Source organism: Baaleninema sp., from assembly GCF_049974805.1.
GTDB lineage: Bacteria > Cyanobacteriota > Cyanobacteriia > Cyanobacteriales > Geitlerinemataceae > Baaleninema.
In genome coordinates, this window is sequence record NZ_JBNGCO010000021.1 from 1 (window position 1) to 48,500 (window position 48,500).

Annotated in this window: 46 protein-coding genes and 1 pseudogene; 18 read left to right on the forward strand and 29 right to left on the reverse strand. The window is 52.3% G+C overall.

Features of this window, described 5'->3' with window-relative positions:
• Positions 1-67: 67 nt before the first annotated feature.
• From ACP5D4_RS06195 to ACP5D4_RS06215, 5 genes are all read right to left on the reverse strand, one after another.
• Positions 68-502: a DUF29 family protein gene (locus ACP5D4_RS06195; protein ID WP_428010759.1), complete on the reverse strand. Its 435-nt coding sequence runs from the start codon at positions 500-502 to the stop codon at positions 68-70.
• A 3-nt stretch (positions 503-505) separates the two neighbouring features.
• A complete protein-coding gene (locus ACP5D4_RS06200; RefSeq protein ID WP_428010760.1) occupies positions 506-2,233 on the reverse strand; it encodes a helicase HerA domain-containing protein in 1,728 nt (575 codons plus the stop codon).
• A gap of 26 nt (positions 2,234-2,259) precedes the next feature.
• Complete coding sequence (locus ACP5D4_RS06205) at positions 2,260-2,994, reverse strand: DevA family ABC transporter ATP-binding protein (RefSeq protein WP_428010761.1); 735 nt, start codon at positions 2,992-2,994, stop codon at positions 2,260-2,262.
• A 111-nt stretch (positions 2,995-3,105) separates the two neighbouring features.
• On the reverse strand, positions 3,106-4,284 hold the full coding sequence (devC, locus tag ACP5D4_RS06210) for an ABC transporter permease DevC (RefSeq protein ID WP_428010762.1): 1,179 nt from the start codon (positions 4,282-4,284) through the stop codon (positions 3,106-3,108).
• Between the two features lie 83 nt (positions 4,285-4,367).
• On the reverse strand, positions 4,368-5,690 hold the full coding sequence (locus ACP5D4_RS06215; RefSeq protein WP_428010763.1) for an efflux RND transporter periplasmic adaptor subunit: 1,323 nt from the start codon (positions 5,688-5,690) through the stop codon (positions 4,368-4,370).
• Positions 5,691-5,870: 180 nt separating this feature from the next.
• On the opposite strand from ACP5D4_RS06215, the gene ACP5D4_RS06220 reads away from it, so the two are divergent.
• Positions 5,871-6,470: a TetR/AcrR family transcriptional regulator gene (locus tag ACP5D4_RS06220; protein ID WP_428010764.1), complete on the forward strand. Its 600-nt coding sequence runs from the start codon at positions 5,871-5,873 to the stop codon at positions 6,468-6,470.
• A gap of 18 nt (positions 6,471-6,488) precedes the next feature.
• Here ACP5D4_RS06220 and ACP5D4_RS06225 read toward each other — a convergent pair whose 3' ends face one another.
• A complete protein-coding gene (locus tag ACP5D4_RS06225) occupies positions 6,489-7,067 on the reverse strand; it encodes a Uma2 family endonuclease (RefSeq protein WP_428010765.1) in 579 nt (192 codons plus the stop codon).
• Between the two features lie 131 nt (positions 7,068-7,198).
• Here ACP5D4_RS06225 and ACP5D4_RS06230 point away from each other — a divergent pair, with 131 nt between their 5' ends.
• Entirely contained in the window at positions 7,199-8,179 is a 981-nt protein-coding gene (locus ACP5D4_RS06230) for a DNA-methyltransferase (protein WP_428010766.1), read from the forward strand.
• 13 nt (positions 8,180-8,192) lie between these two features.
• On the opposite strand, the gene ACP5D4_RS06235 is transcribed toward ACP5D4_RS06230, so the two are convergent.
• From ACP5D4_RS06235 to ACP5D4_RS06245, 3 genes are all read right to left on the reverse strand, one after another.
• Positions 8,193-9,074, reverse strand: coding sequence for a hypothetical protein (locus ACP5D4_RS06235; RefSeq protein ID WP_428010767.1), 882 nt, complete (start codon positions 9,072-9,074; stop codon positions 8,193-8,195).
• Between the two features lie 228 nt (positions 9,075-9,302).
• Positions 9,303-9,956 (reverse strand): Uma2 family endonuclease, encoded by a 654-nt coding sequence (locus ACP5D4_RS06240; protein ID WP_428010768.1) that lies wholly within the window; start codon positions 9,954-9,956, stop codon positions 9,303-9,305.
• A 146-nt stretch (positions 9,957-10,102) separates the two neighbouring features.
• The gene (locus ACP5D4_RS06245) at positions 10,103-11,908 is read right to left on the reverse strand and encodes a proline--tRNA ligase (protein ID WP_428010769.1); all 1,806 of its coding nucleotides are present in this window, start codon (positions 11,906-11,908) and stop codon (positions 10,103-10,105) included.
• A 141-nt stretch (positions 11,909-12,049) separates the two neighbouring features.
• On the opposite strand from ACP5D4_RS06245, the pseudogene ACP5D4_RS06250 reads away from it, so the two are divergent.
• Positions 12,050-13,267, forward strand: a pseudogene (locus tag ACP5D4_RS06250) (RNA-guided endonuclease InsQ/TnpB family protein).
• Positions 13,268-13,327: 60 nt separating this feature from the next.
• On the opposite strand, the gene ACP5D4_RS06255 reads toward ACP5D4_RS06250, so the two are convergent.
• Both ACP5D4_RS06255 and ACP5D4_RS06260 read right to left on the reverse strand, forming a co-directional pair.
• A complete protein-coding gene (locus tag ACP5D4_RS06255; protein WP_428010770.1) occupies positions 13,328-13,495 on the reverse strand; it encodes a hypothetical protein in 168 nt (55 codons plus the stop codon).
• Positions 13,496-13,564: 69 nt separating this feature from the next.
• Positions 13,565-14,398 (reverse strand): exosortase-dependent surface protein XDP2, encoded by an 834-nt coding sequence (locus ACP5D4_RS06260; protein ID WP_428010771.1) that lies wholly within the window; start codon positions 14,396-14,398, stop codon positions 13,565-13,567.
• A gap of 347 nt (positions 14,399-14,745) precedes the next feature.
• On the opposite strand from ACP5D4_RS06260, the gene ACP5D4_RS06265 reads away from it, so the two are divergent.
• The 6 genes from ACP5D4_RS06265 to ACP5D4_RS06290 all read left to right on the forward strand — a co-directional run bounded on the left by ACP5D4_RS06265 (position 14,746) and on the right by ACP5D4_RS06290 (position 20,674).
• Entirely contained in the window at positions 14,746-14,889 is a 144-nt protein-coding gene (locus tag ACP5D4_RS06265) for a hypothetical protein (protein ID WP_428010772.1), read from the forward strand.
• A gap of 25 nt (positions 14,890-14,914) precedes the next feature.
• Complete coding sequence (gene aroF / locus ACP5D4_RS06270) at positions 14,915-15,970, forward strand: 3-deoxy-7-phosphoheptulonate synthase (RefSeq protein WP_428010773.1); 1,056 nt, start codon at positions 14,915-14,917, stop codon at positions 15,968-15,970.
• A 207-nt stretch (positions 15,971-16,177) separates the two neighbouring features.
• Positions 16,178-16,669, forward strand: coding sequence for an NADAR family protein (locus tag ACP5D4_RS06275; protein ID WP_428010774.1), 492 nt, complete (start codon positions 16,178-16,180; stop codon positions 16,667-16,669).
• A gap of 9 nt (positions 16,670-16,678) precedes the next feature.
• Positions 16,679-17,398, forward strand: coding sequence for a response regulator (locus tag ACP5D4_RS06280; protein WP_428010775.1), 720 nt, complete (start codon positions 16,679-16,681; stop codon positions 17,396-17,398).
• Positions 17,399-17,562: 164 nt separating this feature from the next.
• Complete coding sequence (locus ACP5D4_RS06285; protein ID WP_428010807.1) at positions 17,563-18,918, forward strand: DNA phosphorothioation system restriction enzyme; 1,356 nt, start codon at positions 17,563-17,565, stop codon at positions 18,916-18,918.
• 190 nt (positions 18,919-19,108) lie between these two features.
• Positions 19,109-20,674, forward strand: coding sequence for a glycoside hydrolase family 10 protein (locus ACP5D4_RS06290; protein WP_428010776.1), 1,566 nt, complete (start codon positions 19,109-19,111; stop codon positions 20,672-20,674).
• 66 nt (positions 20,675-20,740) lie between these two features.
• Here the strand turns inward: ACP5D4_RS06290 and ACP5D4_RS06295 are convergent, their stop codons facing one another.
• From ACP5D4_RS06295 to ACP5D4_RS06305, 3 genes are all read right to left on the reverse strand, one after another.
• Positions 20,741-22,030, reverse strand: coding sequence for a DNA cytosine methyltransferase (locus ACP5D4_RS06295; protein WP_428010777.1), 1,290 nt, complete (start codon positions 22,028-22,030; stop codon positions 20,741-20,743).
• Positions 22,031-22,126: 96 nt separating this feature from the next.
• Positions 22,127-22,510, reverse strand: coding sequence for a DUF2237 family protein (locus ACP5D4_RS06300; RefSeq protein WP_428010778.1), 384 nt, complete (start codon positions 22,508-22,510; stop codon positions 22,127-22,129).
• 375 nt (positions 22,511-22,885) lie between these two features.
• Positions 22,886-23,263, reverse strand: coding sequence for a hypothetical protein (locus ACP5D4_RS06305; RefSeq protein ID WP_428010779.1), 378 nt, complete (start codon positions 23,261-23,263; stop codon positions 22,886-22,888).
• A 146-nt stretch (positions 23,264-23,409) separates the two neighbouring features.
• Here ACP5D4_RS06305 and hemC point away from each other — a divergent pair, with 146 nt between their 5' ends.
• From hemC to patX, 7 genes are all read left to right on the forward strand, one after another.
• The gene (hemC, locus tag ACP5D4_RS06310; RefSeq protein ID WP_428010780.1) at positions 23,410-24,375 is read left to right on the forward strand and encodes a hydroxymethylbilane synthase; all 966 of its coding nucleotides are present in this window, start codon (positions 23,410-23,412) and stop codon (positions 24,373-24,375) included.
• A 205-nt stretch (positions 24,376-24,580) separates the two neighbouring features.
• Entirely contained in the window at positions 24,581-27,058 is a 2,478-nt protein-coding gene (locus ACP5D4_RS06315; RefSeq protein WP_428010781.1) for a M48 family metallopeptidase, read from the forward strand.
• A gap of 504 nt (positions 27,059-27,562) precedes the next feature.
• Positions 27,563-27,820, forward strand: coding sequence for a hypothetical protein (locus ACP5D4_RS06320; protein ID WP_428010782.1), 258 nt, complete (start codon positions 27,563-27,565; stop codon positions 27,818-27,820).
• Between the two features lie 30 nt (positions 27,821-27,850).
• On the forward strand, positions 27,851-28,291 hold the full coding sequence (locus ACP5D4_RS06325) for an RNA recognition motif domain-containing protein (protein ID WP_428010783.1): 441 nt from the start codon (positions 27,851-27,853) through the stop codon (positions 28,289-28,291).
• 123 nt (positions 28,292-28,414) lie between these two features.
• A complete protein-coding gene (locus tag ACP5D4_RS06330) occupies positions 28,415-29,797 on the forward strand; it encodes an IctB family putative bicarbonate transporter (protein ID WP_428010784.1) in 1,383 nt (460 codons plus the stop codon).
• 270 nt (positions 29,798-30,067) lie between these two features.
• Positions 30,068-31,813, forward strand: a complete 1,746-nt coding sequence (locus ACP5D4_RS06335; protein WP_428010785.1) for an FAD-dependent oxidoreductase — start codon at positions 30,068-30,070, stop codon at positions 31,811-31,813.
• 139 nt (positions 31,814-31,952) lie between these two features.
• Positions 31,953-32,189 (forward strand): heterocyst-inhibiting protein PatX, encoded by a 237-nt coding sequence (gene patX / locus ACP5D4_RS06340; protein ID WP_428010786.1) that lies wholly within the window; start codon positions 31,953-31,955, stop codon positions 32,187-32,189.
• A 242-nt stretch (positions 32,190-32,431) separates the two neighbouring features.
• On the opposite strand, the gene ACP5D4_RS06345 is transcribed toward patX, so the two are convergent.
• From ACP5D4_RS06345 to psaM, 13 genes are all read right to left on the reverse strand, one after another.
• On the reverse strand, positions 32,432-33,820 hold the full coding sequence (locus ACP5D4_RS06345; RefSeq protein ID WP_428010787.1) for an amidohydrolase family protein: 1,389 nt from the start codon (positions 33,818-33,820) through the stop codon (positions 32,432-32,434).
• 302 nt (positions 33,821-34,122) lie between these two features.
• A complete protein-coding gene (locus tag ACP5D4_RS06350; protein ID WP_428010788.1) occupies positions 34,123-34,437 on the reverse strand; it encodes a DUF962 domain-containing protein in 315 nt (104 codons plus the stop codon).
• Positions 34,438-34,585: 148 nt separating this feature from the next.
• Positions 34,586-35,071, reverse strand: coding sequence for a sterol desaturase family protein (locus ACP5D4_RS06355; protein WP_428010789.1), 486 nt, complete (start codon positions 35,069-35,071; stop codon positions 34,586-34,588).
• 197 nt (positions 35,072-35,268) lie between these two features.
• Entirely contained in the window at positions 35,269-36,570 is a 1,302-nt protein-coding gene (locus tag ACP5D4_RS06360; RefSeq protein WP_428010790.1) for a CHAT domain-containing protein, read from the reverse strand.
• Between the two features lie 54 nt (positions 36,571-36,624).
• Entirely contained in the window at positions 36,625-37,893 is a 1,269-nt protein-coding gene (locus tag ACP5D4_RS06365; RefSeq protein ID WP_428010791.1) for an adenylate/guanylate cyclase domain-containing protein, read from the reverse strand.
• Between the two features lie 96 nt (positions 37,894-37,989).
• A complete protein-coding gene (locus ACP5D4_RS06370) occupies positions 37,990-38,301 on the reverse strand; it encodes a hypothetical protein (RefSeq protein WP_428010792.1) in 312 nt (103 codons plus the stop codon).
• 120 nt (positions 38,302-38,421) lie between these two features.
• The gene (locus tag ACP5D4_RS06375) at positions 38,422-39,852 is read right to left on the reverse strand and encodes a sensor histidine kinase (RefSeq protein WP_428010793.1); all 1,431 of its coding nucleotides are present in this window, start codon (positions 39,850-39,852) and stop codon (positions 38,422-38,424) included.
• Positions 39,812-40,504: a response regulator transcription factor gene (locus ACP5D4_RS06380; RefSeq protein ID WP_428010794.1), complete on the reverse strand. Its 693-nt coding sequence runs from the start codon at positions 40,502-40,504 to the stop codon at positions 39,812-39,814. The genes ACP5D4_RS06375 and ACP5D4_RS06380 overlap by 41 nt, the downstream gene beginning before the upstream one ends.
• A gap of 48 nt (positions 40,505-40,552) precedes the next feature.
• Positions 40,553-40,753, reverse strand: a complete 201-nt coding sequence (locus ACP5D4_RS06385; RefSeq protein WP_428010795.1) for a hypothetical protein — start codon at positions 40,751-40,753, stop codon at positions 40,553-40,555.
• Positions 40,754-40,770: 17 nt separating this feature from the next.
• Positions 40,771-42,588, reverse strand: a complete 1,818-nt coding sequence (locus ACP5D4_RS06390; RefSeq protein WP_428010796.1) for an ABC transporter ATP-binding protein — start codon at positions 42,586-42,588, stop codon at positions 40,771-40,773.
• A gap of 68 nt (positions 42,589-42,656) precedes the next feature.
• Positions 42,657-44,033 (reverse strand): NCS2 family permease, encoded by a 1,377-nt coding sequence (locus tag ACP5D4_RS06395; RefSeq protein ID WP_428010797.1) that lies wholly within the window; start codon positions 44,031-44,033, stop codon positions 42,657-42,659.
• 400 nt (positions 44,034-44,433) lie between these two features.
• Positions 44,434-44,826, reverse strand: coding sequence for a hypothetical protein (locus tag ACP5D4_RS06400; protein ID WP_428010798.1), 393 nt, complete (start codon positions 44,824-44,826; stop codon positions 44,434-44,436).
• A 208-nt stretch (positions 44,827-45,034) separates the two neighbouring features.
• Positions 45,035-45,130, reverse strand: a complete 96-nt coding sequence (gene psaM, locus ACP5D4_RS06405; protein WP_017661250.1) for a photosystem I reaction center subunit XII — start codon at positions 45,128-45,130, stop codon at positions 45,035-45,037.
• Positions 45,131-45,520: 390 nt separating this feature from the next.
• Between psaM and ACP5D4_RS06410 the strand changes: the two genes are divergently transcribed.
• The gene (locus ACP5D4_RS06410) at positions 45,521-46,228 is read left to right on the forward strand and encodes a TerC family protein (RefSeq protein WP_428010799.1); all 708 of its coding nucleotides are present in this window, start codon (positions 45,521-45,523) and stop codon (positions 46,226-46,228) included.
• Positions 46,229-46,319: 91 nt separating this feature from the next.
• On the opposite strand, the gene ndk is transcribed toward ACP5D4_RS06410, so the two are convergent.
• On the reverse strand, positions 46,320-46,769 hold the full coding sequence (gene ndk / locus ACP5D4_RS06415; RefSeq protein WP_428010800.1) for a nucleoside-diphosphate kinase: 450 nt from the start codon (positions 46,767-46,769) through the stop codon (positions 46,320-46,322).
• A gap of 385 nt (positions 46,770-47,154) precedes the next feature.
• Here ndk and modB point away from each other — a divergent pair, with 385 nt between their 5' ends.
• Positions 47,155-47,823: a molybdate ABC transporter permease subunit gene (gene modB, locus ACP5D4_RS06420; RefSeq protein WP_428010801.1), complete on the forward strand. Its 669-nt coding sequence runs from the start codon at positions 47,155-47,157 to the stop codon at positions 47,821-47,823.
• A gap of 176 nt (positions 47,824-47,999) precedes the next feature.
• On the opposite strand, the gene ACP5D4_RS06425 is transcribed toward modB, so the two are convergent.
• Positions 48,000-48,500, reverse strand: a 501-nt coding sequence (locus ACP5D4_RS06425) for a hypothetical protein (protein WP_428010802.1), incomplete at its 5' end; no start/stop codon positions are given.

Sequence of the window (48,500 nt, forward strand, 5' to 3'; positions counted from 1 at the left end):
GATAAGATGACACCTTTGGTTAATTGAGTATTGACAATTTATAATTAGTTTTCGTGACTTAATTATATCACAATTTTGATGTTTTCTCAATGAGATCGATCGCCTTTTGAATAATCTCATCAAACTCTACCATTTTCCCAATCTCTTCAGCTTCGTAACGCCCCTCAAACGCCTCTAACGCCGCTTTTTCCAACGCCAACTCGTAAGCGTCTTCCAACGTTTCTCGTAATTCGTCTTTCGTTAAATAGGTTCCTTTTGATTTCCGCCGTTGGTTAGTTCGCTGAATCTGCTTCACGCAATTTTTAATCGAAACCTCCCACGATCGCGTTGTGCGTTGTTCCGCCTCTTGCTTGATGAGATGCAACAACAAAATAACACCATAGCTAAAAATCTTATTCAGTTTGTCCGATTTACTCATTTCTTCGAGTTCTTCAACGAGCATCAACGCCTCATCCACACGACCTCGATGCAGGAGTTCTTTGAGTTCTAAAAGTTCTTCCATCACTTAAAATCCCAAATCTGATTTTGCCGTTTCTGCTGCTTCTAAAACCTCTTCCGTTTCCATGGACTCGACATCCAAATCGCCAATTTCCCGGTAAAACTCTTCATCGTAAGGACGAGTCCGAACCACCACGGGCATAGGGACGGCGTGTCCTAAGACTAAAGCTTGTTGTTTTGAATCCAATTTCGACAACACCGATCGCAAATTTTGTCCCCCAGAAACCCCCGTAAAAATGGCTTCAATATCTTTATCGTCGTTCAACAACGCCGTAATCCGCGTTCCCACTTGCGACATCACTTCGTTGTCGATTCCAGAAGGACGTTGATCGACTACTAATAGAGTAACGAAATATTTTCGCATTTCGCGGGCGATGGTACCAAAAATGGTACTGCGAACGGACGCCGTATCGAGAAAACGGTGAGCTTCTTCGATGGTAATCACCAATTGTTGAGGCTTATCAACAACGTTTTTCGTCCTTAAAAACTTTTCCGATCGCTTCACATAATGGCGGTGAATGCGTCGTGTAATCACGTTGGTTGCCAGCATATAAGACAACATATTCGACTGGGAACCAAACTCGATAACGACGTGCTTTCCGTTTTCGAGCGATTCGATAATTTGTTTGACGTAGTTCTGAGGGCAGGTATTGCGAATATATTTCAGTTCGTCCAGACGCAATAACTTCCGTTGTAACGCCATAATTGAGGATTTATTTCCCCGGCGAACTTCGCAAAATTCTTGAATTTCTTCGTTATCCATCGCCAAGAGTTGAGAAATCCAAGTTCGACCGAATTCGTTCCGTAAAATAATAGCGTTTTCGATGCTGGCTTCCGATAAATTTAACTCCCGTTGAACCAGCGAAATATCTTCAACTTCGATTTGGTCGTAACTCAACAAAAGTTCCTGTGCGCCTTTAATTCCTCGCTCGGTTGTCGATTCTGGATCGAGCGTGTACATTTCCACTTTTCCGGGGAACAGTTGACGCAATCCTTTAACAGTATTGATATTTTTACCCTCGCATTGCGCTTCCCAACCGTACTCCGAATGCATATCGAAAATCAGGTTGACGGCGGCGTTTTTACGAATGACGCCGGAGAGCAACAATCGGGTTAAAAAGGATTTCCCAGTTCCCGATTTACCAAAGACGCCGTTACTGCGTTCGACAAATCGATCGAGATCGAGACAAACCGGAACTTCCATGTCTAACGGTTTCCCGATCGCAAAGTTGTTTCGCTGGGGATCGTCCTCCCAGCCAAACACCGATCGAAAATCGCGATCTTGGGCTTCGTAAACTTGGGAAAAGTGGCTGGGAATAGTTTTAACGGGAAGTAAATCTAAATCGACGCTGGTATTGGCTTGAAACGATGCCAGTTTCCCGCCGTTATTACCGTTATTTTCCAAATTTTGAATCGCATCCCGAGCCGCGTTTTCGTCTTTCAGCGATAACATCAGCATGGGGCTGAGTTCGATGGTTCCGTAGGTTCCACCCCCCATGAGAACCGATTGTAAAAAGTCGTCTTCGGGTTGGGGCGGATTGGCGGAAATGCGCTGGCTGGCGGTTCCGAGAGATACGTCGGTGAGCAAGCAGAAAAAACGGGCGCGGGTTCCTTGTACGACGAGAAATTTACCCACGCGCATATCTTCAACCGAGACATCTGGATGAAGGCGAACTTCTAATCCTTCGCTGAGGGAACCTTGAATGACGGAACCGAGAGGGCGATCGAATGTCATACAGACGTGACTCTAGGGTGAGGAATTCACGTCGATTGTAGAACAGTATTCAATGGATTGGTGCGGTTTTTTTCGACAGCCCGTCCGTTTTGGGCGGCGAGTCGTCCGTCTTCCATGCTGACGATGCGATCGGCGACATCCAAAATTCGGTTGTCGTGGGTGACGAGTAGGATGGTACAACCTTCTTCTTTCGCCAGTTCGTGGAGCAAATTCACCACTTCTCGCCCGGAATGGCTGTCGAGGGCTGCGGTGGGTTCGTCAGCGAGAACGATCGCCGGATGGCTGACTAACGCCCGCGCGATCGCTACCCGTTGTTTTTGTCCGCCAGAGAGGTTTTCTGGGTAATAGTCGGCGCGATCGCTCAATCCCACTCGTTCCAATATACGAGCGGCGCGTTTTTCCATTTCTTTTCGAGAAATCTGCGAATGTAACTCTAACCCCATTTGCACGTTTTGCAAGGCGGTAAGGCTGCGGTGGAGGTTGTGGGCTTGGAAGATGTATCCGTTGTGGCGTCTGGCTTCGACGAGTTGCTTTTCTTTCGCGCCGCAGAGTTCTCGCCCCAACACGCGCAAACTCCCCGATTGAACGGAACGCAACGCCCCGATCAGCGTCAGCAGCGTGGTTTTACCGGAACCCGAGGGACCCGTCATAATGACGATTTCCCCGGTTTCGATTTCTAAGTTGATGTCGAACAGGACTTGTTTGTGTAACGCCCCATGTCCGAAGTAATGGTCGAGATGTTCGATGGTAATTGCGGCCATTTTCGATAATTGATAATTGACAATTGATAACCTGGTTAACCGTCGGCTTTTGGGGGCGGTGCGTGACAGGGTAAAATCTTCATCCCATCCTCTCCTCATCCCCTCATCTCTTCATCCAAAAATATCAGCGGGATCGGCGGCTTGCAGTTTGCGGGTGGCGATCGCCCCGGAAATACCGCACATAATTAAGGTGATGGTGAGGACTTGAATCGCTCGGAATAGCGTCATATATAAAGGTAGGTTCGTGGCGTTGCGGGTGAGGGCGTACAAGCCCAGGGAAACGCCGACGCCGGGAAAGAAACCGATGAAGGCGAGGATGACGGCTTCTTCAAACACGATTCCTAGGAGATAGCGGTTTCGATATCCCATCGCTTTGAAGGTGGCGTATTCGGGAAGTCGATCGCGCACGTCGGTAGATAGCACTTGGTACACGATGACGATTCCGACGATGAACCCCATGATAGTCCCGAGGGTGAAGACAAACCCGACGGCGGTATTTGTCGCCCAGTAGTGTTTCTCGAAGGCGATGAAGCCTTCTTTGGTGAGAACGTTTACGTCTTCGGGAAGGTAGGCGTCGAGGGCTTGGGCGACGGCTTCGGGATCTCGTCCGGGTTCGACGTGGAGAATTCCCAAACTCACTCCTCCCGGGCGACGGCGGGGAAACAGTCGCAAAAAGTTTCGATCGCTCGTCATTAGGGTTCCGTCAGCGGCGAAAGACGCCCCCATTTCGTACAATCCGGCGATGGTGAGGGTGCGGTTTTCTAACTCGGTTTTGACGGGTTCGCCCCGATCGATCGCCGCGATCGCTTCGTCGTAGGCTCCCCTGGCGTTGCGATCGAACGTCACGGTATTGGGAAGTTTCATCTCGTCAGCGTACTCTTGCAATTCCGGTAACTCGAACGCCGGGCGATCGGGATTGAAACCAATCACCAAAATCGAAGTTTTCTGGCGAGTTTGGGGATTTTTCCAATCGGAAAACTGCACGTACATCGGATCGGCGGTAGCGACGCCGGGAACGTCCATCGCTTGATACAACCGACTCCGAGGAAACGTGGACAAGTTGACAAGGTTGCGAGCGTTGGGACTCAACAACACGATATCGGCGTCGAGGTGGCTTTGCAGTCGGGTATTACTGGCGTAGAGAGCAGTTTGAAATCCCAACTGCATGAAAATCAGGATGTCGGAAAAGGCGATTCCGGCTAACGCCACTAACAAACGGGTTTTTTCATGGCTCAGTTGCAACCACCCCAGCGGCGTTCGGCGTTTTAGGGATTTGATGAGCTTTAGCATGGGGATGAGGGGATGAGGGGGAGATGGGGAAAATACATTGTCGGTGCGTGACGATTTTTCAAGTCACGCACCCTACGGATTGTTTACTGTTCACTGTCTTCAGCCAACGCAATTTCGGCGATGACGTGCAGGTTGGTAAAGGGAGCGGCGATCGCACTGGAATTTTCGTCGAGGGCGATGCGAACTTCTACAACTCGGGCGTCTACGTTGGAGGCGGGATCGAGATCGAGTTCGCTTTGACGCAAAACTTGCCAACCCACACGCTCTACGGTTCCTTTTAAGTCTTGGGGAAGAGCGTCGCTGGTGATGGTGACGGATTGTCCGGGTTGTACTTTGCGAACGTCGCTTTCGTACACTTCTGCTACCACCGTCATATCGTCGGTTTGTCCGATTTTGACGATTCCTTCGGGGGCGATGGTTTCGCCGGAATGGGTGTAAATCTCCAAAACTCGCCCAGCTTGGGGCGATCGCACGACTGACAGTTCTAAATCCGCTTCGGCTTGGGTGACGGCGGCTTGGGCGGACATGAGTTTGGCTTCGGCGAGGCGCAAGTCTTGGGGGCGCACTTCGGCTACGGCGTCGAGGGTGGCTTCGGCTTCGGTGATTTCGCTCTCGACGGTGGAGATGGTTCGATCGAGGTTGGCTTGGGCTTCAGCGATTTCGGCTTGGTAGCTGCTGACGATGCGATCGAGGTTGGCTTGGGCTTCGCTGACTTGTTCGCGGATGCTTACGGCGTCGAGACAGGTTCGATCGCGATCTTGTTCGGAAACGGCGCCGTCTCGATACAACTGTTCGTATCGCTGACAGTCTTTGTTCGCCACGCGCAACTCTGCTTGTAGCCGTTCGACGGTGGCTCGTTGCGCTCGCCGTTCGCCGTTGAGGGTGGCTTGTAAGCTGGCGATTTTCGCCCGTTGGGTGGCGATTTGTCCGTGGAGTTCGGCTCGGTTGCGATCGAATCTCGCCGCTTGCGCTCGGATTTCTCCGGTTTTCGCCCCGGCTTCCACTTGCGCCAGTTCCGCTCTGGCGATTTCGACATCGGCGAGGGCGCGATCGAGGGCGGCTTGTTTGCGATCGTGGCTGTCGAGTATCGCGACGATTTGTCCGACTTCTACCCAGTCCCCTTCGCTTACCAGGAGGCGATCGACTCGGCTTCCTTCGGCGGATTGGGAGGCGGAGAGATCGATGGTTTCTCCTTTGGGATCGATCCATCCCATCGCCGTCACAGTTTCGATGCGAGGCGGTTGCACTTCAGTCACCGCAGCGGGTTCGGAGGATGAGGCGCTGCGGCGTACTAGGGCGTAACCGATGCTTCCGCCCAAACCCAAAAGTGCCAGGGAAATGAGGGCGATCGCTGTTTTCGATATCGGAAGGGTGCTGGGAGCCTGTCTGAGTTCAAAGCCACGCATTGCCGTCGAACCTCTCGAATGCAACTGAACGGTTTAGTTCACTTTTGAGTATAGCACTAGACTAAACCGATTAGTTCAATTTTTAGGGAAATTTACAAACCTTTCACATCTAAACTAAACCGTATAGTATAATTAGAAGTGGGATCGTCTACGATTCCGTTTTCTCGCCAAACACGCACCATGATTCAAAAAAACGCCCCAACCCTCGAACTCGCCCCAAAAGCCGAGCAAATCCTCGACGGTGCGATGAAAGAATTTCTCCAACGCGGCTATGCTGCCACGAGCATGGATCGGGTAGCAGCAACCGCAGGCGTCTCGAAAGCCACGGTATACAACCACTTCGGCGATAAAGAAGGGTTGTTCGAGGCGTTAGTGAAGCAACTGGCGGAACGCAAATTCGCCCAAATCCATCGATCGAAGTCTTTAGAAGGAGAACCCAAAGCCGTCTTGCGCCAGTTTGCCAAGACATTATTAATAAGCGTGGAGCAAGATAAAGACTATCAAGCCTTCGTGCGCTTAATCATCGGAGAATCCGGGCGATTTCCCCACCTCGCCCAAACGTTCGTGCGAAACCTGTTCAAACCGGGGTTAACGATAGTGACGCAGTATCTCGCCGAACAATCCTCGTTAAAATGTAAAGACGCCGAAGCAGCGGCGCGAGTGTTCGTCGGGGCGTTACTTCACTTCGTCATCGCCCAGGAGTTAATGCACGGCGCAGAAGTGGTTCCCATAGAACCCGATCGCGTGATTGATTGTGCGGTAGAGTCGTTATTGCAATAGTCGTTATTGCAATAGTCGTTATTTCCAAATACGATCGAGCCTCAGAACAAACCCCGGCAAAACCGCTTCTCCCGAGAGTTGTTCGGGGTTTTGTACCACTTCAACAGAGCAATTTGGACGATAAATTTCCACAGTTTTCGAGGTGGGATCGATGAGCCAACCGAGTCGCGTTCCGTTGTCTCGATATTCCTGCATTTTACGCTGCAACGTTTCGAGATTGTCGCTGGGCGATCGCAACTCTACGACAAAATCGGGACAAAGGGGAAGAAACCGCTGTTTTTGCTGGGGTGTTAAAGCGTTCCAGCGATCGCTTGTAATCCAAGCCACATCCGGAGAGCGATTCGCACCGTTGGGAAGGATAAACCCCGTCGAAGAGTCGAACGCAACCCCAAGATTCCTTTGACGGTTCCAGATTCCCAAATCGATATAAAGTTCAAAGTTTCGATATCCAGTTTCTCCGCCAGTAGGGGGCATAATGACGAGATCTCCGTTAGCGTTGCGCTCGAATTGTACGTCTCGGTTATCCTGACAGAGTTGAAAAAATTGCTCGTCTGTTAGTTGGAGGGCTGACGAGTTGAGGGTGAAAGCGTTCGTCATGGAACCAGTCTCCGAGAGGGCGATCGAACCTTTACTAATATTATGCACTATTGAGACGGATCGATCGACTTGAGCCATGTTTTTTTGTAAAAAACTTTCAACAATTAAAAAAAATATGTTTTTTATTCTGAATGCTTGACCAACTAAGCGATACGCAATACAATAAAATTATGCTTTTTCTAGTATTTTCTGACAAAATAGAAAAGACTAATCTAAAAAATAACACCATGAACGAGCGTAATTTACTAAATACTATATTGTGTGGCGACTCTAGACAATTATTGCGATCGCTTCCTTCTGAGTCGATCGATTGTATTGTAACTAGCCCGCCTTACTACGGTCAGCGGGATTATGGAATTGACGAACAAATCGGAAATGAAGATACCCCTCAAGCATACGTAGCGAATTTAGTCACCCTATTTGATGAATGCCGTCGAGTTTTGAAAGACACAGGAACTCTTTGGCTTAACTTGGGCGACAAATACCTTAATGGAAACTTGCTCGGAATGCCGTGGCGTGTTGCTTTATCCTTACAAGATAGAGGTTGGATTTTAAGAAACGATATTATTTGGTACAAACCTAATGCCATGCCACATTCCGTTAAAAATAGGCTGACAATCGACCATGAATATCTATTCTTTTTCACCAAACAAGCTTCAGGATATTTTTACGACCAAGATGCCATTCGCGAAGAACATATTACATTTTCAGAAAACAGCAAAATGAAAGGAGGCAGAAACCATTTTGGCAAAAGGAACAGTACCCCCGAACAAGGTAAAAATGGTGGAAACCCCAATCTACACGATGGGCGATGGGATCGGGCATTTCACCCAAAAGGTAGAAATAAAAGAACCGTTTGGAACGTTCCACTCTCTAAATTCAGGGACGCACATTTTGCTGTTTTTCCCGAAAAACTCATCGAACCTTGCATTTTGGCAGGTTGTCCGACTGGCGGAACAATTCTCGATCCGTTTTTTGGGGCAGGAACCACAGGTTTAGTCGCCAATCAACTCGGACGTAACTATGTAGGAATTGAGTTAAATCCTGACTATATTGAAATTGCTCAAAAAAGGCTGTCTTGTATTCAAATAAATTTATTATCGCTGCAATAAGTATCAGTCATATTCACTGAATGCGGGCAAAAACAGCAAGAATTTCTTCCAAGTGTCTTGCGAGTAAAGGATGAATGCGATCGACTTGATTGGGATTGACTTGAATATAAATGTATCGATCGCAGGGAAGGTTTTCGAGGTTTCCACCCCAGGATTCGGCGATAATTATTGGAATACAAGTATATCCATTTTTCTGAGCGACGGAGATGGATTTATGAATATCTCGCGTAAACAGAAGAGCGTGTCCGCCCCCCATCGTCTCTCGAGTTTTCACAGGCATCAAAATCCTAGCAGTTTCGCCCACAATTTCTACATCATAGGTTTCTTCATTGAGGGTCACTTGTTGCGGTGTAACAGACAATTTAAGTCGATGTTTTTTGAATAACTGTGTTAACTGAGTCCGAACAATTGCTTCAAACAATCCGCCTTTTAAAGCTCTACGGCTGCCTTCTAGTCTTTGGAGCATCACTTCTGCGATCGCGTACCATTCCCATTGTTGTCTATCCGTCATCAAAGGAGCAATAAACTGGATAAGTTGCTTAATTACAAAAATACGTTTTTCTATTGTCTTACCTTCTGTTAAGGAGGAAAGAATTGGTTGCAAACGTTGTTGAGGTGCGTCGCGCAATAGCCAGGTTATGAAAAACCATTTGGATTTAGTAGGGCTGTACGGACGTGCGATTCCATCGTAAAGATAGTTTTTAAAATCATGCTGAAAGTATGCCGTTAATACCGAGTCGAGCTTTTCTTCTTCTGGCTCAGAAACAAACTCTAGAACGTTTTGATAACCTTGTTGTTTCAGCAATTCAACAAACTCATCAAAAAATGGTTTGTTTTTATTGACAACCAAAATGAGTTCTTTTAGGCGAATATTTTCGATGATTGGTTCGGTCATTGAAAATGATATGCCGATAAAATTAACTTTGAAGTATTGAGATCGCTTTTTGAGATATTAAACGAACTGAGATTAAATTTTTCGGACTTCTAAATTTGAGATTATAAGCGGATTTTATACCCGGTCATCCCAGATTTGGGATTCAAATTCACAAATTACACCACAATCTCAGAAGATCCGATTTTACTGGCCGAGTTTAACTCACACTCACTCTTATTGTGTTTGCAGCTATAGCTGTGTTTTAAGCCAAGCGCGAAAGGCTTTTATGGTCTGATTTCGACCTTCGATTTTACTGCGTTCCAAATACTGCGGAATAATTTCTGCGATCGCCACCATTGGAAAGTGGTAACTTTGGCGTGTTTGCTGGTATTTCCCCTCTTGCAACACGCTAATTTCCAACACCTCACCGTCAAACCGCCAGAGTTCTTTGACTCCGAGTTTTTCGTAATTCTCTAACCGAGTGCGAGAGGTTAAATCGATTTCTACGGCGAGATCGGGAGGGGGATCGACAGTAAGATCGATGCGTTTTTTACCGCGAATTTCCGCTTCGTGTTCGATGTAAAAACAGTCATCGGGTTCGAGTCCCTGCTGCATCGCTTCGTTTTTAAATGTGGTAGACGCCAAACTCCAAAACTCAAGGTCTATTTCTTCTAGCAAAGCTTTAATTAAATCGCCAATAATTACTTTATTGACCTCGTGTTCGGGTAACGGAACCATAATTTCTAGAAGTCCTTGACTGTAATTAATCCGCGCACTGCGTTTTTCTCCGAACTCTTCTAAAATTCGTTCGTACATCTGCCAATTTACATCGGTCATGACCAGTTGTTGACCGGGAGATAGCACAATTTGTTTGAGTGAGACTTGCAGAGTTCCCTCAGACATTTTCAATTTCCCTTTTTGTTTTTGTTGTTTTATCGAACGTTACTTAGAAATTTCTATAAATCAATTTTGTATCGATATTTATAACACTAAAAATATCAATTTTGGGGAGCGCAGAAACCGTAACAGCAACCGCGCCCCCCAAAAACTTATCGCGCTAAGGCGTCCTCAACCCACTGTTTTAAAGTAGGAACCACATCTTCGATCGACATCTCTCGAGACTCGTGGGTGGCGCGATCGACCACTTCCACTTTACCCTGAGAAATCGATCGACCCGTCACCACACGATAGGGAATCCCAATCAAATCGGCGTCTTTAAACTTCACCCCAGCCCGTTCCTTGCGATCGTCGAGTAGGGTTTCGATTCCCGCCGCGTTGAGTTCCCCGTAGAGTTTTTCCGCCGCCTCCATCTGTTCCTTGGTGTTGATATTCGGAACCGTAACAATAGCGTGATAGGGTGCGATCACCACCGGCCAGATAATGCCATCCTTATCATAAGACTGTTCCACCGCCGACTGTGCCAACCGGGAGACACCAATCCCATAACACCCCATCACCAACGGCTTATCTTTCCCGTTTTCATCAGTGAACGTCGCCCCCAACGCCTCAGAATACTTCGTTCCCAACTGGAAAATATGACCGACTTCAATCCCTCGGGCGGTTTGCAGAACCTGTTCCGGATTTTTCAACGAGCGATCGCCCGCCCTCGACTTATCCAAATCCACCACAGGCGGTAATGTAAACTGGTCGCCCCAATTCGCCCCGACAACGTGGAATCCGGTTTCGTTCGCCCCCGTGACGAAGTTTTGCAAGTTCTCCACCGTCTTATCCGCCAAGCGCAAGAATTTCGGCGCAACCTCTGTCTCTTTAGCGATGTAATCGTCCCCTAAATCCGGCGCAATGTATCCCAAAGGTAACGGGTTCGCCGCCCATTTCTGCTGCGCCTCTGCATCGGGAACCGTCAACGCCAGAAGTGCTTTGGCGTCGTAATCCCCCGCCCGTCGCGTCAGTTCGTTTTGCAGCTTCACCTCGTTCACATCGCGATCGCCGCGAACACTCACCAACACCAACACCGTAGTTCCGTTATCGTACACCGCTTGATAGAGAACGTTCTTCACCACCTGCGTCGGCGAACAGTTCAAGCAGTCGCACAAACTGGCGATGGTGGCGGTATCGGGGGTTTCCCGTTTTTCGTACTTCTCAAACGGCGAGGGTTCCGCGTCGGGAGGAAGCGAAACAGCTTTTTCCACGTTCGCCGCGTAACTTCCATCTTCGGTGTAGAGAACCTCGTCTTCTCCCGCGTCGGCGAGAACCATAAATTCCTGAGAACCGGAACCGCCAATCGCCCCAGAATCCGCTTCGACGGCTTGGAAGGCTAACCCACAACGACGCACGATGTTGCGATACGCCCTATCCATATCTGCGTAAGTTTGCTTGAGGCTGTCCTCGTCGGTATGGAACGAGTAGCCGTCTTTCATAATAAATTCCCGACCGCGCATCAACCCGAAACGGGGGCGAATTTCGTCGCGGAATTTCGTTTGAATTTGATAGAGATGGAGCGGAAGTTGGCGGTACGATCGAATACAATCGCGAGCGATCGCCGTAATCACTTCCTCGTGAGTCGGTCCCAACCCCATTTGTCGCTCTTGTCGGTCCGTGAGGGCGAACATAATCCCCTCAGCCTTCGTGTAAGTCTCCCACCGTCCCGACTCTTGCCACAACTCCGACGGTTGCAACTGCGGTAACAGACATTCCTGGGCGCCCGTGGCGTTCATTTCCTCGCGCAGGATTTGGGACACCTTCTGCAACACGCGCCACATCAAGGGGAGGTAGGCGTACACCCCACTGGCAATCCGACGGATATATCCCGCCCTCAGTAGCAGTTTGTGACTGGGAATTTCTGCCTCTGCGGGGTCTTCGCGCAGAGTGACAAAGAGCATTTGGGACAGTCGCATTGTTTTCGATCGCTTGCTGTACTAATTGGGTGTTCATCGAAAATCGCGTCGGGAGACCCCGATTTCAGGCGATAGCCGAATCGGGGAGGAACGACGCGCCTCCACGGGTGGGTTGACAGTTAAAATGTTAATATGTGAGGCATGGTACTCAAAGCGTTCCGATACCGTTTTTACCCGACCCCCGAACAGGAAAACCTCCTGCATCGGACGCTTGGTTGCGTTCGTCTAGTTTACAACAAAGCTTTGGCTGCCCGAACCGAGGCTTGGTACGAACGACAAGAACGGATTGGATACGCTCAAACCTCATCGATGTTGACGCAATGGAAACAGGAAGAGGAGTTGCAGTTTCTCAATGACGTGAGCTGCGTTCCCCTCCAACAGGGATTGCGACACCTTCAAAAAGCGTTCGCCAATTTCTTCGCCAAACGTGCCAAATATCCCAAGTTTAAAAAGAAACGGAATGGTGGCAGTGCGGAGTTGACTCGTTCTGCCTTTCGTTGGAAAGACGGACAGTTGTGGATTGCTAAATCTAGCGAACCCCTCAACATTCGGTGGAGCCGTCAGCTTCCCAAAGGAGCCAAACCTTCCACTGTAACCGTTCGTTTCGACCCCTCGGGACGTTGGCAGGTTTCGCTGTTGGTGGAAGACAACACCGTGAAGCCGCTTCCCCAAACCGAGAAATCTGTCGGTGTCGATGTCGGTATCAACAGTCTGGCGGTGACTTCTGACGGGGAGAAGATTAGCAATCCTCGACATTTCAACAAACACTACAAACGCTTGCGACGCGCTCAAAAGGCTCTTTCTCGTAAGATGAAAGGCTCGAAGAATCGGGAGAAAGCGCGTCGGAAAGTGGCGAAAATTTACACCAAGATTACCGATGCTCGGACAGACTATCTGCATAAACTGAGTACTCGACTCGTTCGTGAGAACCAAACGATTGTAGTCGAGGACTTGTCGGTCAAGAACATGGTGAAGAACCCCAAGCTTGCCCGACATATCTCGGATTGTGCTTGGGGCGAGTTCGTTAACCAACTGGACTACAAATGTCAGTGGTATGGCAGAACTCTCGTCAAGGTAGACAAGTGGTTTCCGAATCCCCCCTAACCCCCCTTATTAAGGGGGGAACTAAAGGGGGGATGTTGTGGACATATCGTCGAATCGTTGCCGTTGAGCGTTAGAGAGTGGACTTGTCCTGAATGTGGGATGCACCACGACCGAGACCTCAACGCTGCGAAGAACCTTTTGGCGGCGGGACACGCCGTGTCAGTCTGTGGAGCGGACGTAAGACCCAAAGGACACGAGTCTAGAGGGCAGTTGCGAAAAACCCGTAAGGGAAGGAAACAGAAACCTAAATCGTGAGGTTTGGGAATCCCCGACCTCAGCGAAGCGGTTCGGGGAGGATGTCAATATCGCAGAATCTCAGCCGTTTGCAGCTTCGTCGCCGACAGTCCAAACGGGAAACCGGACAGTTCGATAAACCGTTTCCAAAACAACGCCAAAATTAAACGACACCAGCAATAACGCCGATGTCGTCTTGTTTGCACCCTTGATTCGATATTTCAGGGCTGGACGAACGGAAGTTCTCATCACAGCTCCTCAAGTCTGTCGTTTGGTATTGTCGGAAAGTTCGTTAACCCTTGTCGATTAGCAATCGTTCTAGCTGCGTCGGCGACGGCGAGACGCCACTAACAATCCGCCCACAGCCAGCAATCCCGCCATCGTACCGGGTTCGGGGACGCTTTCAGTTTCGAGGGGGACTTTGCCGCCACGGGTGACGTCAGTGCCGAGGATTTTCCAGTCGGGACCGTTGAAGCTGCTTTCGCTGATGAAGCGGAAACCGGTGATGTATTTGTCTTCAACGCCCAATTCTGCCATGCTGATGCCTCGGGCGCCGACTCGCTGAGCGCTGCCAATTTCTTGGGTGTCGATATTGTACCCGGCGTAATCCCAGTTTTTCGAGTTCACTTCCAGATAGCGACCGAGAAGATTTCCCTCGCGATCGATGGCTTGAACGCCGAGTTTGCTGTTCATCCCCCGTTCCCAAACCAACAGGTTATCGACGGCTTTATCGAAGAACAAATCCATGGCAAAGTTACCGTTGTCTTCCGTGTCGATAATACTATTGAGGTTGAGGTTGTTCAGGTTGACGTGGAGTTCGTTTTCCGAGAGGTTTTCTTTCTTCATTCCCGTGTCGGGACTGGAGGTGAGGTTGTCGCCGATGTCCGCACTGGCTGCCCCGGTGTTGCCACCGCTATATTCGTCGTTGCTGACGATGCGGGCTTCGTTAATGAAGGAAAAGTCATCGATAACGGTGCCGTCGTCGAGTTGAATCGAGTTCAGTTCGATGAGACCTTTGGGATCGCTACCGGTTTTGTTGGTGGTGAAGCTGAACGCTTGAGCAGGAGTTACATTAACTGTCAACAAAGTGGCGGCGGCTAGGCTGCTGGAAATGGCGCCGAACTGGATAGATTTAGGAATTTTAGGTTTCATTTGGGCTTGTTCTTTGGCTCGCTTGAATAACGGTTTGAGTGATACCTTCTACCTGATCGTACAAACAACAAACAAGTGTTACAACCGAGGATTTACGCACTTTGTATAATCTTTATATCTAAATGCTTGCCATTTACATACAATTTAAATACTGTATTTTTATTTAAGCTTATAAAATTAATAGGTTAAAATTCGCAGTAAGTTTACGTATTTGTTTATCCCGATCGCGAAAAAAAATATCGTTTCTGCGTAATTTTTGGGATAAAAAAAGAGCGATCGCTTCGATCGCCTGAAGCTCCTGTCTGAGGTGGGACACCTCAAACCCAGCCAAACTTCCTAGATTTCCGATGCGTATTTTTGCCGATCGCCCAGGAATGGTGGAGTTTGGGGACGAGACGGCGATCGCCTGCGAAATGTCTCAAGCCCCGATTCAGTCGGATTCACTACAATTAGAAAAAGAACGCAAAACCCAAGCTGGCATCGCTGGCTGATAACGATTGTGGGAGAGCAGTAAATATGATTATCGTGATGAAACCCGGTACGCCGCAGCCGGAGATCGATCGACTCAACCGAGAAATGGAAGAGCGGGGACTCACCCCCGAAAACATTGTCGGACGCTACAAAGTCGTCATCGGTCTCGTTGGCGACACCGCCGCTCTCGATCCCCTGCAACTCCAAGAAATCAGCCCTTGGATCGAGCAGGTCTTGCGAGTCGAAGAACCCTTCAAACGGGCTAGTCGCCAGTTTCGCCACGGAGAACCCAGCGAAGTCAGCGTGACGACCCCCGAGGGGAACGTGATGTTCGGCGAAAACCATCCCGTCGTAACCATCGCCGGCCCCTGTTCCGTAGAAAGCGAAGAGGCCATCGTCGAAACCGCCCTGCGCGTGAAAGAAGCCGGGGCGAAGTTCCTGCGCGGTGGGGCGTACAAACCCCGCACTTCTCCCTACGCCTTCCAAGGTCACGGGGAAAGCGCCCTGGAACTGCTGGCGAAAGCCCGCGAAGCCTCCGGTTTGGGGGTGATTACGGAGGTGATGGACGCCGAAGATATCGAGAAAATCGCCGAAGTGGCGGACGTGCTGCAGGTAGGCGCCCGCAATATGCAAAACTTCGCCCTGTTGAAGAAAGTGGGGGCGCAAGAAAAACCGGTTCTCCTGAAACGGGGAATGTCTGCCACCATTGAAGAATGGTTGATGGCGGCGGAATATGTTTTGGCGGCGGGGAATCCCAACGTGATTCTCTGCGAACGGGGAATTCGCACCTTCGATCGCCGTTACACCCGCAACACCCTCGATTTGTCCGTGTTACCGGTGTTGCGGAGCCTGACTCACCTTCCGATTACCATCGACCCCAGCCACGGTACCGGATGGGCGCCTTTCGTTCCTGCGATGGCTAAAGCTGCTGTCGCTGCGGGAACTGATGCGTTGATGATCGAAGTGCATCCGAACCCGCAAAAAGCTCTCTCGGACGGTCCTCAGTCCTTGACGCCGGAACAGTTCCGTCAGTTGATGGAGGAACTGGCGGTGATTGGAAACGCCGTCGGACGTTGGGAAAAACAAACGGTTTTGGCGTAACGTTCTCGGAATTGCCCCATTTGCGAGATTTGGCCGAGATAGACGAGGATATCCTTTTGGGAGAACTGTTTGGGAGAACTGTTTGATAATCCCCCTGTCGGGACAGTGTTAGCTGCGTTCTGGCGGGGGGATTCCTCAAGACCGGTCGTGTAAACTGAAAGCTGACGGATTTGGGTAGTCGATCGCGGATGGCTCGATCGAGACGACATGACCATTTATTTTTATAAAGTCGATCGTCCATACGGTTGTTTTTCAAATTTTTCGCCCCACAGTATCGAATTGGAGGGCGAATTTTGGCCGACGGTAGAGCATTACTATCAAGCTCATAAGTACCTCGGAACCGAGGACGAGTGGCTGATGGAGACGATTCGCCAGGCGGAGACGCCGGAAAAGGCGGCGCAGTTGGGGCGCGATCGATCTCGTCGATGTCGTGGGGATTGGGATGCGGTGAAAACCACGGTGATGCGGAAGGCGGTGCGCCAGAAGTTTTTGACTCACCCGGAGATTCAACAGGTTTTACTGGAGACGGGGGACGAGGTGTTAGTGGAAGATTCCCCGGTGGATTATTTTTGGGGATGCGGTGTCGATCGAACCGGAGAAAACCATTTAGGTAAAATCTTGATGAGCGTTCGCGAAGAACTGCGCCAACTGCGCGATCGCGGCGAACTTCCTTCAGTTCGATCGAAACAACAACGTTGAAGGGTGTCCATGAAAATTCTCATTGTTGAAGACGATTGGGAAATCGCGCGACTGCTGCAACAAACCCTAGAACCGGAAGGGTTTTCCTGTCATCTAGCGGGGGACGGTTGGGCGGCGATCGATGCGTTTCGCCAACAACAACCGGATTTAATCGTTTTAGATTTAATGTTACCGGGGTTGGACGGTTTGGAAGTTTGCGCCCGCATCCGACAGCAAACGGGGGTCAAAGATCCCTATATTTTGATGTTGACCGCCAAAGGAGAGGAGATCGATCGCGTCATCGGCTTATCGACCGGGGCGGACGATTATCTCGTCAAACCCTTCAGCCCTCGGGAGTTGGTGGCGCGAGTACGGGCCCTGTTGCGTCGCAGTTTGCGCCAGGGGGGACAAGACCCGGAGCGAATTTATCAAACCGCACATTTTACCCTCAATTTGGATACGAGAACCGCCCACCGCCACCTAGACGGAAACGGCGAGGAAGCGTTGGATTTGACGGCGTTGGAGTTTAATTTATTGGCGATGTTGATGAGCTATCCGGGGCGGGTTTGGAGTCGGGCGCAGTCGATCGATCGCCTCTGGGGCGAAGATTTCTTTGGCGACGAACGGGTGGTGGATACCCACGTAGCGCGATTGCGAAAGAAAGTCGAAGCCGATCCCACCCACCCTCAGTTTATTAAAACCGTGGTGGGGGTCGGGTATAAATTCACCGATGCTCCCAAAGAAAGCTGAATCGACCCAACCAACAGTGTATTCCGGGGACATTGAGACATGACAGCGGGTCGATCGATCGGTTAAAATCGACCGCAACGCCTCAAAAAACCGGGTTTTAACCAGCCGTGTCGGACTGTTCTACCCCGTTCTCTCAAGCTTCGTTCCCCACTCGCCTCTCGTCCGTGGGGACTCCTTGGGGCTGTCCCCAGTTTCCCGACGACGTTCAGTTACGCCCCTATCAAGAACGCGCCGTCCGCAGTTGGTTCGCCAGCAACGGACGGGGAACCTTGAAAATGGCTACCGGAAGCGGGAAAACCATCACCGCCTTGGCTGTAGCCACTCGGCTTTACGAAACACTGGAATTGCAGGTGTTGGTGGTGGTTTGTCCCTACCGCCATTTAGTGACGCAATGGGCGCGAGAATGTCAACGCTTTCATCTAACGCCGATTTTAGCCTTTGAAAGCGTCCATCAGTGGCAAGGAGAGTTAACTCGCCAACTCTATCGAGTGCGATCGAACAGCCAACGGTTTCTCACCCTCATCACCACCAACGCCACCCTCATCAGCGAGTCCTTTCAGTCCCAATTACGCTATCTTCCCGCCAAAACCCTCATCGTCGGCGACGAAGCCCACAACCTCGGCGCACCCCGCCTCGAAGCCTCCCTTCCCCGCCACGTCAAGCTACGGTTGGGACTCTCCGCCACCCCAGAACGCTATTTCGACGAAGGGGGAACCGACGCCTTACTCGACTATTTCGGAAGTGTCCTCAAACCCGAACTCACCCTCGGCGACGCCATTCGCGCCGGGGCGCTGGTGCGCTATACATACTTTCCCGTTTTTGTCAACCTTACCGAAACAGAAAGTCGTCTTTACGCCTTACTCACGCACCGCATCGGTTGGGCGTTGCAATCGATCGATCGCGAACCGGAAGATTTGACCGCCTTACTAGTGCGTCGCGCTCGTTTAGTCGGTACGGCGTCCAACAAAATCGCCGCCTTACGAAGCGTGATGCGAACGCGACTCAACACCAGCCATACCTTATTTTATTGCAGCGACGGCACGAACGCCGACACCGACGAGTCGCAACTCGAGGCGGTGGTGCGGCTGTTGGGAAGCGAGTTAGGCTACCGCGTCAACACCTACATCGCCGAAACCTCCATCTCCCAACGAGAGCGACTGCGCCGTCAGTTCGAGTCGGGAGTGTTACAGGGATTAGTGGCGATTCGCTGTCTCGACGAAGGCGTAGACGTTCCCGCGATTCGCACCGCCATAATTCTCGCCAGCAGTCGCAACCCCCGCCAGTTCGTCCAGCGTCGGGGTCGCATTTTACGCCCCCATCCCGGGAAAGAGCGGGCGACCTTGTTCGATACCATTGTCCTTCCGCCACAACTCGATCGCCAAACCTGGGAAGTCGAACGCAATCTCTTAAAAAAAGAACTCCAACGGTTCGTCGAATTCGCCGATCTCGCCGAAAACGCCGCCGACGCCCGCTTGAAGTTATTAAAACTCCAGCAGCGATATGGATTACTGGATGTTTGAGAACCCCGTTCCCCGTTCCCCGTTTCTCATTTCTCATCTCATTTCTCAATTGTCAATTGCAGAACCGTCCTTTCTGTGATAAGAAGACTGCTCAAGGCAGTCTACAATAACTGCGCGAGCTGACAAGTTCGATGGAATCGAATTTTCCCAAGTCTACAGACCCCTCACACACCAATTCACACACCAGCTTATGAACCCAACTCGCTCCTCGATCGCATCGCGATGCGTTCGGCTGTTCGATCGCGCCCTTTCCCCCTTCAAGCGCCTGCGTCCGAAACGGCTGCTCTGGGTAGGGCTGACCGTCGCCACCTTACTGCTGACACAAGTATACGCCTACGCCCGTCCCTCCCAACCCGGCGACCTCGCCACCTCCCCCACCACCTTCAACGGTCACGAATTTCGCGGCGTTTGGGCGGCGTCCGTGGTCAACATCGACTGGCCTTCCCGTCCCGGTTTGTCCACCTCCCAACAGCAAACCGAACTGATTCGCCTGCTCGATCGAATGCAGGAACTGAACCTCAACGTCCTCATCCTACAAGTACGACCCGCCGGAGACGCCCTCTATAACTCCAGCATCGAACCCTGGAGTTACTGGCTCACCGGACGCCAAGGCCAACCCCCCTCGCCCTTTTACGACCCCTTACAGTTCGCCATCGACCAAGCCCACGCCCGTAACATCGAACTGCACGCCTGGTTCAACCCCTACCGCGCCAAACTGGGAAGCGATTACGACTTCGCCCCCAACCACATGGCGCGACAGTTTCCCCAATACGCCTATCGTTACGGAAACCTGGTCTGGATGGATCCCGGCGCACCAGACGTACAAGACCGCACTTACCAAGTCATTACCGACGTGGCGCGTCGCTACGACGTAGACGGAATCCACCTCGACGATTACTTTTATCCCTATCCCGAACCGGGGGTTGAATTTCCCGACGCAGAAACTTACGGCCAGTATCGCAAAAACGGCGGGCGACTCAGCCGTAACGACTGGCGGCGTCAAAACGTCAATACCTTAGTCCGTCGGTTGTACGAAGGGATTAAAGCCATTAAACCGCAAGTCAAATTCGGAATCAGTCCTTTCGGCATTTATCGACCGGGACAGCCTGCAGGCATTACCGGAATGGATCAGTACGATACCATCTACGCCGATCCGAAACTCTGGTTAGAGCAGGGTTGGGTGGACTACATGGCACCTCAACTGTACTGGCGCATCGACCAACAGGCTCAAAGTTACCCGGTGTTGCTAGATTGGTGGTTGTCGCACAATCCCCACGGACGGCACATCTACGCCGGAAACTACCTCAGCAAACTGGACAACCTGGATTGGAACGTTGGGGAATATTTGCGACAGGTGGATATTTCGCGGCGTTCGGCGGTGCGCGGGTCTTTGGGGAATATCTTCTTCAGTATGAAGGTGTTTATGGAAAACCGTTTCGGCGTCAACCAGGTTTTCCGAAGCCGTTTGTATCCACGTCCGGCGTTGGTACCGCCGATGCCCTGGTTGGATGCAGTTGCCCCGGACGCGCCCCGTGGCGTAGAAACCAGTGCCAATACGATTCGCTGGCAATCGGAGTATTCTGACGACGTGAAATCGGTGGCGTTGTACGAACAACTCGGCGATCGATGGGAGTTGAAACAGGTGATTTCTCGAGAGAAAACCCGCGTTACGGTGCCGCCGGGACGTTACGCCCTGCGGACGGTGGATTGGGTCGATAACGAAAGCGACGCCGTTGTCGTATCGATCGAATCCTAACGGCGAAAACCCTCGATTGCATTTTCCCCGTAGCCCCGTAGCCATGCCAACCGCTACGGGGTTTTTTCAGGCTTCCTTCTTTCTTCTTCCCTTCAACAATCGGGGGGCGATGACGTGATGGGAAACGCCGTAATGTCGCGCGGCGTCGGTCATGGGTTGAGTTAACAGGGGAGAATCCGTTAAACGAAGAACGCGATCGCTCTTGTGGGGCGTCGCCTCTAACACTTCCATAATCTCTTTCGCCACCGCCCGCGCCAAGCGAGGGGGAACGGAATTCCCAATTTGTCGGAATCCGTGCCATTTCGTGGCGTGGAAGCGAAACCAGTCGGGATAACTGTGCAATCGCGCCGCCTCGCGGACGGTAATGCAGCGGGGAAAAGTGGGGTGAATGGGACGAGGGGAGGTGAAGGCGCCGCGACTGCTGGGGGTTCCCGCCCGTAAAGTGTTACAAATGCCGTTAGGGTCGAGTCTCAGAAAGCGGCTGACGGGTTCGACTTGGCCGGGTTTGGTGTTGTTAAAGCGATCGACCGAGGTGGCGTTGTGTCGCGTGCGCCAACTTCCCGTCAAACGGCGGCGATCGTACTGGCGGCGATCGCTATAATCCTCCGGTTCGATCGCCAACCCTCGTAAAATCGCCCCATACTCGCTCGGTTCGCCGAACTCCGCCTCTACGGAATCCCCCCTTAACAGTTCCTCATACTGTTCGATTTCGGGTAAGTCTTGCAACGCCTCGGCCACCGTAGGAGACGGCGGTAGAGAGCGCAAGTGTTTCGGCGTCGGCGTCCGATTGGCGGGGCGCGTTTGGGGTTGCGGGTAAACCGGAGGCGGAACGTCGCCACGGTGTCCTAAGAGAAACAGCCGTTCGCGATATTGAGGAACCCCGTAATGAGCCGCATTGAGAACGCAGTACGGCGTCACGACAGTATAGCCGCAGGCGTCGAATTTTTCGATAATGGCATCGATTCCGCCTTTGTGTTTCCCCACCGCCATACCTTTGACGTTTTCCATCACGAAGTATTTCGGCTGTAACTCCGACACCAGGCGCAGGAAGTGAAACACTAAAGTATTGCGGGGGTCGTCGAGAAGCCGTTTTCCCATCAGAGAAAACCCCTGACAGGGCGGACCGCCGAACACCACATCGACATTCTGGGTTTGGGCGATTTGGCGAATCTCGTCGCCCGTCACCTCGGCGACGCTTTTGCAGAGAACGGGGGTTTGAGGAAAGTTATACTCGTGAACGGCGCAGTGAATCGGGTCGAGTTCGACGGCGGCTCGCACGTCAAATCCCGCCTGCTCGAAACCGAGGCTCATTCCACCCGCTCCAGCAAAGAGATCGATCGCTATCGGTCGCACCATGTTCTCTCGTGAAGGACTGCGTCGCCAAGGACGCCAACGCTAGGGTTTCTATTGTACTCAGGGGCGTTGAAACTGTCGATCGACCGTTCCCCAAAATCAGGTGGCGCTTTCCTCCGCGTCTAAGGCGTACTCCTGCAAGACTTCTAAGGGAACGACTTCCAGGGTGTTTTCGTGGGTGGAGGCTAACACCACAGGGGGCGCGACGCCCGCATCGAGGGCTTCTTTCCAGCGCAAGGCGCACAAACACCAGCGATCGCCCGGTTTCAACCCCGGAAAGTGAAACGCCGGAACGGGTGTACTGAGGTCGTTTCCTTGAGCTTTGGTATAGTCGAGGAATTCGGCGGTGACTTGGGCGCAAACGATGTGAGCGCCTAAGTCTTGGGGACCGGTGTTGCAGAATCCATCTCGGTAAAATCCCGTGCGCGGGGAGAAGCAGCAGGGGTCTAACGGTTGGCCGAGGACGTTTTTGGTTTTTCCCATGAGTTGCGATCGCTTATCGTGGTCTTTTTGGAATTATGGCAAAGTTAGCGGGGAAGGGAAACGGCGATCGATGGATTTTGCCAAGTCGATGGGGTGTAGCGATAGAGAAGCTGGGGTCAACTGACGTGCAGAAATTCCCGTTCTCGGTGAAATGGTTGTTTCAACACAGATATATAGAAGACACCGAGGATTTTTCGGTGAAATGCGATGTTTTTATTGTTGTAAATTATTTTTTTGCAACAAGATTTTAGACTAAAAAAATAAAATTAAAATTATTTTTTATTTTGGATTTCGCGCTAAAATAACGTAATTTTGTCAAAACCGGGGGGTTCTGCGTAAAATTCAAATTATTTTTGATTGAATTATTTTATTGAATTAAAGCCAGCGTTGCAATTCTTCGAGAAGCTGTTGTTCTTCTGTTCTCAATTCTGCCAATCTCGTCAAAATTTCCGATCGCTTCTTGGCTTTCTCTTCCTGCAATAAATCCATCGTTAACGCGGTCGATCGACGCCACGCCAACCGAAACAGCAAAATGGGAAGTTGTGCCAATTTGAGCCAAAATTGCTCGATCGCCCGTCCCAAGGCTTGCACCAATCCCGCAAACAACACCAGAACCACGAAAAGCAAACCAAGTGTCCAAAACGGATGGCTGAGACACCACGACGCGAACCCATGTTCGGACGCCCAACTTTGCCACCGCTCAGCTAGAGTAGTTTGCAGGCTGTTGAGAAGTCGATCGGACAAGTTATCCACAGCTAACGAGAGGAAAAAAGAACACGACCCTGAGAAGACACCCCATTATACAATCGTACTCTCATCCCCTCATCCCCTCATCTCAACCCGAGTGCGGTATTCTAGATCGGGTCTGTGTATAATGAAAAGTTTTCAGTAACCGTTCCATGACCTCCTCTGTTTCTGCTGAAGCCCGAACGATTCGCATCGGTTCTCGCAAAAGCCAACTGGCACTCGTTCAAACCCACTGGGTTCGCGATCGCCTGCAAGAGAGCTACCCCGATCGCAAGTTTGAAATCCACACCATGAGTACCCAGGGGGACAAAATCCTCGATGTCGCCTTAGCGAAAATCGGCGATAAGGGATTGTTTACCAAAGAACTAGAAGTGGGAATGCTGGCTGGCGAGACAGATTTCGCCGTTCACTCCCTCAAAGACTTACCGACGAATCTCCCCGAAGGCTTGATGCTGGGGTGTGTCACGGAACGGGAAAACCCCGCCGACGCCCTCGTGGTTCACGAAAAGCATAAAGACAAGCAACTCGACACCCTTCCTGAAGGTGCAGTCGTCGGAACCTCGTCTCTGCGTCGCTTGGCACAACTGCGCCACCATTACCCCCACTTGGAGTTTAAAGACATTCGGGGCAACCTCAACACCCGTCTGGCAAAACTGGACGAAGGGAATTACGATGCCATTATTCTGGCCGTGGCCGGGTTGCAACGGCTGGGAATGGGCGATCGCGTTCATCAAATCATCCCCGCTGAAGTGTCGCTTCACGCCGTCGGACAAGGGGCGTTGGGGATTGAATGTCGTGAAGGGGATGCGGAGATTTTAGAACTCCTCAAAGCCATTGAAGACGTTGCTACCACCCAACGCTGTCTCGCCGAACGCGCCTTTTTGCGGAGTCTCGAAGGCGGTTGTCAGGTTCCCATCGGCGTCAATACCACGATTGAGGGCGATCGCTTAACCTTAACGGGGATGGTGGCGAGTCTCGACGGAAAGCAACTCGTCAAAGATTCTGTTTCCGGAAGCCCCGCCGACGCGGAAACCCTAGGCGTCAACTTGGCGAACCGCTTGCGGGAACAAGGTGCCACGGAAATCCTCGAAGTCATTTTCCGCGAAATCGCCCGCTAGAGGGGATGAGGGGATGAGGGGATGAGGGGATGATGGGGAACTTTGTCTTCAGCTCGTTATCTCCTGACCTGATTTTGTTATCTCCTGACCTTATCACCTCATTATCTCCTCACCTCATAATCTCATCATCCCCTCATCACCTCCTAATCCCATCTCTGCACGAACGAAAGCTATCGTGGGAGAGGTGGGAATTTTTTGTGTTGATATGTCCTCATCTGCCGATCGCTCCCAATCCAGTACGACGACTCGATCGCTCTTGAAAGCGGGTTTGGCTAGTCTCAAACGCAAACAGTACGATAGGGCGATCGAACCGTTACAGCGAGTTTGTCAGGTTTCGACGCATCCTAAAGAAATCTCTCAGGCGCAGATGGGACTCGTCAACGCTTACGCCAATTGCCATCGCCCTAAAGACGCCATCGAACTCTGTCGTCAACTCTGCCAAACCCCAAACCCCAAAGTCCAGCAGTGGGCGCAACAAACCCTCGAGGTTCTGACAAAACGCTTCCCCGACGCCGCCGAACCGGAACCCCTGGGATTCGAGCCGTTTGAAACGGACGAAACTGCCAAACCCCAAGATTCTACCCCTCGCGAATTGGGATTCGAGCCGTTTGACGCCGACGAAACCCCGCCCAATCAAAAATCCGCCCCTCGCCAATTGGGATTCGAACCCCTGGAAACCGCGTCGTCATCGCCCAATTCCCCCATCGCCACACCTCGAGAAATCGCCTACAGTCCAGAAGAAACGCCTCAACCGCCACCAACGCCCGAACCTTCCGCCAAAACGCCCGCCACGGCGAACGCTCCCGGGAGGGAATCCACAGCAACCCCCGAGACGCCGAAAGAACCCCCCGCCACTTGGCAAGAACGAACCGCCCCGAGAGCCAGAAGTTGGAAACCGCTGAAATCGCCCAATTTGGCACAGTTGCGCTGGCTGGAACTGGGGACGGTTCTGGCGACGTTCGTACTGTTGTGCTTGCTGTTGCACGGCGTCATGACGGCGACGAACGAAATTCTCGTGCGCTATACGTTTTCGATTTGGCGTCCGATACAGGCGTTTTACCTCAACCACACCGGGAAAATTGCCGGATTTTTGTTGCTGCTGTTTGCGGTGTCGCCTTGGTGGCTAGAGGGGGTATTGCGGTTCGGCTACGGGGGTAAACCCTTTTCGTTGGGAAAACTCAAGAAATTCAGCCCCGAAGCAGCGCAGTCGGTGCGTCAGTTTTGTAAAAAACGTCAGTTACCGATTCCTGAGTTTCGCCTGTTGCCAGACACCGCGCCGGTTATTTTCGCTTACGGTCATTTGCCGAAAACTGCTCGTATCGTCGTCAGTCAGGGCTTGCTCGATCGCCTCTCAGAAGACGAAATCGCGGCGTTAGTCATGGGGCAAGTGGTGCGTCTCGACCACGGAAATTTAAGCGGGGATTTGGCGGTTCTGTCGGCGCTGGTGGCGCTTTTACAGCTTCCCTATCTCCTCTATTGGCAAGGGGCGCGGTTGGGGGATAGGTTGCGAGACCGCCAGCAGCGCGATCGCGATCGCTTACCGCTTTGGATTCTCTGGGGAACGGGATTTTGGACTGTCGCAACGGTTTCCGCCCTGGCTTACGGCTTGTATGGGCTGTTGCGATATCCCATGCTGGCTCTGTCTCGTCGCAGTCAAACCGTCAGCGACATTGAGGTAGCGAACGCCACGGGAAATCCTAACGGCTTGACTCGCGCCTTGCTGTCGCTGTCGGTGGGAACGGCGGAACATCTCGCCGCTCGTCCCGATGTAGTCTATCTCTATGAAGGATGGGAGTTGTTGGCGCCGTTGGGAACCCAGCAAGCGCGGTTTCTCGGGAGTTTGTACCCTCAAATCGCACCGGAAGCGGCGTTGGCGTGGGCGTTGAAAAATCCCTACAGCGATGGGTTCGCCCTCAACAGCAGCCATCCGCTCTTGGGAAAACGGCTCTATCGACTGACCCGCGTAGCGCAGTTTTGGGACTTGGAACCTCAGTTAGAGTGGGGCGACGTCATCCCCATGAAACCGACGCGACGACTTCAAACCCTGTTTCTGGTGCAGAGTGCGCCGTTTTTCGGCACGGCTATCGGGGTAGGGTTGGCGTTGGTTCCCGTGGTGGTGGGTTGGGTGGCTCAACTGTTCGATATCGGCGTGTTGACCTGGATATACGAAGATCGTTGGTGGTTGTTGGCGGGATTGGCTATGACCGGGTTTGCGATGGGGACGTTGTTGCGGATTAACGGCTATTTTCCTGATTTGAAACTCTCTCGTCTCGAAGCAGCACCCAATTGGCGACAGTGGTTCGGCGACGGGCGATCGATCCCCGGAGACAGTCGGTTGGTGAAGGTTTCCGGACGCCTCGTCGGACGTTCGGGGACGGGGAATTGGCTGGGTCAGGATTTGACGTTACACACCGACGACGGAGCGATTCCCCTGCACTATTGTTCGCGGTTTGGCAGTTTGGGGAATTTTTTACCGCAACCGGTGCGCCCCGTAAATTTTCTCGATCGATCCGTCACGGTCACGGGATGGTTTCGTCGCGGCGCCATACCCTGGATCGATATCGATACTCTACAGACACCCCAAGGGAAAACGCCACCGGACGGACATCCGATTCGCTCTACCGTTATCGCTATTCTGATGGCAGTTTGGGGCGCGTATCTCCTGGTTCGCGGCGGCTTGTAAGCGGGCGATTTGCCTTACGATCTCTTCTTTGTTACATTTATTAACGTTTGAAATCTCGATTTGACATAAATTCAGTTTCGCTATTGCCAAAAGATACGCCGCTTGCGTATGATACTTAACCGCTTTGTTTGGAGTCCTCAGTCAAACCCTAACCTTCGATTTTTAAGAAGAAGATCGGTTTGCGATCTAGGCGTCCGGCTCGATTTGCCGTCGAGACTGTGATACCGTAGAGGAGGGTTTGCTTAGGTTGGAGCAAACTGCGCTATCGAACAAACAAGCGACATCGATCGTTTAGGAGATTTCAATTCGCGATCGCTTTATCAATAGGAACGGACGCCATTTGCCAAGTCGCGCGTTTTCTAAGTCTAAAATTCGTTCTCGGTTTTGACTGGCTAACTCGCTCCGACACAATCGGGGGTTCGACCGTCAAAGTCACGAAAACAGGCTTTCGATCGCAGTTTGTTTACTCGTTTAGTGTACCGACGCAGCCTTTAGGCCTCACGCATGACTGAAGTTTTACGCTACAAAAGCCTTGCCGGACAGGTTTCTTCACAACCCACAGATTTCGTTCGCGTGCTTCGGAGCGGAGCTTTTTCGTTCGAGTCAGCGTCAGAGGCGACGCGATTCGTCGGAAAGCGCGGTACGCTGCGTTTCGGACACTCGAAGCTTAAAGCAGCGGGAAATCCACGATTCGATCGATTTCCCAACCTGCGATCGCGTTTTTTAAGCGTAGAGGCGAGCCTCTGTGCTTGTCTTCCTTAAATATCTCTCTAACTCTGGAGGTTTACATTCATGTCTATCCGTCTTTACGTTGGCAATTTGCCCAAAGATGTCGAGCGTCAAGAATTACAAGACTTTTTCCAAGACGCTGGTGAAATGCTGTCCGTGAAGGTTATCACCGACCGGAAAACGGGCAAATGTCGCGGCTTCGGTTTTGTCACCGTCAAAAACGACGAACAAGCCGATAGCATCATCGAAGCCTATAACGGCAAAGAATTCAAAGACAGCGAAATCAAAATCGAGAAAGCCTTGCCCCGCAAGAAAGGTAAAGAAGGTTCCGAGGCGGCTGCCTCCTCTTCCAGTGGTGGCGGTGGCAAATCCAGCCGTCGCAGCAACCGCTCTCGCGGTGGGAGTTCCAGCTCGGATTCCGGTTCCGCACAACCCGATCCCCGCTGGGCTGACGAACTGGCCAAACTCAAACAAATGCTGGCAACGCAAACCTCTAACTCCTAGTTCGGTCTTTTGGATTGAGGTTGCCTCGATTTCGATAACGATACCAGGTCGCTCTCGACCTGGTTTTTTTGGATTTTCGCGGGCTTTCCCCAGCCACTTTCACAAGTCTCGACTGTCAAAAACATGGCTTCAATTTGGAATCAAGTAACCTTCGCGAATTGGTCGCCCCAAGCGTGGCAGGGATCGAGTTATCTCTATCGTCTCCTGTTCGGTTCGCTGCAACACTGGCGATCGAGCAGTTGGTTGATGCAGCAAGCCGAACTGCTTGGGGCGGCGTTGTTAAGTATTCTCTTCGCCCTGGCACCGTTCGTCTCCACCACCCTCATCGGCGTGTTACTCGTCGCCTGCGCCGCGTTTCTGCTGTTGCTGCTGCTCTCGGACGACGCCCGCATCGGCATCACTCCCATTCATCTGCTGGTGGGGTTGTACTGGTGCGTCGCCACCATCGCCACCACAGTCTCCCCAGTCCGTCAAGCCGCCTTTAACGGATGGGTCAAACTCACCCTGTACCTGCTGCTGTTCGCCCTCTGCGCCCGGGTTCTGCGCCTGCGGAAGTTGAGAAATTGGGTCATTGGCGTTTATCTCCACGTCGCCCTCGCCGTCAGCGTCTACGGCTTACATCAGTACCGCGTAGGTGTCGAACCCCTAGCCACCTGGACGGATACCTCGTCCACCACCGCCGAAGCTACCCGCATTTACAGTTATTTGGGCAATCCGAACCTGTTGGCAGGATATCTCATTCCCGCTGTCGCCTTTAGCATCGCGGCGGTGTTCGTCTGGCAACGCTGGACGGCGAAAGCCTTAGCGGTGACCATGGTGGCGGTCAACTCCGCTGCGTTGGTGTTGACCCTCAGTCGCGGCGGTTGGATTGGTTTTGTAGCAGCGTTGTTCGTATTTGCCCTGTTTGTGGTGAATTGGTGGATCGATCGACTGCCCCAACGGTGGCGAAAATGGGCGATTCCCAGCGTATTGGCTGCGTCGGTATTGGTGGTTCTGTTGGCGGTGGTTTCCGTTCCCACCCTGCGCGATCGCGCCGCCAGTATTTTCGCCGGACGGGAAGACAGCAGCAACAATTTTCGCATTAACGTTTGGGCGGCGGTCGTCGATATGATTCGCGATCGACCCCTCATCGGAATCGGACCCGGCAACGACGCCTTCAACAAAATCTATCCCCTATTTATGCGCCCGAAATATACCGCATTGAGTGCCTATTCAGTGCTATTAGAAATCGCCGTCGAAACCGGATTTATCGGATTGTTCTGTTTCCTGTGGCTGTTACTCGTCACCGTCGATCGCGGCATCGTCGAAATCCAACGCTTGCGTCAAACTCGAGATCGCTCTGCCTTTTGGCTCATGGCTTCTCTGTCCGCGATGGCGGGATTCATGGCCCACGGCCTCTTCGATACCGTTTGGTATCGCCCTCAAATTAACATCCTCTGGTGGTTATCCGTAGCGATCGTTGCCAGTTTCTATTCCGAATCCAAACAGTTAGAACAGGAAACCTAACCCCAACTCTTCCCCCCAGTATTCAAAAAAACTGGGGGGTCTCTGTTTTCTCTCTCTGTCCTCTGTGTGTCTGTGGTTAACTCTTAAAAATTTAATTTTTATTTTTAAAAAAATTAGCAAAACTGACTTTTTTGTTATATTAAAAAACCGATATTTAGTTCGTATATAAGCTCAAAAAAACAAATAAATTTGGTTAACTTAACCTTTGCGATTATACTTTTAAACACACTTCCAAACACTCCCAACTTCAAACTTTTCGCATCTCTGGCTATGTCACCCTCAGACTATTACAGCGTAGACGTTCTCGTAGTCGGCGGAGGAACGGGTGGAACGGCCGCCGCCATCCAAGCCGCCCGACGGGGTGCCAACACCCTCCTCGTCAGCGAATATAACTGGTTGGGAGGAATGCTGACCGCCGCAGGCGTCTGCGCCCCCGATGGCAACGAACTCCACGCCTTTCAGACAGGATTGTGGGGGGCGTTTTTGCGGGAACTGCGCAAACGACAACCCGGAGGACTCGATAACGCCTGGGTGAGTTTCTTTACCTTCGACCCCCGCATTGGCGAACGCATTTTTCAAGATTGGGCGAAAAAACTGCCGAATTTAAAATGGATTTCCGGGCGCGTTCCCCAAGAAGTGCGACGGGAAGGCGATCGAATCTTTGGCGTGCGCTTTGAAGACTTTAGCGTGGAAGCCAAAATCGTCCTCGACGGCACCGAACTCGGCGACCTCCTCGAACTCGGCGAAGTTCCCTATCGCTGGGGATGGGAAACGAAATCGGAATTCGGCGAACCCAGCGCCCCGGACACCCTGGACGACGCGATGCAGCAGCATCCCGTACAAGCCCTGACTTGGGTGGCGATTTTACAGGATTTCGGAAAAGGCAACACCGCCCCAGAAATTCACGCGCCTCCCCTGGATACGCCCGATCGCTTCGTGGGGGCTTGGACGGATTACGGCGTCAAAAAATTCCTCCGTTACGGACGGTTGCCCGGAAAACGCTTCATGCTCAACTGGCCCCATCGCGGCAACGACTACGGCGAGGGGTTAAATCGCTTAGTGGAGTCTGCCGAAGCGAGAGCGGACTGTCTGCAAGAGGCCAAATGGCGATCGCAGAGTTTCGCCCGGTTCCTACAACGGCAATTGGGACGGCGGTACGGCTGCGCCGGAGGCATTTTCCCCCACGAGGAATCGGGATTGGCACTCTATCCCTATTTCCGAGAAAGTCGCCGCCTGGTGGGGGCGGTGACAGTACGGGAACAGGATGTATTGCCCATGTCGGGGGGAACCGTAGCGTCTTTACCCCTGTGGGACGGTGTGGTGGAATCGATCGCCGTGGGCAACTACGCCAACGACCATCACTATCTCGATCGAACCTTTCCCGTGGCCGCGAAAACCCTGCGTTGGGGCGGACGGGTGACGGGAACGCCGTTTTCTCTGCCTTATCGCTGTTTGATTCCGGCAGAAGTCGATGGGTTGTTAGCCTGCGAGAAGAATATTTCCGTCTCTCATATCGCCAACGGCTGCACCCGCCTACAGCCGATCGTCATGGGAATCGGACAGGCGGCGGGGATGGCGGCGGCACTCTGCATCGAACGGAACTGTCAGCCGAGGGAACTGCCCGTGCGGGCGTTACAAGAGGCGTTGTTGACAGAAAAAGAGGCGGCGGCGGTAGTGCCGCTGTTCGACAGTTTGCCCGATCGACCGGATTGGCTTCACTGGCAACAATACTATCTCGATCGACCGCAAGAGTATCCCCTCAACGGACAGTCTCCCAACGCCCCCGCCCCGACGCCGATTCCCAAAGACGGACATGCTTTTTCAGGAGAGTTTCGCTGTCGCGGCAGCCAAGATTACGAACTGGTCACGCCAGAAGGTTCCTGGCGGGTGGTGACCTTGCATCCGACGATCGATCGGCTGTTGCAAACCTATCCCGACAAAAAAAACATTTCGGGGTGGGGACGGTTTAACGTAGCGGGAAATTGGTTGCTTGTGGAATCGATCGCCGAACGTTGACCGCCTCGATCGACCGAAATTGAGACCCAATTGTGAGACAAAATTGAGCCGGGAATTTCAATCTCGGTTCAAATTTTCCTGACGCCAGATTTGGAGACCTGTAACAGGTAGCAGCACACCTGAAACAGATTCTCCAAATATGCGTATTTCTCTTTTTCTTTCGGCGCTTCTATTGGGTTTAGTTTGGAATTCTGCCCAGCCCCAAAGCCATCTGTCGGAAGAGATGGCCAGTCGCGCCTTACTCTCGGCTCAAACCGAACAGAAAGACGATCTCGAACCGCATCGGGGAAGCGGACGCCGTCGCTTTCGCGAAGACGTTCCCAGTTCGATTTCAGGCGAATCCCTGTTTCTGACCGATACTCAGCAACAAGTTTAAAGAATGGATAACGGTCGAGGGCGATTTTGCATTGTATGGTTAACTCTCAGGGGGAGTTACCATATTTGGGAGGGGGACTGAGTTAAGCGTTCTTGAGGTTCAATGAAAGACTGAGGATTTTCTAAAACAAACAAGCTTTAAAAATAACAACGAGAATTCATAAGAGAACCCCAGTTTTAAAACAAACTGGGGTTCTTGCTGAGTTTTTCTCGTTGAATCAAATGACGAGAACGGGTGGGCGGTTATGCCGAAACCGTGGCTTCTTGGAAGTCCGGAATCGAGTTCCGCAAGCGATCGCCGTACAAGTCGAGGGCGTTACCGCCAAGCAACCGCGCCAAGTGGTCGCGATCGTAATCCGTCACGGTGGCAGCGTCTTTGACGCAATCGTGTAACACGCCGTCCCAATGTCCGTAATCACCAGAGAAACAGGCGATGCGTTTGCCGATTTCCCCCAGTCCTTGCGCCAGATACGCCGGCCCGGGATCGTCGGATTCAAAAGTAACGAAAACCTGACCGCGCTCGAAATATTCCATCGGATCGCGGTGACGCAGGTTGTAATGTTCGTACAGGCTTTCGTCTTCGATTTTCTTGGGATCTTTATCCCGCGTCCACAACATATCGAAGAGGTTCTTCACCTGGCTGATAATGTTGACGCTGTTGTTGCCCCGTTCTTGCACCATCAGTTGAGTGACCTCTTTCAAGGACGGACGGTAGGGGTTTTTGGGGTCGAAGTCGCGAATGCGTTTTTCCCAGTGTTCGTGGAAGGAGTGCGCCAAGTCGGGAACCCAACCGCAACCGCCTTCAACGAAGCCGACGCGCAGAGTGGGGAATTTCTCAAACGCACCGTCGAACACCATCCGCGCCATGGCCATTTGTTGTTGGTTGCGCTGGACGAAGATGTGGTTGAGAACGAAGGTTTCCATGTGGTCGGCGATACCTCCGATCATGTCGGAACCGGGACCGCCGTGCAAGCCGAGGGCGATGTCTAAGTCAACGGCGGCTTGCAGGATGGGATAGAAATCCGGGTGGCTGATGTGTTTGCAGGAGCGGATTTCGGGGAAGGCGTTCGGTGCCGCCGGGTGCGGAATCGGCATGTTAGGGGAGGTGGCGACCCCCACCATTCCCAGTTCGTTGACGCAGCGGTGCATTTCTTTGACCGCTTCTTCTACGTCTTGCAGGGGAACGACGCCGATGGGTTTGAGGCGATCGCTCCAGGGACGGCAATCGTCGGCCATGTAGTTGTTATAGGCTTTGCAGAGGGCGACGGCCAGGTCTTTATCGAAGATGCTGGAAAAGGTCAGGTTGAAGGTACCGTAAATCACGTGAATGTCGATACCTTCTTTGTCCATGTCCTCGATGCGGCGGGAGTTGAACATGGCGCCGAGGGTGGTGTCGGGGTGCAGGTTGCGGAAGCCCCCTTTTCCGAAGCCTTGGGGTTTGGGAAAGATGCGAACGAAGTCGGCTTTTCCGGTTTCCGGGTTGGTGTCTACGACTTTTGCTCGTTGGTCGCCCAGGCTATCGACGATCATGCCGATGCGATCGCGATATTCCGGCTCGACGTAATCTCGCAAAATGAGCGGGTTTTCGACTTTGTGCGCGTCGGCGTCAATGACTAATAATCCGTCGTACATGAATGATTCCTTGGTCTGAATAAAACGATGGCAATGAAATGGAATTGAATGAATCCGAAAAAGAATCCGAAAAAATCGCTATCTTTGCAGAATTGAAGGTTTCTAAAAGAAAGCTGCCTCTGAAGATAACGAATTTTTCACTGTATAACAAGCCAATTTTTTTGAAATTTTCAAGGTGAGGCTGCTGTGACTCTGGCTCAAAAATCAAACGAAAAAATGGAGTTCCTCGAACCGACTCGATCGAACTCTATTTTTTTCTCTAACGGCAAACTTCTGCGCGATCGCTGTCGGTTTTAACAAAATTAAGCGGCGTTCCGATCGCCAATTTTTAAGATTTGGCGCAGTCCGAACCAGTTTTCAAACGACCAGGCGAAGGACGCCAGAATCGTAATTCCAGGATATTTAAAAAAGGCCGGTTTGTTTTTCTCAAACACCGCGTGTCCGCCCCAGGCGAAAATTTGGCTGACAACCAAGCAGAACACGCTAATTCTGAAATCGTAAAACAACATCACCACAGCGGTAATCGCCAAGATGTTCGTCGTGTGATGCAATGCTTGGTTGATGGGATGTTGGTGAGAGGCGATGAAGTGGTCTTTCGCGTCTTGAAACAAGCTCATCGATTAACACTCCTTGACAGCAAGTCCTACAGTTTTTTGTCAAGATAGCATTAATCGAACACTTCACCGCCAAATGTTTCATAAATTCATCGATCGGGCAGTAGACGATCGAATTTCTGTCACACTTCCATCGGTAAATTGCGAAACATTACCACCAACGAAGCTGTAAGTAGCTGCCCTGGGGTTGGCTGCGTTCTTCTTCTGTGAAACATTCCACCTTTTTATAGGTTCCGAAAACGTAATCCCACCAATCGACGGCCAACCCGAAATTATAGTCCCACATTTGATATTTATGATGGGCATAGTGAACGGGCATCGACATCCAAAAGCATTTTTGGGGATTTTCGTGTTGAAGTTGATGCGCGTAAGCCGAAAACGCCGCGTAAATCAGCGCACCTACTAACCAACCGGTTCCCACTTCCACAGAAATCAGAAACGGTGCGAGCATGGCGATAAAGCTGCCTTTGACGTAATCGCGAAATTCCCAAACGACGCCTTGTCCTTCGTTACGGCGATGGTGATCGCGGTGACGCTCGCCAAATTTCGCCCACTTGTGCATGAAGCGATGCACCCAATACTCGACAAAACTCGAGAAAATAAACGCAATAATGCCAACGACAATCGCAGTCCACATAAACGGATACTCCCCACAAATTCGTTGATGGTTATTTAATCACTTATACTGGCGCGACGGTCTCAGATTGTCAACTGAAACCCCCCATTCCGGCTATTGTAACGATTCTGTCCCCCCTTTTACAGCGAACAGTCAGTAGCGAGCAGCGAGCAGTATCTCCCTAGCTCCTCATCACCCCGATCGCAGCGATCGAACCCTCACCAGGCATTCCCGATGTTGGTAAACCCCGACCAATAATAAGGATGGGATAAATCGAGACGATCGCCCTCTGGGAGTTCGGGAAAAACGAGGGTTCCGGGGGGATGTCGTCCGCTGACTTCTGGCGGTTCCACGCGCAACTGTCCGCGAATCGCCGCCAGTTGTGCTTGTCGGAGGGCTTCTGTTTTCGTGGGGGCGGTTTTCAATTTGGCGTAAAATTCTGACATGACCGCTAGAGTACCGCGATCGCTCACCGGCCATAACGTCGCAATCACCGAGGGAATGCCCGATTGGATGGCAATTCCCGCAAATCCCATTTCAGCGTCTTTATCGCCGAGGGCAGTTTGACAAGCACTCAAGACTAACAGTTCCACGGCGGGGGTTTGCCATTGCAGTTGAGCCATGCGATCGATCGCAAGTCGGTCTTGCCAAAATTGAATATACGATCGACTCGGTTCGCCGGGAACGAAGGCGGCGTGCGTCGCCAGGTGAACGATTTCGTAGTCTCCCGTTTGTCGCTGCTGTTGCAGGTTATCGAGGGTAAATTCGCGATCGAGAAAGGTGGCACCGGGCCAAAGTCGCGGCACGATCGAGGCTAATTCTACAGGAACCGCTGGAAGGGGTGGTAAATCGTCGAACTCGGACGCCCCCATTGCTAAAACTCGCCCGTTGCGTAAGTCAGTGGGTTGGGCTTTCGTCAGGTTAAAGCCGGGAATGCGGCCGATGCTGTAGCGTTCGACGAGAAACTTTTCGCCGTCGTGGAGAGCGGCTAAGGGCATCGCCCGCAGTCCGCCCCCCAAGCAGAAGACGAGGGTTTCGATTTGTTGTGCCTCCAGGGTCGATTTCAGGGGTTCGACAATCCAGCCATCGAGTTGTTGGGCGAAGTCGAGATAGTCGTCGCTACGCCGTCGGCGAGGGTTGATGAGTTCGGCTTCAAACTGACGAACGGTAGACAGTAGGGTTTCGCGATCGACTTCGGGCAAAATTCGCCGTTGCGGGGGCGCGTTCCCTGTCACTAAAATCAGTTCCAGTTCCGTATCTTGGGGAATCACGTACAACACCGCCGAGTTTTGCCCGGTGTCTGTGGAAAGGCGATCGAGGGCGGCGGCCATTTCTTCGGCGGAGACGGATCGATCGCTCAACTCGCTGCGAAAATAGTCTTCATATTGGCTTTCCCAATTCCCTTCGACGGTGTTCCAGCGTTCGATGACCGTGGGTTCGGAATCTTGAGCTTTTACAGCGGTTCCCATCACCAGAAGCGCACAGGCACTCAGAACGCCTATGAATTTCAATGGTTGCATTGTCCTTATCTCCCCATTTTCGATACCGTTTCCCTGAAATCGATCGCCCGTCACTCAGTCAGTGTAGCGAGAAATTTCGACTTCGTAGGACAGGAGTTTCCACGCCTTTAGCGGTTCGGCTTTGCCCTTGGCGACGATGGGAGGGCGAGGGGCGACTTCGATCGCACTTTGGCAGTCTAAGGCGCGATAGACCGCATCGGAGAGGCTGATTTCGTGGGCGGGAGTCGCCCCCTCCAAGCGTTTGGCGGTATTGACCACATCGCCGATAGCCGTATAGGTTCGCACGTCTTCGCCGCCGAACAAGCCTTCGATGGCCGGTCCGTAGTGAACCGCACAGCCGGCCCCGAGTTTGTAATCGGCTAAGAGCGATCGCGCTGCGTTTTGCATGGCCACGGCTGCATTCACCGCTTGTTGGGCGGTGGCGTAAATGGCCATCACTTCGTCCCCCGTCAGAGCAATGCGTAACGGTTGGAACCGGGCGGCTGCGGGTTCGACGGCGCGGTAATAGCGATTGAGTACCGTTGCCACTTCGTCCGGGGTAATGGACTCGCACCAGGGGGTAAAACCGCGCACGTCCATAAACACGATCGCCCGTTCTCGCCGTTGAAATCCCAACTGTTGGGGGTCGAACATGGCCGTTTTGACGGCGTGAGCGCCCATTCCCCATTCGGCTAAATTTCGCAACGTGGCGGCGGTTTCTTGCAGTTTGCGCCGTTGTAAGAGAACTTGCAGGCTTTGCATCCCCACCAACAACCCGGTAAACAGCAAGGCTTCTACGAGAAACTGATGGTGCGGGATATGGCTAAAGTTCCTCACGTTGTCCCAAGTCATGGGAAGATCTTGGGATTTGAGTTTCAATACCACGTACAGGGCAATAAACATCCCCATGCGGGTGAGACTTTCGAGGGGAACGATCCAACGTTCTACTCGAGTCGCCCAGTGAAAGCGCAATCCTTGCAAACTGGCGATGGTGATGGCGAAGATTCCCAGGACAATATGATTGGGTTCTTGAAAAAATTCCAGTCCTTCGAGGGGAAGTTCCACGAGGGTATACATTCCCGCACCGATGAGGTTTCCCCAAAAACGATGGGCTTTGGCACGAGAGAGATAGGCCGCTTGAGTCAGCATTGCGGCCAGAATAATATAGTGTCCGGGTTGCCAGAGATACTCGTCCCACCCCATCAAGGCGATTTCGGAGAGGGAGTTGAGGACGAGGAAATGGCCGCTATTGGTGAGTAACTCGCTCAAAAACGCGCTGCATCTCGTCCCGTGCAGGCGCGTTTCGAGAATATCTGACTCTCGATTGAAGAATGGGTCGAACACAGTCGATAATCGTGTAGGGAGGGGCGAACCAGTACACTCTGATGGATCGAATCTTATAGATCCCATTGGATCGATCGAACGAGGCGAGTGCTTTGATTAACTTTCTTCTGTTGGCGAGTCGTTCGGGGAAGTGGTTCTGCGACCTCGGAAGATACCGCTCATGACAATGCCGCTAACCACCATTCCAACCAGTCCCAAACCGTTGAGAAAGACATAAAAGGATCGTAATTGCGATCCGAGATAGCTGCCTTGGTGAATATACATCATCCACTCGCCGAAGTTGTCGGAGAGTCCGAACCAACTTTTTCCCAAACGATAGCCCATTCCTGTGAAGGCTGTCACGAATAAGGGCAGAAAAACGATCGGTGCGAGTTTGCGGTGCCAGGTTTTAAAGGTGCGATTGTTCACGATCGAGTTTGAAAAAGTTTAAAACATCAAATGGCAAAAAGACTGACGCCACAAGAGCGGCAGTGCGACAGCGAGGGCTTCGCCGGGGCGTCAGTCAGGTATGACTGTACAACTTAAAAGTTACGATGCTGTAAAACGCCGCACGGATTCGCGCTCGACACTGGCCAGGGGAAATTTGACCCGAAACCGGGTTCCGACGCCGAGTTGACTGGAGACGGTGATGATACCGCCGTAGCGATGGGCGATGGTACAGGCGATCGACAGTCCCAATCCCGTCCCCCCTTGACGGCGCGATCGCGCTTTGTCCGCCCGCCAAAATCGATCGAATACACGAGATAAGTCTTCTGGAGCGATGCCGATTCCGGTGTCGGCGATCGTCACCGCCACCGATGCCGTTTGACGCTGTATGGACACGCTGACGGTTCCCCCTTCCGGGGTGTATTGAACCGCGTTATCGATGAGGTTGCCGAAGAGTCGCCGCAGGTGTCCGCTGTTGGCGCAGACTTCGACGTTCTCGATGCTGGCGTCGGGATAGTGTAGTTGGATATTTTTTTCGTCGGCTGCGATCGCCGCGCGATCGAGGGCGTCTTCGACGACTTCGTCTATAGGAACGGGAAACAGTTCCAGGGACTCGGACATCGAGGTATCGTCAATCCGCGCCAACAGTAACAAGTCTTCCACGAGTTCCGACATCTGATCGGCGGCGCTGGCGATGGCCGAGACTTTTTTTCGATCGTTGGGGTGAATGCGTTCCGGGTGAGTCTGCATCACCGCCACGGAGGTTTTGATGGCGGTGAGAGGCGATCGCAGTTCGTGGGAAGCATCCGCCGTAAACTGTTTGAGTCGATCGAAACTGCATTCGACCGGTTTGAGGGCTTCCCGCGTCAGCCAGGTTCCCCCGATGGCCGTCAGTCCTAAGGCTACCAGACCCCCAATCCCCAAGCCCCACTGCAACCGCCGCAACTCCGCCTCCAAAATTGCCGTCGATTCGCTGGCCCGCACGTATCCGATTAACTGACGCTTCTCGTTCTGTTCTACATAAACTGGAATGGCGTAGCTTTTAACATAATTCTTGTGTTTTGTCAAGCCAGTGTCGGGGATGTAGGCAGAAATGTCCCAATCGGGGAATAAATTACCCTCGCGAATCATCAACTGGCGTCGATCGTCGAACCATTCGACCCCTTGAGCCTCGGGAAGGGGATATTCTGACGGAACGTCAAAAATTCCGTCTTTCCGGTATTTTGCCATCAATTCCGACAAATTTTCCGGTAAATCCGGGTCGCTCCCGTCGTAGCTTTGCTGTTTCTCTCGGTGTTCCTCATATTCATGGCGGACGACGCCGAGGGTTCGCGCCGAAGTTTGCGCCAGTCGTTGTAAATGGCTGTCAAGTTGTTGGTGGAGTCGTCCCGCCAACAGGTGGTAGATCGAAACGCCAGAAATGCCGAGAATGGCCGTCATCACTGCTAAATAGGACAGTAACAAGCGCGTTCCCAGGGCTTTAAACTGAGCGTTAGACTGGGGGTTGGAGGTTGGGGTTGAGTCGGTAGCCAAGGCCGTACAGGGTTTCGATGAGATCGTTGGGAGCGCCCGCCGCCCGGAGTTTTTGGCGCAGGCGTCTCATGTGAACTTTGATGGTATCTTCCCCGGGAATATCCCCTTCAAAAGACCAAAGTCTTTCGAGAATCAAATCTCGCGTTAAGACGCGGCCGGGATTGCGAAGGAAGAGTTCCACTAAACCGTATTCTTTGGGCGTGAGGTTGAGGGGAACCTCGCCGTACTGAACTTGTAAGGTACTGGGGTCGAGTTGTAATTTTTCCCAGGTTAACAAGGGCGTTCCGGCGGTGCTGCTCCGACGCAACAAGGCGCGAATCCGAGCCAGCAGTTCCGGTAAGTCGAAAGGTTTAACCACGTAATCGTCCGCCCCCGCGTCTAAGCCGATGACTTTGTCGCTGCTGCTGTCGCGGGCGGTAAGCATGAGAATGGGGGTTCGATCGCCGCGATCGCGCAACTTCCGACATAGGCTAATTCCGTCGAGTTCCGGCAGCATCAAATCGAGTACGATGAGGTCGTACTCGAAGGCTTCGGCTAAATCGAGTCCCGCCCGTCCGTCTGCTGCGGTTTCAACCACGTAATGGCGATCGGTGAGGGCTTCGGCGAGGGCGCCGGCGATGCGATCGTCGTCTTCGACTAACAGAATTTTCATACCGAACTGGATAACGAGAGTTGTCTCTCAACCTATCCCAAAGTCTTCTCAACAGAGAAGGGGCGCAGCGGGTGCGCCCTCGTCAATGACGGTGCAGTTGTCACTATGGCAAGCCTGACAAATAAAAGTGACGATTTCGTTACATCCCCACAAGGGCAGGCTTTCGAGAACTGCGATCGACAATCCCGTTATCTCGCCAAATCCCACTTTGAGAATTGGATTTGAGATCGACCAATTGCCAATGGTCAAGTATCAATTATCAATTATCAATTTACTAACTCTCCCGCCTCAGACAAAGCATGCAGGCGACGGTACAAGCCCTCACCTCGCAACAGTTCCGCGTGACTGCCAATTTCAGCAATGCGTCCGTTATCCAAGACGATAATTTTGTCCGCGTCGCGAACGGTACTCAGACGGTGCGCGATGACGATCGTCGTTCGGGTGCCGAAAATCGATTTCATCGCTTGTTGGATCGATCGCTCCGACTCGTAATCTAAACTGGAGGTGGCTTCGTCAAACACCAGAACGTCGGGATTGACGATAAGGGCGCGGGCGATACCGATGCGCTGTCGCTGTCCCCCAGACAACCGCACCCCCCGTTCTCCCACGACGGTATAGAATCCATCGGGAAGTTCGTCGATAAACTCATTGACGCGGGCGATTTCACAAGCGGACTGAACCTGTTCCCAGGTGGCTTGAGGGTTGCCGTACATGAGGTTTTCTAACAGGGTTCCGTTGAAAATATCAACTTCTTGGTGAACGATCGCCAGTCGTCGGCGATATCGGGCGATGTCCAGGTGGCGGATGTCTTCGCCGTCGATGAGAATGCGTCCGCTGTCGGGATCGAAGTAGCGAAATAGCAGTTTGACGAGGGTGGATTTCCCCGAACCCGATCGCCCCACGAGAGCGACGGTTTGATAGGGTTCGATGAGAAAATCGATGTCTTGCAACACCGGGCGATCGCTGTTATAGCCAAACGTCACGTTGTTAAATTCCAATTTCCCCGTAAACCGATAGGGATTTTCGGCGGGAGGTTCGGGAATTAAACTCGCTGCATCTTTCCCCGACGGGCGTTTCATAAACTCGTGAAATCGCACCATCGAGGTATATCGACGGGCGAAGAGTTCGGCAATGACGCTAATGGGTTCGAGTTCGGAATAGGCGTAACTGGCAATGGTAAAGGTGGTAATAAAATGCCCCAGGGAAATGTTACCGCTGACCGTCGCCCATAGGCTTAAGACTAATATTCCGAAGAGTGAAGTTTGAATAATCGTCTTTTGCCAAGTTTCGAGGATAACGTATTGGCGGTGAATGCGGTTTATGAGGACTTTATGTTCGCGATCGAGCCGTTGTTTTTGTCGTTGTAGTTCGTTGGCTTCTGTGGCAAAAGCTTTGACGGTTTTAATGTTTGTAATAATCTCCGAGGTACGACTTTCGGTATTTTCCATATACCGTTCGATTTTTGCTTCTTGGCGAATAATCGATCGCAAATCTCGCAGACTAAACCAGAGAATCCCACCAAACGACAGGGCGAAAACTGCTGCAATCCAAGGTTCGATAAACCAAATTACAATGAAAATTCCCAAAACTCGCATCAATTTTGGAACGAGTTGTCCGGCAATTTCAGGATAAGTCCAAGTATGGTTGGCTAATCCTTTTGCTACTCTCCCCGCGATGCGGCCGGGGTTGTTTTCATCGTAAAAATCGAGAGGTAAATTGAGGATTTGAGCGATAACTTCTCGAGAGTTGTCGCGTCGAGAATCGAGGGCGATCGCCCAGTGAAACCAACCGCTCACCCAAGGTTGAATCGGGGCGCGAACCACGGCAATGATAAAAATAATGCCCACTAAAACCGCCAGTTCGAGGCTTTTTCCCTCGGCGACGCCGAATAAATTCGCCACCGCTAAGGTTAAAGGTTGAATTAAGGGATCGATCGACTCTCCCGAGAGAACGTTGAGAATTTGCCCGATGGCGTAGGGAACCGCGAGATCGATGGTTTCAAACAATCCCGTTCCCACCATACTCCATGTCGAAGTCCCCCAGTAGGGGCGGAAATATTGAACGATATCCCGAAACGAAGCCATGATACTCGTGCGAAGCGATAACACAAACGCTTCGTAGCGTAACACAAGTTGTTACTAAAATGCTACAATTAAAGAGCGCCTCGGGCGTCGAGGGTAAATTTCAACAGAAACGCCGCTGCGAGAATCCAACTGGCGATCGAGGTTTCGCGAAACTTCCCTTGAAAAGCTTTCATCAGCGGATAACTGATAAATCCCACCGCCAAGCCGTCGGCGATGGAAAAACTCAAAGGCATCACGAAAATCGTCAAAAACGACGGAATCGACTCCGCCGGGTCGTCCCAACGGATCGATCGCACGTTCTGCGTCATCAACACCCCCACCACCAACAACGCCGGTGCCGTCGCAAACGGGGGAATCGCCGCCAACAGGGGAATAAAGAACACCGACAAAGCAAACAACGCCGCCGTCACCACCGACGCGAACCCCGTGCGTCCGCCCACAGCCACCCCAGCCGCCGATTCAATGTACGTCGTCACGGTAGAGGTTCCCAGAATCGCGCCAACAGTGGTTCCCACTGCATCGGCCATAAACGCTTGATTGGCCCGAGGCAGTTCCCCTCGGCGATCGAGATATCCCGCCTGAAGACTCACCCCCGCCAGGGTTCCCACAGTATCGAACAAATCCACGAACAGCAACGCGAACAATACCGAGAGAAACTGACTCAGACTCACCGTTCCCAATCTCGAAAATCCCACAAACGCCTGACCCCACAAATCCTTGGGAAGTTCGGGTAAGGCGAACAGTTGCGTCGGGGCAGGCGTCACCCCCGCAATCCATGCCAACACCGCCGTCGCCAAAATGCCCCAGAGTAACGCCCCGGTAACGCGACGGGCCACAAACGCCCCCGTCAAGAGAATTCCTATGACGGCCAATAGGGTTTCTGGCTGGCTGAAATCCCCTAAACGGGTGAGGGTGTTGGCATCGTCAAGGATAATGCCCGCGCCCCCATCTTCAGGAGAACGAGAGAGGGCGATATAGGCGAGAAACAAACCGATTCCGGTGGCGGTGGCCGATCGCAAACATCCGGGGATGGCGTCGATAATCCAGCGGCGCAGGTTCGCCCAAGTCAGGAGAATAAAAATCACACCTTCAAGAAATACCGCCGCCAACACCACCCGCCAGTCGATCCCCATTCCCAGGGTGACGGAGAAGGCGAAAAAGGCATTTAAACCCATTCCGGGGGCGAGGGCGAAGGGATATTTCGCGACGATACCCATAAAGAGGGTGGCGATCGCCGCAGAAAGGGCGGTGGCGATGGCAATTTCAGCGAACAAGTCTCCCGGTTCGGCCAGGAAAATACCGTTGGATAGAATATCGGGATTGACGGCGAGGATGTACCCCATCGTCATGAAGGTGGTGATTCCGGCCAGGGTTTCGGTTTGCCAATCGGTGCCGTAGCGGGAAAATTGGAAAAACCGAGCGATCGAGTTTGCAGGGTTGGGCATAGCGAACAGAGGTAGGGGGCTGTGACGCGGCTGGCGAATCTTGCTGAAATCCGCTCAATGTAGTTTTACCGCGTCACGCACCTTTTATAGAGGTAGGGGGCTGCGATGCGGGCGGCGAATCTCGCTCAAATCCGCTCAATGTAGTTTTACCGCGTTACGCACCGCCCCAAGCGGGAGATGATGAGGTGAGGGGATGATGAGCCGTAGGATACCCTGACCCGGCCGTTTCTGTAAAATTTCTTAAAATATAAAGGAGCAATCTCTCAGATTTGCAGACGCCAAATTGTATAAGGAGGCATTATGTCCGAGAAAAACTACTCTTGGAAAGGAAGTCCCAACGCCGGAATCGTCCTGACGATTTTGGCAGGACTCGGCGCGATCGCCGTGTTGTTCGTCGGATTTACCGGTTAGACTGCTCAGTTTTTGGCTCAGTCCAAATGACCCGTCGCTGATGGGGATCGACGAGCTGGCTTTCCTCTTGCATCAACGCCTTCGTCTGTTGCGGATCGAAATAGCGTCCGAACTCAGCTTGTAAAATCTCGACACGCTGCTCTGTGGCTTCGACTTCCGCCTCGAGTTTTTGCAGTTCGACGCGACTCGTCAGGTGACTGGGAACGAGGCGAACCAAGGCAGCTACGGCACCGAGGCTAATCGTCACGTCAACAGCGAGTTTCAAACCCGTTTCCCAAACTGCCACGCGATCGACCCGTGCTTTAGACGAAGGGCGGCGACGGGGACGGCGAGGGCGTTGAGAGGCGATCGAACGGACGGGAGCGGGGCGAGAAGCGTTCATACGACGGTCGGCGCGAGTGAGACGAAACAGCGACAAAACTTATTCGAGACGTATCTGAGATCGAATCAAAACTGCGTCGTTTTGGCAACCCGCTCCGGAAAGTTTTTTGAAGTTTTCTCGAGGCTGGGAGTTTAACTTTAACCCACTCAACGCAAGGGGGGGGAACGGACGATCCCGATACCCCCACCTTAACAGACGACTAGCAGACTTATTTATACAGTTCCGTAGACAGACGGAACGCCAAGATACCCGGAATCAGGGCGATAACCAGTGCCGTCAGCACTTGAGCATCAGATAAAGGCATTCTATTAAACTCCTTTGCGTTCAAGTCAATCGTTCACTACTCTCGGTCAAAGTCCTCGGTTTTGACGCTAAATGTAATAATATTTCACAAAACCGATAAAAAACTCAACAGGGCGCGGGAGCGAGCCGAACTGCCCACAGGGAAATATTTGCGGCCGAGGCGGAACGACAACAGCAAGCAGTCAGCACGCAGACTAGCTCGAACAACTCCCGAGATACTCAAGGGCTGCGTTCCTCTCTTTCCTTTCCCCTCTTCCCTCTTCCCGAAAACGCCTCCTCCCCAGATGGCCAGTAAAACGCTATGGTTAGGGGAAGAAGTTTGTTCCGAGGTTCCGTCGTTCCAGCACGAGCCTGCGGTCGTTTGTTTGCGGTGTTCTGGTACTAACTCTTAATGCTAGATCGACTTATTGACATCTCTCCCAATCTCGAAATCGAGGCGATTTTAATTTTAGTGGTTTTAATTGCCCTCGAAGCAGTTTTGTCGGCGGATAATGCCATTGCCCTGGCCTCGATCGCCAGCGGACTGGAGGATTTAAAACTCCAACGCCAAGCCCTCAACCTGGGGTTGCTCGTCGCCTACCTGCTGAGAATCACCCTTATTTTTGCCGCCACATGGGTCATCCAGTTTTGGCAGTTTGAAGTGGCGGGGGCGCTCTATCTACTATGGCTCGTCTACAGTTACTTTTCCTCAGAAGAAGCCGAAGACGACGGACATCGCGGTCCGCAATTCGCTTCCCTTTGGCAAGCCATTCCCGTGATTGCCCTGACGGATCTAGCATTTTCTCTCGATAGCGTTACCACGGCGATCGCCGTATCCGATCGCCTGTGGTTGGTTATTATGGGCGGTACCATTGGCGTGATTACCCTGCGATTTATGGCAGGGTTGTTTATTCGCTGGCTGAAAGAATACGTTCACCTCGAAGACGCTGGCTATCTCACCGTTGGCTTAGTGGGCTTGCGACTTCTCGTCAGATCGATCGACAGCGACATCGTTCCGCCTCAGTGGATGCTCATTTCCACCATCGCCATCATTTTTGTTTGGGGATTCTCGAAGCGCAATCCCGAAGTTTCCCTAGAAGAAGAAACTCAAAGCGAGTAATAGGGAGAGGGGGAGCCGGGGAGAGGGAGAGAGGATTTCACCTCATCCCCTCATCTCATCATCCCCTCATCTCATCAACAAGAACCAACTGTTACTCGTAAAGCCAGGGCATCATCGTCGGCTTCCAAGTTACGAGTTCGTCTTCGGAGAACCACAGCGCGATTTCGCGGTTGGCCGTTTCCACCGCATCGGAACCGTGAATGAGGTTGCGACCGATATTCAAGCCGAAATCGCCTCGAATCGTACCCGGTTCGGCCGTGAGGGGGTTTGTCGCACCAATAACCTTACGGGCGCCAGCAACGACACCCTCACCTTCCCAAACCATCGCCACGACGGGGGACGAGGTGATGAATTCCACCAGTCCTTTAAAGAACGGCTTTTCTTTATGCACGTCATAATGCTGTTCGGCGAGGTCTTGGCTCACCGCCATCAGCTTTAAACCCACCAGGGTAAAGCCTTTGGCTTCAAAGCGACGAATCACCTCACCCACGAGTCCACGTTGAACGCCGTCGGGTTTAATCATCACAAACGTCCGTTCCAAAGCAACCTCCTCACGAGAGCATCGATTTTCACAACTTAAAGCCTATCAGAGGAGCGCCGCCGTTACTCCAAACTCAATTGTGAAAATTCCTATGTTGGTACGTGAGGCGGTAACAATCCCTTCGCCGGACTTGGATTCTCATTGGCGGTGCGTAAGTAGTTCTCGGTCTCCGGTTCGACACCCGATTTTTCAAGTCAGGCACTCTTGGCAACGGTTCGCTGAAGAAAAGGGGGGGGAGAGGTATGACGACGGCGAACCCAGGCTTCGACATCGTCGATACACGACCCAGAAACTCCCCCCCACTAATCTCTCGGGAAAAATCGGCGAGTTTTACGGGAACGACCCGAAATCGTTACATAACTTTACATAAAACCCCAAAAAAGCCATGAACGAAATCGGAAATGCTCTACGTCTGTCGTTACAGGTGGCGGCGATCGCGACGGTATTTGTGGCCGTCATCGGCAGCAGTCTCGGTTATTTACTAACGCGATATCGTTTTCCGGGTCGAGATTGGCTTGAAGCGATCGTCACGTTACCGCTGGTGTTGCCGCCGGTGGTGGTGGGATATCTGTTGTTAGTGCTTCTCGGACGCAACGGATCGATCGGAGGTGTTTTGTACGAACTGACGGGATGGACGCTGGTGTTTACTTGGCAGGGGGCTGCGATCGCTGCGGCTGTGGTGGCTCTACCGTTAATGGTGAAAACGACTAAAGCCGCTTTGGAAAGTGTCGATCCGGTGTATTTAAAAGCGGCGTCTACGCTGGGACAGTCCCCGGCGAAGGTGTTGTTTCGGGTGTGGTTGCCTCTGGCGTGGAAAGGGATTTTAGCGGGGGTTGTTTTGAGTTTCGGTCGTGCGTTGGGGGAATTTGGGGCCACGTTGATGGTGGCGGGGAACATTCCCGGCGTGACGCAGACGATGCCGATGGCGATTTATCAGAAGGTGCAGATGGGGAACGATGGTGAAGCGGCGGTGTTGGTGGGAATTTTGAGCGCGATCGCCATAACTGTGGTGTTTTTGAGTAAATATCTGGAACGATCGAACGCAGCGCCGTAAAGGAATGGTATGGCAATGTGTTTGATGGGTGATATCCGTGGTGCTTTTTACCGTTACGACGGCTCGAAAATCTCGCTGGGTGCGCTGGCGTCGGCGCGAGTCTCGGGAATCTTTACGGTTTTGGATGGTTCTCGGCGTGGCGTCGTTGGGAATTCACGGGGTTTTGTTGGGATGGCTCAGTTTGGCTGGATTCGAGACGAGGCGATCGCAGTCGAATCGGTTGGAAAACGATGCGATCGAAATTTCGGTTGTGGAGAGATCGATCGCCTTTGAGAATGCTTCGACTTCAAAACCGACGGTTTCAGACTCTTCGACTTCCGATGTCGCCGAAGATAGTCGAGAGATAGAAAAGGAAGCTGATGCGATCGGAGCGTTACCTCCAACGCCGACTCCAACACCAGTTCCAACACCAGTTCCCACTCCGACGCCAACGCCAGTTCCAACGCCCGTTCCAACGCCAGTTCCCACTCCGACGCCGACGCCAGTTCCAACGCCAGTTCCAACGCCAGTTCCCACTCCAACGCCGACGCCAGTTCCAACGCCCGTTCCCACTCCGACGCCAACACCAGTTCCAACACCAGTTCCAACACCAGTTCCAACGCCAGTTCCCACTCCGACGCCAACGCCAGTTCCAACGCCAGTTCCAACGCCAGTTCCCACTCCAACGCCGACGCCAG

Bases quoted from the DNA above. Each gene is read 5' to 3' on its own strand.
- ACP5D4_RS06195 (WP_428010759.1), bottom strand. From the start codon at position 502: ATGGAAGAACTTTTAGAACTCAAAGAACTCCTGCATCGAGGTCGTGTG.
- ACP5D4_RS06200 (WP_428010760.1), bottom strand. From the start codon at position 2,233: ATGACATTCGATCGCCCTCTCGGTTCCGTCATTCAAGGTTCCCTCAGC.
- ACP5D4_RS06205 (WP_428010761.1), bottom strand. From the start codon at position 2,994: ATGGCCGCAATTACCATCGAACATCTCGACCATTACTTCGGACATGGG.
- devC (WP_428010762.1), bottom strand. From the start codon at position 4,284: ATGCTAAAGCTCATCAAATCCCTAAAACGCCGAACGCCGCTGGGGTGG.
- ACP5D4_RS06215 (WP_428010763.1), bottom strand. From the start codon at position 5,690: ATGCGTGGCTTTGAACTCAGACAGGCTCCCAGCACCCTTCCGATATCG.
- ACP5D4_RS06220 (WP_428010764.1), top strand. From the start codon at position 5,871: ATGATTCAAAAAAACGCCCCAACCCTCGAACTCGCCCCAAAAGCCGAG.
- ACP5D4_RS06225 (WP_428010765.1), bottom strand. From the start codon at position 7,067: ATGACGAACGCTTTCACCCTCAACTCGTCAGCCCTCCAACTAACAGAC.
- ACP5D4_RS06230 (WP_428010766.1), top strand. From the start codon at position 7,199: ATGCTTGACCAACTAAGCGATACGCAATACAATAAAATTATGCTTTTT.
- ACP5D4_RS06235 (WP_428010767.1), bottom strand. From the start codon at position 9,074: ATGACCGAACCAATCATCGAAAATATTCGCCTAAAAGAACTCATTTTG.
- ACP5D4_RS06240 (WP_428010768.1), bottom strand. From the start codon at position 9,956: ATGTCTGAGGGAACTCTGCAAGTCTCACTCAAACAAATTGTGCTATCT.
- ACP5D4_RS06245 (WP_428010769.1), bottom strand. From the start codon at position 11,908: ATGCGACTGTCCCAAATGCTCTTTGTCACTCTGCGCGAAGACCCCGCA.
- ACP5D4_RS06255 (WP_428010770.1), bottom strand. From the start codon at position 13,495: ATGAGAACTTCCGTTCGTCCAGCCCTGAAATATCGAATCAAGGGTGCA.
- ACP5D4_RS06260 (WP_428010771.1), bottom strand. From the start codon at position 14,398: ATGAAACCTAAAATTCCTAAATCTATCCAGTTCGGCGCCATTTCCAGC.
- ACP5D4_RS06265 (WP_428010772.1), top strand. From the start codon at position 14,746: ATGCGTATTTTTGCCGATCGCCCAGGAATGGTGGAGTTTGGGGACGAG.
- aroF (WP_428010773.1), top strand. From the start codon at position 14,915: ATGATTATCGTGATGAAACCCGGTACGCCGCAGCCGGAGATCGATCGA.
- ACP5D4_RS06275 (WP_428010774.1), top strand. From the start codon at position 16,178: ATGACCATTTATTTTTATAAAGTCGATCGTCCATACGGTTGTTTTTCA.
- ACP5D4_RS06280 (WP_428010775.1), top strand. From the start codon at position 16,679: ATGAAAATTCTCATTGTTGAAGACGATTGGGAAATCGCGCGACTGCTG.
- ACP5D4_RS06290 (WP_428010776.1), top strand. From the start codon at position 19,109: ATGAACCCAACTCGCTCCTCGATCGCATCGCGATGCGTTCGGCTGTTC.
- ACP5D4_RS06295 (WP_428010777.1), bottom strand. From the start codon at position 22,030: ATGGTGCGACCGATAGCGATCGATCTCTTTGCTGGAGCGGGTGGAATG.
- ACP5D4_RS06300 (WP_428010778.1), bottom strand. From the start codon at position 22,510: ATGGGAAAAACCAAAAACGTCCTCGGCCAACCGTTAGACCCCTGCTGC.
- hemC (WP_428010780.1), top strand. From the start codon at position 23,410: ATGACCTCCTCTGTTTCTGCTGAAGCCCGAACGATTCGCATCGGTTCT.
- ACP5D4_RS06315 (WP_428010781.1), top strand. From the start codon at position 24,581: ATGTCCTCATCTGCCGATCGCTCCCAATCCAGTACGACGACTCGATCG.
- ACP5D4_RS06320 (WP_428010782.1), top strand. From the start codon at position 27,563: ATGACTGAAGTTTTACGCTACAAAAGCCTTGCCGGACAGGTTTCTTCA.
- ACP5D4_RS06325 (WP_428010783.1), top strand. From the start codon at position 27,851: ATGTCTATCCGTCTTTACGTTGGCAATTTGCCCAAAGATGTCGAGCGT.
- ACP5D4_RS06330 (WP_428010784.1), top strand. From the start codon at position 28,415: ATGGCTTCAATTTGGAATCAAGTAACCTTCGCGAATTGGTCGCCCCAA.
- ACP5D4_RS06335 (WP_428010785.1), top strand. From the start codon at position 30,068: ATGTCACCCTCAGACTATTACAGCGTAGACGTTCTCGTAGTCGGCGGA.
- patX (WP_428010786.1), top strand. From the start codon at position 31,953: ATGCGTATTTCTCTTTTTCTTTCGGCGCTTCTATTGGGTTTAGTTTGG.
- ACP5D4_RS06345 (WP_428010787.1), bottom strand. From the start codon at position 33,820: ATGTACGACGGATTATTAGTCATTGACGCCGACGCGCACAAAGTCGAA.
- ACP5D4_RS06350 (WP_428010788.1), bottom strand. From the start codon at position 34,437: ATGAGCTTGTTTCAAGACGCGAAAGACCACTTCATCGCCTCTCACCAA.
- ACP5D4_RS06355 (WP_428010789.1), bottom strand. From the start codon at position 35,071: ATGTGGACTGCGATTGTCGTTGGCATTATTGCGTTTATTTTCTCGAGT.
- ACP5D4_RS06360 (WP_428010790.1), bottom strand. From the start codon at position 36,570: ATGCAACCATTGAAATTCATAGGCGTTCTGAGTGCCTGTGCGCTTCTG.
- ACP5D4_RS06380 (WP_428010794.1), bottom strand. From the start codon at position 40,504: ATGAAAATTCTGTTAGTCGAAGACGACGATCGCATCGCCGGCGCCCTC.
- ACP5D4_RS06390 (WP_428010796.1), bottom strand. From the start codon at position 42,588: ATGGCTTCGTTTCGGGATATCGTTCAATATTTCCGCCCCTACTGGGGG.
- ACP5D4_RS06395 (WP_428010797.1), bottom strand. From the start codon at position 44,033: ATGCCCAACCCTGCAAACTCGATCGCTCGGTTTTTCCAATTTTCCCGC.
- ACP5D4_RS06400 (WP_428010798.1), bottom strand. From the start codon at position 44,826: ATGAACGCTTCTCGCCCCGCTCCCGTCCGTTCGATCGCCTCTCAACGC.
- psaM (WP_017661250.1), bottom strand. From the start codon at position 45,130: ATGCCTTTATCTGATGCTCAAGTGCTGACGGCACTGGTTATCGCCCTG.
- ACP5D4_RS06410 (WP_428010799.1), top strand. From the start codon at position 45,521: ATGCTAGATCGACTTATTGACATCTCTCCCAATCTCGAAATCGAGGCG.
- modB (WP_428010801.1), top strand. From the start codon at position 47,155: ATGAACGAAATCGGAAATGCTCTACGTCTGTCGTTACAGGTGGCGGCG.